The organism is Rhodococcus sp. PBTS 1 (genome assembly GCF_001620025.1).
Classification (GTDB): domain Bacteria; phylum Actinomycetota; class Actinomycetes; order Mycobacteriales; family Mycobacteriaceae; genus Rhodococcoides; species Rhodococcoides kroppenstedtii.
On record NZ_CP015219.1, the window covers coordinates 4,173,850 to 4,230,448 of the forward strand.

Here is a 56,599-nt window from a genome sequence, read left to right on the forward strand (position 1 = left end):
TTCGTGCCGACCCGCAACGAGCCGGATCTCGACGACGTGCCCGCGGACGTCCTCCAGGCCCTCGACGTGCGTCCGATGTCGGACGTGGCGGATATCGTCGCGGCGGCACTGGAACCGGTGCGTGTCGGGACGCGGGAGCCGGCAGCCGGGACCGCGGCGGCGTGAGCGGGTACCCGGTGCGGTCGGACGAGTCGAGGAGTGCGTCGTGAGCATGGAATCGGTGGCGTACAGCCAGATGTATCGCGGCATGCACACGCCGGAAGCGCGGCCGTTCTCCCGCGTCACCCTGCGACGGATCCTGGTGTTCGCCCGCCCACTGCGCGGACTGCTGATCGGGTTCCTGATTCTCAGCGTGGTGTCGGCGTCGCTGGCCGTGGCGACGCCGATCCTCGCGGGCCGGGTGGTCGACGGCATCGTGCGCGGGGTGGAGTTCCGGACGGTGCTGATTCTCGCCGTCGTCATCGCCCTGGTCGCGGTGCTCGACGCCGCCAGCGGGCTGGCCAACCGCTGGCTGTCGTCGCGCATCGGGGAGAACCTCATCCTCGATCTGCGTACACGGGTCTTCGATCACGTGCAGCGCATGCCCATCGCGTTCTTCACCCGTACGCGGACGGGGGCATTGGTCTCCCGACTGAACAACGACGTCATCGGTGCGCAGCGCGCGTTCAGCGGCACGTTGTCCGGCGTGGTCAGCAACGTCGTCACGCTGCTGCTGACGTTGGTCGTCATGATCGGGATCTCGTGGCAGATCACGCTGCTGGCGTTGATCCTGCTTCCGGTCTTCGTGATCCCGGCGCGGCGGATGGGCGCGAAACTCGCGACGCTGCAACGGGAGGCGGCCGGCCACAACGCGGCGATGTCGACGCAGATGACCGAACGTTTCTCCGCGCCCGGCGCCACGTTGATCAAGCTGTTCGGGCGCCCCGATCACGAGTCGCAGGAGTTCGCGACGCGGGCCGGCCGGGTGCGGGACATCGGGGTGCGCACCGCGATGGTGCAGACCACCTTCGTCACCGCCCTCACGCTGGTCTCGGCGTTGGCGCTCGCCCTCGTCTACGGACTGGGCGGCTTCTACGCCCTGCGCGGCACCCTCGACGCGGGGTCGGTGGTCACCATGTCCCTGCTGCTCACGCGGCTCTACGCGCCGTTGACCGCACTCGCGAGCGCGCGCGTCGACATCATGAGTGCGGTGGTCAGCTTCGAGCGGGTCTTCGAGATCCTCGACCTCGAACCCCTGATCGTCGACGCGCCGGACGCCCGTCCCGTCCCGGACGGGCCGGTCACGGTCGAGTTCGACGACGTCCGGTTCGCCTATCCGTCGGCCGACAAGGTGTCGCTGGCCTCGCTCGAGGACGTCGCCGTCCTCGATTCCCGCGGCGGTGAGGAAGTGCTGCACGGCATCTCGTTCCGCGCCGAGCCCGGGCACATGGTGGCGCTGGTGGGCTCGTCGGGTGCCGGGAAGTCGACCATCGCGCAGCTGGTCTCACGCCTGTACGACGTCGACGGGGGTGCGGTGCGTCTCGCCGGCGTGGACGTCCGCGACCTCACGGCCGAGTCCGTCCGCGGGACGGTGGGCATGGTGACGCAGGACGGCCACCTGTTCCATGAGACCCTGCGGGCCAACCTGACGCTGGCGCGTCCCGAGGCGACCGACGAGGAGGTCTGGTCCGCCCTCGAGCGCGCCCGCCTCGGCGACCTGGTGCGATCGCTGCCCGACGGTCTGGAGACCGTCGTCGGCGAGCGCGGTTACCGCTTCTCCGGTGGCGAGCGCCAGCGCGTGACCATCGCGCGTCTGTTGCTCGCCCGTCCGCGGGTGGTGGTGTTGGACGAGGCGACGGCGTCGCTGGACTCCACGTCGGAGGCCGCGGTGCAGGAGGCGCTGGCGGAGGCGCTGGACGGACGTACCTCGATCGTCATCGCCCACCGGCTCTCCACCATTCGCGCCGCCGATCAGATTCTGGTGATCGAGGACGGACGGGTGGTCGAGCGCGGGACCCACGTGGAGTTGCTGGCCACCTCCGGCCGCTACGCCGAGCTGTACCGCACGCAGTTCGACGAGCCCGTCCGCACCTGACCGGTCAGCAGGTACTGGGCGCGGGCAGCCCGGCGAAGCGGTCGTTCAGCCACTGCAGCGCGGCGGGCAGGCCCAGCAGAGCCGCCGACAGGTGGTCCGGGCTCGGCGTCAGCAGGGTCTGCACCGGGGTGCCGGCCGCGCAGTACCGCCGGGTCGAGTTGTCGATGGCGTCCACCGGGATCAGGACGTCGGTGGGGCTGTGCCACTCGAAGATCGGGGCCCGCGGGATGCCGGGGTAGAGCTCGAGGCTGTTCTCCTCCACCACGCGCCGACCCTCGGGATCCTGGAACACGGACCGGTTGGCGGTGATCTCCGCCGCGCTGTGGTTCGCGCCGACGGCGAGGATGTCGTTGGTGCAGGAGTTGGCGACCTGGTTCATCATCGCGGTGCCCTGCGGGGTCAGGTTCTCCGAGACCGGCATGCGGTCCGGGTACTCGCGGCCCAGGCCGATGGCGGCGGCGAGTACCAGCCCGAACGCCGGATGCGGGGTGTCCTCGCCGAGCAGGTAGCCCATCTTCACCAGGCTCATCGGCACGCCGCCCTGGGCGCTGCCCACGATGTTCAGCTCGGGGGCGTAGGACGGGGCCAGCGCCGCCGCCCAGGCGGTGGCCATGCCGCCGCCTGAGTAGCCGGCCATGGCGACCGAGCTGTTGCGGAGCTGCAGCGGGTCGAAGTTCTTGGCGGCGCGAATCCCGTCGAGGGTGAGCTGGCCACCGAGCTTGGCCGCACCGTAGGCGCTGGTGGGGCCGAGGTGATCGGTCATGGCCACCGACCAGCCCCGCTGGAACACGACGTTCAGCGCCGCCGCGTCACGGATGACGACGTTGGGGTCGGTGGAGTACAGCGCCTGAGACGGGGCGCACTTCAGCCCGAGGGCGTTGACGATCTGCTGGTAGGACAGCAGCGGCCCGTCGGGTGCCTTGACGATCGGCACGAAGACCGTGGTCACGCCGACGATGGGCTTGCCCTCGCTGGCCGTACTGCGGAACGCGAGCTGCCAGGTGTTCACCCCGAAGAAGTTGGGTGGATTGGGCACCTGCCGCGCCGCCAACACCGTGCCCGGGGCCACCCCCGAGATGTCACCGCCCGCGGAGTAGAACGGATCGGCGTTGGGGATGGGCATCTGTGCCCCCGCCGACGCCGTACCGGGTAGTCCGACGGCGACCAGCGCGGCCGCGACGGCGACGAGAAACGAACGACGAATTCTGCTCACGGTGCTACCACTCCCTACGAACCGACCGTGCGGTTGTCGGCGCCGATAGTGGCACACCCGTCTCCGGACCTGTAATCGTCCCGAAAAACCGACGCCCCCCGTGCCCTACGAGCACAGCAACCGGCACCCCGCTCCGTATCCGAACCGTAACCATGCGCGCGAGCACCGGCAATCGAATGCCGGGGTGTTGTGAAGGGTCCCGGGTAGCCCTCGTCGGGGTCAGGGCTCCCGCACCACGTCCGCGGGACTCTTGTCGTCGCGCAGCCCGCGCCAACTGGGATGACGCAGTGATCCGCCCTCGGTCCACTCGAAGAACCGCACCTCGCCGACCAGCGCGGGTTCGGTCCACGTCGCATCCTTGCGATCCACGGCCGGCAACGGACGGTCGAACGGAGAGTCGTCCCGCGCCAGCGGCCGCAGCCGATCGAGCAGGTCCGCGCGGGCGCGCTCGGTGAACCCGGTGCCGACCCGACCCACGTATCGCAGCCCGTCGCCCTCGGGCACACCGAGCAGCAGGGAACCGATGCTGCCGGCCCGCCCGCCCTTCCCGGCGCGCCAGCCGCCGATCACCACCTCCTGCGTGCGCCAGTTCTTCACCTTGATCCACGCGGTGCTGCGACGGCCGACCTCGTAGACGGAATCGCGGCGCTTGGCGACGATGCCCTCCCACCCGCGTCGTTCGCTCTCGGCCAGCGCGCCGGCCGGGGTACCGGCCATCAGGGGAGAGAGGGTGGCCGACTCGATTCCGGTGAGAAGCAGCTCGAGGATGCGACGACGGTCGGCGAACTTCTTGTTCGTCAGGTCGGTACCGTCGAGATGGAGGATGTCGAAGCAGATGTACTGCACGTCGTCGGGGTGGGCGTCCTGGAGCGCCTCGAAGCTGGTGACGCCGTCGGCGCGGTACACCACGGCCTCGCCGTCGAGGACCACGACGTGGTCGGCCAGGTCGGCCCCCAGCGCCGTGATCCCCGCGTAGCGACGGGTGAGGTCCTGTCCCGTGCGACTCTCGAGCAACGTGCGCCCGTGGTCGACGGTGGCGACGACGCGCACGCCGTCCCACTTGCCCTCGAACGACCACTGGTCGGCGTCGAGCGCGTCCAGCTCGCCGGCGGTCGCGAGCATCGGACGCACGCGCGTGGGCAGGGCCGTGTCACCCTGCGGGACGCCGGAGGCGGTGGTCTTGGTCCGCCGCACCAGCCACTGATCGCCGCCGGTCCGGATCAGGGCGTAGCGGCCGGAGACGCGTTCGCCGGTCAGGGTCACGATGACCTCGTCGTCCCGCCACTTCTCCTCGATGTAGGTGCCGTGATCCCAGACGGTGACCTCGCCGCCGCCGTACTCGCCCGCCGGAATCGTGCCCTCGAACGTGGCGTAGTCGAGGGGGTGGTCCTCGGTGTGGACGGCGAGGTGGTTCGACGTGGTGTCGGTGGGCAGGTTCTTCGGCACGGCCCACGAGACGAGAACGCCGTCGCGTTCGAGTCGGAAGTCGTAGTGCAACCGGCGCGCGTGATGTTCCTGGATGACGAACGTGGTTGCGGCGGAACGAGATTCCGGTGTCGTCCCGGTCGGGACGGGCTCGGGCGTGCGCGACGTGGTGCGCTTGCCGCGATACGGTCCCAACCGGTCGGCGGTGCCCCCGGGGACGGCGGCGTCCAGATCGGCCAGCAGGTCCCCGTCGCGGTGCAGGCGGTCGATCACCTCGGTGAACGCGAGTTGGGTCAGCCCGCCGCCCTCTATCTCTTCCCAGGTCCGCGGGGCGGCCACGGTGGGTCGGCTGCGGCCGCGCAGCGAGTAGGGCGCGATGGTGGTCTTCTTGCCGTTGTTCTGGCTCCAGTCGAGGAACACCTTGCCGGGACGCAGCGCCTTGGACATCGACGCCGTCACGAGGTCGGGCATCGTGCCCTCGAGCAGGGTGGCCACCCGCTTGGCCACGGTGGACGCCCCGGCCGAGGTGACCGGCTTCTCCAGCGGCACGTAGAGGTGAATTCCCTTGCTGCCGCTCGTGAGTGGGAACGCGGTCAGTCCGATGTCGGTGACCATGGTCCGCACCGCGCACGCGACCGTCGCGCACGTGTCGAGGTCGACGTCGTCGCCGGGATCGAGGTCGAAGACGATGCGGGTGGCCTTGCCCTGCTCGTCGCGATCGAAGGTCCACTGGGGGACGTGCGCCTCGAGGGCCGCCTGCTGCCCGAGCCACGCGAGGTCGGCGGGGCCGTGGAACACCGGGTACACCACGACGCGGTCCGAATGGTGAATGCGGCGGCGGTCCAACCAGTCCGGAGCCGATGCGGCGAGGTTCTTCTCGAAGAACGCCGGGTGGTCGACGCCGTTCGGCCACCGCTTGCGGGTGACCGGCCGACCGGCCAGATGCGGCAGCATGGCGTCGGCCACGGCGAGGTAGTAGTCGATCACCTCGGCCTTGGTGGTGCCGGTCTCCGGATACAGGACCTTGTCCGGATTGGTGAAGGCCAGCGTGTGCCCATCGATCTCGCGACGCGTCGACCCGGCGGGTGGCATGCGTACCACCCTAGGCGGGCGCGCCCCGAGAACCTCGGGACGGTTGTGGCGAGCGAAGGGTGGGTACAGATGGACCCGGACGGCCAACAGGGAGCGAGGAACCGCGTGGCGGGAGTGAACGTGTCGGTGGAGTCGACGATGACACCGGACGAGGCCTGGGCGCGGGCGTCGGACCTGTCGGGTTTCGACGAGTGGATGACCATCTTCGGCGGCTGGCGCAGCCCGATTCCCACGACGCTGCACGAGGGCGTCACGGTCGATTCGCTGATCAAGGTCAAGGGTTTCCGCAACGTCATCACCTGGACCATCGCCGAGTACGACAAGCCGCACGAGATCGCGCTGCTCGGCACCGGCAAGGGCGGGGTCAAGATCGACCTGCGGATGACGGTATCGCCGAAGAACGCGGGCTCGACCTTCACCCTGGAGGCGAACTTCCGCGGCGGACTGCTCAGCGGCCCGATCGGCACGGTGGTGGCCAAGGTGCTCGAATCCGACGTGCGGGACTCGGTGACCAACCTGGCCAAGTTGGGTTAGCTGCTCGCGCGCTCGGTGCGTCGCAGCCACCAGAGAGCGGCGATGGGCAGGACCACCGGCACGAAGAGGTAGCCGGATCCGAAGTGCGACCAGACCGTCGGCTCCGGGAACTCCTGTGGCACCACGTAACTGGCGATGGATACGGCCACCACGCCGACCAGCTCGACCACGCACGAGATCGTGGCGATCCGGCGGGAGACCACCGATGCACGGGCCAGGCAGACGGTGCCGACGATGTAGACCACGGCGGCGAACGCCGACAGCAGGAAGGCGATCGGGGCGGCGTCGAACCGCGTCGCGATCTGCACCGCCGATCGAGACGTCGCCGCCACGGAGAAGATCGCGTAGAGCGCGATGAGGATGCGCCCGGGCCCCGACCGTGTCGTGGCGGCCAAGGTCGCGCGGGTGTCGGCGGTGCGGGCGTCAGGCATGGCCGTTCCAGATCTGGGTCAGTCGCAGCACCATGACCGCGAGCGTGAGGGTGACGACGACGAGGACGGCGGTGCCGCCGCGGCTGCGGTCGCCGAGCGACCACCAGACCCCGAGGGGCAGCAGCAGCGCGAGCCCGATCAGGTAGGCGCCGAAAGTCACCGCGTGGACCTGATGGTCGGTGACCGCGAGGCTCACGAAGCCGACCACGGCCTGCACGATGACCAGCAGTTCGATGCCGACGAGGAAGCGGAAGAAGACGCGGTCGCTGCGGTGGGCCAGCAGCAGCGGCTTGTCGCGGACGATCTTCACCGTCGCCCACCCCGCGGCGACGAGGGGAAGCACGTAGAGCGCGACCGTGATGGGTGTGAGCATGGTGAACCCAGTTTATCGGCGAGCGAAGCCCGTCGGCCGTCGCGGTGACGCGAGCCACCGCGACGGCCGACCGGGCGAGCCGTCGGAGGGTGCAGAGGACGGAGTCCGACGGACGATACCGAGTCCGTCAGACGGTGCAGAGCGGACGGATCTCGTTCGACCCCTCGGTGGTGGGCGAGGTGATCACCAGGCACGCGTTGTATCCGCGGCTCTCGACCACGCGCCGGATCTCCTGCCACTTCTCCGCGGAAACCTGCGGGGAGCGCGACAGGACGAAGCCCGACGTGCGGAACGGATCGCCGACCAGCGCCAACGAGTAGTCGTCGGCGATGTCGGTGACGATGTAGTTGGTGGGGCCGTCCGGGTTGTCCTGGGTGGGGACGCCGGGGAAGCTCACGTGCAGCTGCGCCTGCGTGACGGGATCGTTGACCCGCGCGTTGCCGAGGATCTCGTTGCGGCCGCCGTCCCAGCGGGTGCAGGTGTTCTGCACCCGGACGTTCGCCGGGTCGAGCAGCTGGTAGTTCGCCTTGGTGTCCTTGGCGCAATTCAGGTTGAACGGCTGGGGGACGGCGGCGAGCTGCCACCAGTCACCGGTGTAGCGCTCGATGTCCAGCTTCTGGATCGGCTGCAGCGGCTCCCACAGCGGCTGGGCGGACGCGGCACCGCTGCCGGCGAGGACGGCTCCGGTGGCGAGGGCGAGCGCGGCGGCGGCTCGGGCGAACGTGCGACTCATCGGTGAGCTCCTTCGTGGGTGGGTGTCGGTGAGTGTTCGGATCGGGGGTCGAGCCTGGTCGGCCACCAGATGCGCGGGCCGACCGACGTGAACAGCGCGGGGATGACGATGGTGCGGACGACGAACGTGTCGAGCAGGATTCCGATGCCGACGATGATGCCCAGCTGGGTCAGCAGGATGAGCGGCAACACGCCCAGCACCGCGAACACGGCGGCCAGCACGATGCCCGCGCTGGTGATGACCGCGCCCGTCGAAGCGACCGCCCGGACGATGCCGGTGCGAGTGCCGTGCTCCGGCATCTCCTCCCGCGCGCGGGTGACCAGGAAGATCGTGTAATCGACGCCCAGGGCCACGAGGAACAGGAACGCGAAGAGCGGCACGTTGTCCCCCAGTGCGGGGAAGCCGAAGACGGTCTGGCTGGCCCAGCTGCCCACGCCCAAAGCGGCGACGGTGCTGAGGACCGTGGTGGCCACCAGGATCAGCGGCGCGGCCACGGACCGCAGCAACAGGAACAGGACGGCGAGCACGACGGCCAGGATCACCGGGATGATCACCAGCCGATCCCGCTGTGCGGCATCGGCCGTGTCCAGCGCCTCGGCGTCGCTGCCGCCCACCACTGCGTCGGCGTTCGGAACGGCGGCGAGTTCGCCGCGCACGGCCCGGACGGCGTCGAACGCGGCGTCGGACGCCGGCTCACCGTCCAGGACGACCGACCACTCGGTGAGGCCGGTGGTGGACGCTGCCGTCTCGGTGGCGGAGACGACGCCGGGGGCCGCGTCGAGCGCGTCCTGCACGGCCGGGGCGGCGTCGGTGCGCGCGATCACCACGGTGGGATCGGACTGACCGGCCGGGAAATGCTCGGCGAGCGTGTCGATTCCGCTCACGGCCTCGGCTTCGACGCGGAACTGCTCGGTCTGGGAGAGGCCGACGTTCGTCCCGATCAGGCCCAGCGCACAGACCGCGAGGGCGGCGAGGGACACGACGGCGGTGGGGCCGGGACGGCGGCTCACGCCCGACGCGATGCGGAAGAAGACGCCCCTGTCGGTCGGTTCCGGGTCACCGACGCGGGGAACGAACGGCCAGAACAGCTTCCGCCCGAACAGGGCCAGCAGCGGCGGGAGCACGAACAGCACGAAGATCGCGGCGACCACGAGGCCGGCTGCGGCCAATCCGCCGAGACTGCGTGTGCTGGGCAGGGTTCCGAGCAGAAGGGTGAGCAGTGCGAGCACCACGGTGGCGTTGCTGGCCAGGATCGCCGGACCCGCACGTCGGACCGCCAGACGCAGCGCGACACGGTGATCGGCTTCGCGGCGCAACTCCTCGCGGTAGCGGGAGATCAGCAGCAGCGCGTAGTTGGTGCCGGCGCCGAACACCAGAACGCTGGTGATGCCCGAGGTGCTGCCGTCGAACGACAGTCCGGTCAGCTCCGCGACCGCGGTGCCGACGGACGACGCCACGCGGTCGCCGAATCCGATGACCGCCAACGGAACGAGCCACAGCACGGGGGAGCGGTAGGTGACGATGAGCAGCACGGCGACCACCAGGGCCGTGACGCCGAGCAGCACGAAGTTCGCCCCCGAGAACGAGTCGGCGATGTCGGCGCCGAAGGCGGGGCCGCCGGTGACCTGGAGAACGAGGTCGTCGGGAGCACCGGTGCGGGCGGCGTCGCGGAGCTCGGTGACCGTCTCGGACAGCCCGAGGCCCGTCTCCGCAGTGGAGAGCTGGACGGGGGCGATGGCCGCCTGCCCGTCGGGCGACGGGATCACCGGGGCCGCAAGGGTATTCGCGTCGACACCGCGATCGACCCCGAGCATGCGGCCGCGTGCCTCGTCGACGGCCGTGAGGTCCTGCGGCGTCAGCGCCCCGCCGTCCGCGCGGGTGGCGACGAGGATCGTCGAGGTGACGTCGGCGTCGGGGAACTGCTCGAGCAACGCACTCGCCCTGGCCGACTCCGCGTCGGTGGGCACCGAGCTCGGGGAGCTCTCGGCGGCGTCGTTGGCCCCCACTCCGCCGACCAGGCCGATGGCCGCGATCGTGACGATCAGCGCGACGATCCACGACCGGCGCGAGGAGACGAGGGCGGAGACGCGGCTCCAGAGGGTCTGCGGGGACGCCGGGGACTGCGGCTCGGCGGGTGCGGTCGATGCGCTCACGGAAGCAACTATCTCAGTTTCTTGATGATTCAGCAACTGAGATACTTTGACGCGGGTAGTCTGACTGCGGTCGAAGGAGTGTCGATGTCAGTCCAGGACAGCCGTCCCACCGCCGGTGTACCCCACGGCGATCCTGCGGAACCGCCGTCGCACCGGGCCGAACTGGAGTCGCGCATCGCGTCGGACATGCGTGCGATGACCGCCGAGTCCGATCGTCTCGGTCGCGTGTTCGGCGCGCAGCACAGCTTGAGCGCCAACGACTTCCGCGCGTTGTTGCACATCATGGTGGCCGACGTGAGCGGTCGCCCCGTCTCGCCGGGCGAGCTCGGCTCCGTCCTCGGCCTGTCCTCGGCCGCGATGACCTACCTCGTCGAGCGCATGATCACGTCCGGCCACATCCGCCGCGAGCCGGACACCCGCGATCGACGACGGGTCATCCTGCGCTACGACGAGCCCGGCATGGAGGTGGCCCGCGAGTTCTTCGGTCCGCTCGGCGTGCACGTCCGCGACGCCATGGCCGACCTGCCCGACTCCGACCTCGACGCCGCCCACCGCGTCTTCGGCGCCCTCACCGCAGCGATGGCGGCCTACCACCGTGAAATAGCCGGCTGACGCCGGGTGAGATCGCCGGCTGACGCCGGGTGGGACAGCCGGGTGACTACTCCTTAGCGCCCGGTGTGCTCGGCGATGACCGCCTTCACCCGGTCCGCGTCCGCCGGAACCACGTCGAACTTCTGCGGCAGGTCCTCGATGCCCTCGAAGGCCGCCGGCCGCTCCGGGTCACGGCCGAGCGCTTCGCGGACGATGTCGGCGAACTTCGCCGGCAGCGCCGTCTCGAGCACGATCATCGGCACACCCGCGGTGAGGTGGTGCCGGGCAACGGTGACCCCGTCGGCGGTATGCGGGTCGATGGCGACCCCGTACCGCTCGTGGACGTCGCGGATGGTCTCGACACGGTTGCCGTGGGTGCTGCGTCCGGAGACGAACCCGAAATCGTCGGCGATACGGTCGAACTCGGGAGTGCCGGTGAAGTCGAAGCCGCCCTCGGTGTCGAGGCGGGAGAACAGCTCGCCCAGCCGGGCGGCGTCGCGATCGACCAGGTCGTAGAGGAACCGCTCGAAGTTCGAGGCCTTCGAGATGTCCATGCTCGGGCTCGACGTGTGGTGGGTCTCGGCGGCCGACCGCGGCCGGTAGACACCCGTGCGGAAGAACTCGTCGAGCACGTCGTTCTCGTTCGTGGCGACGACGAGGCGGTCGATCGGCAGACCCATGCACCGGGCGATGTGCCCCGCGCAGACGTTGCCGAAGTTGCCCGACGGGACGGAGAACGACACCCGCTGCCCCGGGCCGTCGGTGGCGAGCAGCCAACCGTGGACGTAGTAGACGACCTGCGCGACGACGCGCGCCCAGTTGATGGAGTTGACCGTGCCGATGGCGTGGTGCGCCTTGAACTCCGCGTCGCGCGAGACGGCCTTGACGATGTCCTGGCAGTCGTCGAAGTTGCCCTCGACCGCGAGGTTGACGATGTTCTCGTCCTGCAGGCTGAACATCTGCGCCCGCTGGAAGCTGCTCATGCGGCCGTGCGGGCTCAGCATGACCACACGGATGCCGCGCTTGCCGCGCATCGCGTGCTCGGCGGCGCTGCCGGTGTCTCCGGAGGTCGCGCCGAGGATGTTCAGTTCGGCGTCGTCACGGGCCAGCGTGTACTCGAAGAGGTTGCCGATCAGCTGCATCGCCATGTCCTTGAAGGCGAGCGTGGGCCCGTTGGACAGGCCCAGCAGGTGCAGCGGCGCGCCCTCCTCCTCGCCGAGGGTGCGCAGCGGGGTGATGAGCGCGGTGTCGTCGCCGGGGCGGCCGTTGCCGTAGACCTCGGCGGTGTAGGTCCGCCGGGTGATGTCGCGCAGCGCGTCCTCGGGGATGTCGTCGACGAACTTCCGCAGGACCTCGTAGGCGAGATCGGCATAGGAGAGCGACCGCCACGACTCGAGCTCGTCCGTCGTCACCTGCGGGTACTCGGCGGGCAGGTAGAGCCCGCCGTCCGGGGCCAGGCCGCCGAGCAGGATGTCCGAGAAATGCTGGGGCACGTCGTGGCCCCGCGTGGACTGATACTGCATCACTGTCTTCCTGATCGCCGGCCGGGTACGGCAGTCAACCTATCACCGCACGTCAGGGCCGGTCCGGACCCGGCTGGCAGTGCGGGCACCACCAGGTACGACGACGCTCGGGATCGCCCGGCACCTCGGCCACCACGCGGATGGTGGTGCCGCAGCGCAGGCAGGGTTTGCCGGCTCGTCCCGCCACCCAGTGTTGCCGGCCGGGACGGGTGTCGCCGGTGGTCACCTGCATCGCGCCGGGCACGGTCGCGGAATGGCGCATCGTCCTGCGGGTGAGGGCGACCAGCCGATCGGCGTCGACCTCCGACGCGGGAACCCAGGGTCCGAGTCCGCGCAGGAAGCACAGCTCGTTGGCCCACAGGTTGCCCGGCCCCGCCATGACGCGCTGGTCCAGCAGGACCGCGATCACCGGCCGCGGATCCGCGCGGACGTTCGCGGCGGCGAGCGCGGCGTCGAAGTCGTCGTGCAGGGGGTCCGGGCCGAGGTAGGCGAGGGCGCGGGCGGCGTCGGGCGTGGTCATGAGCTGCACCAGCGGCAGCGTGATGCCGTACGCCGTGGGTCCGTCGACCACACCGAGCTCCACCCGGACGTCGGGAGCCAGCCGACGCGGCAGCCGTCGGCCCGGCCGGGTCACGGTCCACGACCCGGTCATCTTCAGGTGCGTGTGCAGGGTGAGGCCGTCGTCGAAGTCCGTGAGCAGGTGCTTGCCGATCGTGCGATGCCCGAGCACCGTCCGCCCCGACAGGTCGGCGGTCGCGTGGGCAGGGACGTTCAGACGTCCGACGGCGAGCCGCTGTCCGTCGAGCGCGGGCCGGAGCCGACGCGCGAGCGCGAAGACGGTGTCCCCTTCCGGCACGGCTAGGTCCAGTAGAGCAGCTGCGCGGACGGGACCGTTCGGTCGAGCTCGGCGGTGAACCACGAGCGCATCTCGGCCATGACGTCCTTCGGATACACGTACTTGACCCCGCCGAACTTCGATCGCTTGGCGCTGCGCGCGTCCTCGTCCATCTCCAGCTTCGTGGCGGGGTACCAGCCGAGCAGCACGTCCTTGCTGGCGGGCGTGAAGCGATGCGTGATGATCTCGGCGGTGAGGTCGAGGTCGGGGACGTCCGCCACGGCGTCGGCCAGGTCGGCGAGCAGCTGCCCGTACTGCTCACGCCACCCGGGGATCGGCATGATCGGGGCGATGGTCACACCCACCGGGTACCCCGCGCGGGCCAGGGTGCGCAGCGCCGCCAGTCGCGCGGGCATCCTGGCGGTGCCGCCCTCGAACCGGTGGGCGACGTCGGCCGCGTTGACCGAGAACCGCACCCGCGTGCGCCCACCGTGGTCCAGCGTGGCCAACTCGGTGACGTCGTCGAACTTGGTGGTGAAGCGGATCGAGGCGTCGTCGCCGAACTCGCCGGCGCCGACCCGTGCGATCGCGGCGGCCAGGGACCCCGTGACCCGCTCGATGCCCAACGGGTCGGTGTAGCAGGACATCTCGAACGTCGTGCCCTCGTGTGCACGCTCGGCGGTGCCGGACGTGACCGTGCCCCGGCCGACGTGCGTGGCGATCGGGGCGAGCACCTCGTCGAGGTTCGCGTACACGCGGGTGATCGGCGGTCCCGACAGCGAGCCCGCGAGATAGCAGTACTGACAGTGCGCGGGGCAGCCCTTGGCCAGGTCGATGCGCCAGTCCGCGCTCGGCGGAATCGGCTGGGGCTTGCGGGCACTCGGCGGGGCGACGACGACGGCCAGGGTGGACTTCGCTCGGGCGTACACCTCGCGGTCCGACCCGCCCCGCAGGCCGGTGATGCGGTCGCCGGACAGCATCGTCACGTCGTCGACACCTGCGGCCTCGCACCGACGCAGGATCTCGGCGGTGTGCGGTTGCTCGGCCGCGGACGCCGTGACGACGACGTGCTTCGGTGTCCACAGGCGGGTGGGCTGCACGAGGTCGGACGCCGCGGCGGGAGTGGCCAGGGAAGAAGTCATTGCCCTGGTCAACGCCCGGAGTCGCTCGATCCTTCCCGGTCGCCGCCGTGATCACGGTTGTGCCGCAGGGCGAAGGTCCGCAGTTTGTGGAAGCCGCGTACCCGGAGCGGCCGCAGCGACTTGAGGTAGAACTCGTCGACGTCCGCCAGGGCCTCGGCCGTGTGCTCGTCGACCAGGACGGTGCCGGGATGGGCGTTGCTCGTCAGGCGCGCGGCGATGTTGACCACCGAGCCGTACAGGTCGCCGAACCGGGCCAGCGCCGGCCCCAGTGCGATGCCCACCCGCAGCGCCGGCACGTCGTCACGGTCGGCGAACGCCTCGTGCAGTCGCAGGGCGATCCGGGCCGCGTCGACCGGGTCGGCGCATTGGAACATCACCTCGTCGCCGACGTTCTTCACCACCGATCCGTGTCCGCGCGCGATGACCTCGCCGGCCACCGATTCGAACTCCTCGAGCAACGACGTCAGCTCGTCGACGTCGAGACGTCGGGTGAGCGAGGTGTAGCCGACCATGTCCGCGAACCCCACCGCGAGGGTGCGCCTGCTGTCCGGCGACCCGTCGATGTCCAGTGACCGTCCCGCGACGGCCGCCAGGTGGCGACGCCACACGTAGTTCTGCAGGGCCTCGAGTGCCGGGACGGTGTCGGCCGCCAGTTCGCGGGCGTCGTGTCGGATGCGATCCGGATCGCTCGTGCCCGCCGCGTCCTCGTCCTCGCGAATCCGCGCGGCGATATACGAGTTGACCACGCCCACTTGCCATTCCGCCAGGCGTGACATCGACTGGCCGAGCGTACGGGCGACGGCCAGCTCCATCGATTCCTCGACGACGTTCCGGTCCACCAACGTCGTGAGTGCACGCAGCGCCTCGACGTCGGCGTCGGTGTACATGACCGCGTCCGGGTCCGGATTCACGGGAAAACCCATGGCGACCCACAGGCGTCGGGCACGGTCGAGATCGACACCGGCGCGCCGGGCCACCTCCTCGCGGGTGTACGACGCCGAGGATTCGAGCAGAGCGTCCTCCACCCGGCGGCGGGTGGCGTCGGCGGTGTCGGTGTGGCTGCCGCTGTCGGTGTTATCGGACATGGCCGAGCGTCCGCTCGTAGAACTCGCGGACCTCGGCGATGTGCTCGTCGAGCGTGTCGGGGGTCCAGTCGTCCGTGGGAACCGGTGCGCCCACGGTCACCGTCACCTTGCCGGGGTGCGCCGTGAACGCGGACCGGAACATCACGTCGCCGGCGCCCTCGAGGACCAGGGGCACCACCGGCACGCCCGCCTCCATCGCCAGGTGGAAGGCACCCTTCTTGAATCGACCCAGTCGCGAGGTCGGCATCCGCGTGCCCTCCGGGGCGATGGCGACGGAGGTACCGTTCTGCAGCTTCTCGATGGCCGGTTTGATCGCGTCGCGGGCCTGCGCGCCGTTCGCCCGGTCGACGTAGGCGACGTCGAACAACGCGCCGAGCGGCGCGAACCGGGGGTCGCGCGCCAACTCCTTCTTGGCGACGGCGGTGATGTCGCGTCGCAAGACCCGGGCGACGACGATCATGTCCATCGTCGACTGGTGGTTGAAGAGGAACACCGCCGGCCGGTGCGACCAGGCGTTGGCCTCGTCGATCACCTCCACCTCGATGCCCGTCAGGGCCAACGCCAGTTCGGGCGCCACGGAATTGGTGATGTTGGCGCCCACCCGACGTGACCCGCTCAACAGCCCGAGTGTGGCACCCAGTCCGGCGCTGGCCAGCACCGAACCGAGCGCCGCGACGCTGCGCACGGTCGACGTGACGTCGACACCCGTCGTCGGTTTCTGCAGCCGGACGCGTGCCCAGCCGCGGTCGCGGGCGGTGCGGTCGAGGTCGCCGTCGGGATTGAGCGCGACGGGGATGCCGACCGTCTCGAGCATCGGCACGTCCTCGGCGCCGTTCGAGTAGCCGAAACAGCCGGCGAGATCGACCTTCTCGGCCGTCGCCCAGTCCTCGATGCCCGCTGCCTTGCGCGGACCCCACAGCGACAGACCGTCGAGCGAGCCGGTGAGCACGCCGTCGTCCCCGATCTCGGGATGGGTGCAGATGAGGGCGTCGAAACCGAGGTCCTCCGCCACCGGGGTCGCCTGGTACGGCGTGGCCGACGTCGAGAGCACGATGCGGTGCCCCCGCGCCTTGTGTGCGGCGATCAACGTGCGCACCTGCGGGAAGATCTGCGACGCGATCTCCGACCGGAACAGCAGGTAGGCCTGCTCCATCAACTCCTCGTGCGTCTTGCCGGCGAGAGCGCGCACCGCCTTGTCCATGAGGTTGTCCACCGTGGTGCCGCGCAGCCGCATCTCGACGACGGCACTGCTGATGTCCCACAGTTCGAACAGGTCGACGTCGAAGCGGCGTAGACGCTCCTTGAACACGGCCGTGGCCGAGTACCCGTCGATCACGGTGCCGTCGAAGTCGAAGAACGCGACCACCTCCGGGCCCTCGGGGGCCGCGGCGACGAGGTCGAGCAGATCGGTCAGGGACTGGGCCGGGCGAGAGGTCACCGTGATTCTCCGGATCGGTCGGCGTCGGTCGGGTGGTCGGCGAGCGGGGAGTCGGCGGCACCCTCGTGCCCGGCGAGTCTGCGGTACACCATGGCTCTGATTCGACGCGACACCCGCCCCCAGGCGGCGATCTCCACCGCGAACTGCTCGCGGCGCTCGCGCACGTCCGGTGCCTCCGAGTCTAGGATCCCCCGGTTGTCCGCCAATTGCAGTGCCGTGTCGAACAATTCGTTGGAGATGGCCTCGCTGTGATCGAGCTCCTGACGGAGCCGGCGCGAATGCGCGACGCCGAGGCACTCGGTGAGGAACGATGCCTTGTCGAACTCGGCGTTCGGGTCGGCGAGCACCAGGCGATCGGCCACCACCTGGTACGCCTCGAAGATCGGCTGCAGCACGCGATGGGCGAGGTGGAACGGCTGACGCTCGAGGGTGCTGACGGCGTAGCCCGGAGTGTCCAATCGGTCCCGCCAGCCCGGGTCGATCAGGTCGACCTCGGCTTCCAGACGCGCGCCGAACTCCCGCTTGTCACCGAAGAAGAACTCGAACTTGAGCAGGTCGCGCAGTTCGAGCGCGGACCGCCACAGATCGTCGGCCCCCGCCACACCCTGCGGGCAGTCCTCGGTGCGCAGCACCACCAGTTCGCCGATCGCGCGCATGACGAAGAAGTGGATGGTGTTGTTCCGGAAGAACGAGGCGACCAGGTGCTTGTCCTGCGCCAGCAGGTAGAGCGGCTCCGGGCCGTCGTCGAACCGCGTGACGACTCCGGCCGTCACCTGGGTGCGCAGCGCCGCGGTGACGACGGCGCGATCGGTCAGGTCCACACCGCCGGCCGTCGGCAGGCCGCGTAGGCGGATGTAGTGCGCCAGCGGATCGATCACCCCGCACATCTCGGCCATGTCGAGGGCGCGGTCCTCGGTGCCGAGCATCGCCATCGCCACCAGCGCCGCCGGCGTCACGGGGGTGGCCTCGTTGATGGCGTGCGACACCGCCAGGGCGGCCCGCTGCACCGCCACGCGCTTGTCTTCGTGCTCCTCGAGGAAGGCGCGGACGGACATGGGCGTGCCGAACCGCAGATAGACGGTGCCGCGGATCTTGCCCTGTGCCCGGACGTAGTCGATGGCCATCCTGATGCCCTCGGCCTGCTTCTGCGCGCCGTGCATCTCCGCCGTCATGGCCCCGACCTCGTGCAGGCGGTCGTAGGTGATCGACGTGGGCACCAGGTACGCGTCGGCCGCCGTGCTGGTCTCGAGGGCGTCGACCAGATAGGTGAGCAGGCCGAAGCGGGGCGGCCGCAGCTTGCCCGTCCGGGACCGACCACCCTCGATGTACCACTCGAGGTTGAACTTCTTGCTCAGCAGGAAGCTCATGTACTGGCGCAGGGTCCACTTGTAGACGTCGTCGGAGAACTTCCGCTGGATCAGCACCACCCCGCTGCGCTTGGCCAGCGGGCCGATGGGCCAGAACCCGACGTTGATGCCGCCCATGACGTGGTTCAAGGGCAGACCCTGGTCCAGCAGCGCCGGCCGCAGCACCAGCGGATCGAGGTACGACCGGTGATTGGGCAGGAAGACCAGGGGATAGGACTTGTCCAGTTCGCGCAGCGCGGCGAGAGACTCGTCGTCGATCTCCACGCGGTAGGCCCGGGAGAAGAACGCTCCGAGCTGCCCCCACAGCTCCACCGCCTGCTTGTTCTCGGTGGCGACCATCTCGTCGAGGATCTTGTGCACCCGCGCCCGGACCTCGGCCAGCGGAGTGTTCACCGACTTCGACAGCTCGGCCAGGTCGCGTCGGAACTGCGATCGCTCGGTCAACTCCTCGACCACGAACCGCGGCACCTTGTATTCGTTGCCGATGATGTCGCGCTCGGCCCGGTCGAGAGTCAGGCTGGCCTGCCGCGCCACGTACGTCGACAAGGAGCGGCCGGCCGTCGCCTCGAACCGCTGACGCAGGTCGCTCAGCGTGGCCGGTTCGCCGACGGCGACCCGGGCGTCACCCTTGCGGGGACGGATCCAGCGACGCAGGCCCCGCGACGGCGTATCCGGCTTGGTGTGAACCACCCGTACCGGGGTGACCAGCGGGTCGCCGTCGGTGAGACCGTCGAGGACGCGGTCGAGCGCGCGACCCGTCATCGGAACGGTGCGCGGATCCGGAACCCGGCTGTGCCGCTCGATCCACGCCGAGGCGATCTGGACGTCCTCGTCGGTCACCGCGTCGATCAGGAACAGTTGGTCCCGCGCCGCCGCCGTGGACGAGGACGTGTCGGACGGGGTCGTGTCCAGCGACATGGCGTGCCTTCTCCCGAGAACGAGGCGGAGCCGCCCCGTCACGAGCACCGGGGCGCAGAGAACCCGTCGAACGGTACGCGGCAGAGCGGTACGGCGGTGCCGATTTCGGAGCCTCCCGGACCGCTCACAGCTGTGTCCGCTGGAAGCGAACATCGGGGTCCGCTCCGAGCGAACGGTCCGGTCGCGTCAGGACAGGTCGACGGTGTCGTTGGTGCCCACGTCGGGGCGATCGCCGGTGATGCGGGACTTGGCGTACGCGATCAGCGTGGACACCTTCGATCCCGGGGCGGACCAGTACTCGGCGCCCTCGGCCTCCACCTTGATCAGGACGATGCCGTCGGACTCCGGCCCGTCCTGGAACCACGCGGCGACGCCCTGGCTCCACAGGTCCTTCTTCTTCGCGTCGTCCCGGACGACGGACGCGCGGCCCGAGACCGACACCCACGAGGTGCCGGACTGGAAGGAGATGCCGACGGACGGGTTCGCGCCGATGTCGGCCACCTTGCGCGAGTCGGCTGCGGCGAAGAACCAGAGATCGCCGTCGAACTCCGTCTCCTGCAGGGCCATCGGTCGGGCGATGAGGTGCCCGTCGGTGGAGGTGGTGGTGAACATGCAGAGGTTCGCGTCGGAGAGAAGCTCGACGACGTGGGCGCGGGAATCGGTGTCGGTCATGGGCGGCGCGTACCCGGGGAGATCGGCTCGCAACCACCGACGACGACGTCGGCGGAGGTGTCGGGACCTCGTGACAGACTGACGTGTCTCCCGTGTCGTCCCCGAAAGGACACTCATGGCTTCGTCCCGTCGGCGACCCCCGGCCGATGCCCTCACCCAGGACGATCTGACCGCGCTGCAGGCCGCGCTCGACGCCGGCAAGCGCGCCACCGTCTACCTCCGGGAAGCCACGCCGTCGCTGGGGCTCGACGCCGGTGCGTCCGCGCGAGTGGTGTCCATCGACGGCACCACGGTCACCGTCAGTCCCGCCGGGGTGGACGATCAGTTGCCGTACGAGGCGGAGGAGCTCCGGCGTTCGCGCACCGCGCCCGCGCCGGCGAAGGCTCCCCGTGCTGCTCGGGCACCGCGGTCGGCCCCGGCGCCCACCCCGGCTCCGGCTCCGGCGGCTCCGACCCCGGTCGCTGCTCCGAGACCCGCGCCCGCGCCGGCACCCGCGACCGCCGCGGCGTCGACACCCGCCCCCGCCCCGGCGAAGCCCCGTCGCTCGAAAACGGCTCCCGCGCCGATCGGGGTCACCGTGGCGTCGGGACCGGACGACACGTGGACCGTCACGGTGTCGCACGGCGCGCGCAAGGCGGGCAAGCCCACGGTCGTGACCGCCGATCGGGTGCTCGAGGCCGTGCGAGCACTCGGTGATCCGGCGGCGTCGGAGGCCGTGGAGGAGAAGGTCGAGGCCGCTCGGGCCGCGGCGCGCGAACGGGTCGAGGCCCTCAGCCGGGAGCTCGAGGACGCTCGCCGAGTTCTCGATCGATTGACCGAGCAGGGCAACTAGTACGGATTCACCGCCCGGGATTGCTACGGTGTGCGGGAACTCCGGAGGGGAATACATGCTGAAGAAACTCGTCGTCGCGGCTGCCGCTGCTCTCGCTCTGACCGCCGGCGTCGGCGTGGGCACCGCGTCCGCCGCACCCGTCGCCGTGTTGGGCGGTGGGTCCGGCATCCTGATCGCCGACAGCTCGGGCAAGGGCAAGTTCGACTGCACCCTGACCACCGTCGGCACCGACAACGCCGGTCGCCTGGTCGGCATCACCGCCGGTCACTGCGGCGTTCCGGGTGACCTGGTGGGTGCGGAGTATCTACCCGACGCCGGCGCGGTGGGCCGCATCGTCTCCTCGGTCGGCGGCCTCGACTACGCCGTGATCGAGTTCGATCGGAACCGTGTGGCCCCCACCAACCGCGTCGGCAACGTCACCATCACTGGTGTCGGTGAGCCCGCGACGTTCCCCGGCATCATGTGCAAGGAAGGCCGGACCACCGGCAACACCTGCGGCATCACGTACGGCGAGCTGTTCCAGAACGATCGCACCTACACCCAGATCTGCGTGCAGCAGGGTGATTCGGGTGGTCCGGTGGTCGCCGGCACCACGTTGGTGGGCATGGTGAACGCCTACCTGGGCATCCCGTGCATCGGCCCCGAGGTCGGCACCAACATCCGCGCGGTCTTCGACGACATCAACCGTGGCGGCGGCGTCGGAACGGGTTTCGTGCCCACTCCCTGATCCATCACCCACACGAGCCCCGCACCGATCTCGGTGCGGGGCTCGTGTGTGTCACGGGGCCCGTCTCGGAGCGCAGTGTGCGGCTCGGGGCGTCGGCGGACGGGAATCCGGAGGATCCGACGCCGAGCCGCACGTGCTGCTCACCTCGAGCGGGCCGTGGCCTCGGTTCTGGCCTAGGTTCCGGCCTCAGTTCTGGCCGATGCAGGCCTTCAGCGTCGTGAGGTCGCCCGCGAAGCCGGGGCCGTCGCAGGTCACGCCGCCGAGGGAGTCGACCGTGATGGTGGCGCCGGGACCGGCGATCGCGATGGACAGACCGGGGTTGAGGCCGATCGCCTCGGCGACGCTGCCCGGTCCGAAGGCAATGGCGGCGGGTGCGGCGAAGCCGACGGCGGAGGATCCGGCGACGCCGCCGTTCAGGCCGAGAGCGAGGGCGAGGGCGTTGCGGTTGGCGTCGGCGGTGGCGTTGCCGTAGGCCGCGGCGGCACTGGAGGCGTCGCTCGTGGCGGAGCACTCACCGGTGACGGCATCCCGACCGAACGGTGCCTGACACGCGTCGACCGGAGCCGCAGAGGCGGTGGCCGGCAGGAACGCCGCGACACCCAGGGCCACACCGAACGCACCTGCGATGGACTTCTTCATGATGGACATGCGTGCTGCCTCCCCAAGTTCGGGCAGCCCGGCGCTGCCCCGTCGACAGACAGAGTTCCCCCGCTACGTGACGACCGAAGCCCCACCGGATCACGACTCGATCACGGTGGGGCCTCGGGTGGGTCACGAGCGGCGTGGCTCGACGGGACTAGGTGCAGACGGCACCCTGCGACGCGGAGCCGACCAGCTTGGAGTACTTCGCCAGGACGCCGCGGGTGTAGCGCGGCGGCAGCGGTGCCCAGCCCTCGCGCCGCGACGCGAGCTCGGCCTCGTCGACCAGCAGGTCGAGCGTGCCGTTCGCGACGTCGAGACGGATCCGGTCGCCGTCGCGGACGAAGGCGATGGGCCCGCCGTCGACGGCCTCGGGCGCGATGTGACCGACACAGAGTCCGGTCGTGCCGCCGGAGAAGCGGCCGTCGGTCATGAGCAGCACGTCCTTGCCCAGGCCCGCGCCCTTGATCGCACCGGTGATGGCGAGCATCTCGCGCATGCCGGGTCCGCCCTTGGGGCCCTCGTAGCGGATGACGACGACGTCACCGGCGGTGATCGTGCCGTCCTCGAGCGCGTCCATCGCGGCGCGCTCGCGCTCGAAGACGCGGGCGGTTCCCTCGAAGACGTCGGAGTCGAAGCCGGCCGACTTCACCACGGCGCCGCCGGGGGCGAGCGATCCGGACAGGATGGTGATGCCGCCGGTGGGGTGGATCGGCTCCGACATCGCCCGCAGGACCAGGCCGTCGGGATCCGGCGGTGCGATGTCCGCCAGGTTCTCGGCGACGGTGCGGCCGGTGACGGTGAGGCAGTCCCCGTGCAGCAGACCGGCGTCCAGGAGGGCCTTCATGACCACGGGCACGCCGCCGATGCGGTCGACGTCGGTCATGACGTGCCGACCGAAGGGCTTGACGTCCGCGAGGTGCGGGACCTTCGAGCCGACTCGAACGAAGTCGTCCAGCGAGAGCTCGACGTTCGCCTCGTGCGCGATGGCCAGCAGGTGCAGCACGGCGTTGGTCGACCCGCCGAACGCCATGACGACGGCGATCGCGTTCTCGAACGCCTCCTTGGTCATGATGTCGCGCGCGGTGATGCCGCGACGGAGCAGTTCGACGACGGCCTCACCGCTGGCGCGGGCGAACCCGTCGCGGCGCTTGTCGGGTGCGGGCGGCGCGGCACTGCCGGGCAGGGACATGCCCATCGCCTCGGCCGCACTGGCCATGGTGTTCGCGGTGTACATGCCGCCGCAGGCGCCCTCACCGGGGCAGATGGCGCGCTCGATGGTGTCGACGTCCTCGCGGGACATCAGGCCGCGGGAACAGGCGCCGACGGCCTCGAAGGCGTCGATGATGGTGACCTGGTGCTCGCTGCCGTCGGACAGTGTCGCGAAGCCGGGGAGCGTCGAGCCCGCGTAGAGGAAGACGCTCGCGAGGTCCAGGCGGGCGGCGGCCATGAGCATGCCCGGGAGGGACTTGTCGCAGCCGGCCAGCAGCACGGAGCCGTCGAGGCGCTCGGCGCTGATGACGGTCTCGACCGAGTCGGCGATCACCTCGCGCGAGACGAGGGAGAAGTGCATCCCCTCGTGGCCCATCGAGATGCCGTCGGAAACGGAGATCGTGCCGAACTCCAGCGGGTAGCCGCCGCCGGTGTGCACACCCTCCTTGACGGCCTTGGCCAGGCGATCGAGCGAGAGGTTGCACGGCGTGATCTCGTTCCACGACGACGCGACGCCGATCTGCGACTTGCCCCAGTCGGCGTCACCCATGCCGACGGCGCGGAGCATGCCGCGTGCGGCGGTCTTCTCGAGGCCGTCGGTGACGTCGCGGCTGCGGGGCTTGACGTCCGGGTCGGCCGAGGTCGTGGGAGAGGTGCCGGCGGAATCGGCGTCGACGGCCTTGTTCTCGGAGGTGCTGCTGGGGGTGCTGCTCATGCCGAAAACCCTAGACCTGCGCGCCACCGCGTCGACCCGGGTGGTGCGGCGCACGTCGAGCGCCGTGACCTTTTCGTGACCGTACGGTGTCCTTATTGCGATGTGCGTGTCGCAGTACCGCCGTCGAGCGCTGGCACTGTCGAGTGCATCGAGCGCGATCCCGCGCTCCGCGGACCGAGGTGATGACCGTGAACACTCTTGTCGCACAACCCGATTCGGTAACAGTCGGGACGCGCGTCGCGTCGACCCCCGCCCGGCGTTCCGAGACCGCCACCGGTGAGCTGGTGGACCTCCTCCTCGCCGTCGGGCGCGGTGACCGGGTGGCCTTCGCGCGGTTCTACGACCTCACGTCGTCCCGCGTCTACGGCGCCGTTCTCCGCGTCCTGCGCGACCGCGGGTTCTCCGAGGAGTGCGTGCAGGACGTCTATCTCGAAGTCTGGCAGAAGGCGCCCACGTTCTCGCCGTCCCAGGGCTCCCCGGCGGCCTGGCTGGTCACCATGGCCCACCGCCGCGCGATCGACCGGGTGCGGTCCGAGCAGTCCCGGTCGGACCGCGAGTCCAAGTGGGCCATGCTCGACGCCGCCATCGGCTCCGCGGACGGCGGCGACCGCTTCCTCGACCGTCGGCCCGTGCTCGACGCCATGGCCGAGTTGTCGAGCCGGCAGCGCGAATGTCTGTTCATGGCGTTCTTCGAGGGGTTGACCTACGCGGAGGCCGCCGACCGCATGGGCGTGCCCGTCTCCACCATGAAGTCGCGCATCCGCAGCGCGCTGGCCAAGCTGCGGGTGGACCCGCAGGTCGCCTGCCTCGCCGACTGACGTCAGACGCGCGCGGGCGTCCGGACCAGCGCGAACGCCGCCGCTGCAGCGGCGAGGAGCAAGGCCACGCAGATCCACATGGCCGACGTGAAGCCCCGCCCCACCGTGTCTGCGTCCAGGGTTCCCGTGATGCCGACGAGGCCGGGCAGCGCGGCCACTGCCAGCAGTTGAGCGGTCCGCGCCACGGCGTTGTTCACCGCCGACGCCGCACCCGCGTGCTCGCTCGGCACCGATCCGATGGCCGCCGCGGTCAGCGGCGCGACCAGGATCGACAACCCCACCCCGAACACGACGACGGCCGGCAGCACCGCCCCGACGTACGTCGCGCCGGGGTGAATGCGCGTCATCAGCGCGAGCCCCAGTGCGGCCACGATCGGGCCCACCGTCATCGGAACGCGCGGGCCGATGCGGTCCGCCAGCGCACCCGTGCGCGAGGACAACAGCAGCATCGCGGCGGTGATCGGCAGCGTGGCGACGCCGGCCGTGATCGCGTCGTACCCCAGCGCGGTCTGCAGCTGCAGCAACAGCAGGAAGAACACCCCGCCCAGCGCGGCGTACGCCGCGACCGTCACCACGTTCGCGCCGACGAACGTTCGCGACGAGAACAACGCCGGGGCGACCAGGGGATGGTGGGCGCGTCGCTGCCACGCGGCGAACACACCGACGCCGACGAGCCCGAGTCCCACCGCCACCGCATTCGCGTCGATCGCGCCGAAGGTGACCGCGGCCAACGCGGCCACGACCAGAGCCGCGCCGAACCAGTCGAGACGACCCGTGGCGTCGGGATCCCGTGATTCGGGGACGTGGCGGGCGGTGACCGCCAGAACGACGACACCCAGCGGCACGTTGATCCAGAACACCGACCGCCATCCGGCGAGGTCCACCAGCCAGCCTCCGAGGACGGGTCCCACCGCGGCGGCCACCCCGCCGAGTCCCGACCACAGCCCGATCGCCGCGCCGCGGTCGCGGGGATCGAGCGACGCCGAGAGGATGGCCAGGGATCCGGGCGTCAGAAGCGCGGCGCCGATGCCCTGGGTCACGCGGGCGGCGACGAGCGCGTCGACGGTCGGGGCGAGCGCGCAGGCCACCGACGCGGCCGTGAACCAGACCGTCCCGACGGCGAAGAGGCGGGCGCGGCCGTAGCGATCACCCAGCGAGCCGCCGAGCAACACGAATGCGGCGAGGGTGAGGGTGTAGCCGGTGACCGTCCACTGCAGCCCCGAGACGGTCGCACCGAGATCGGCGGCGATGGCCGGTAGCGCGATGTTCACTACGGTGCCGTCGAGCATGGTCAGCGACGAGCCGAGCACGGTCGCGGCGACGATCCATCGCCCGCGAGGGGTGCGGAGGCGCGGGGCGTCCATCACGGTCGGTCAGGGGCTGTCGAAGCACACGACGAATTCCCGCTCGTCGTACACGTACGCGCGGTCGGTGTCGCAGTCGAACTCGTCCACGGAGTCCTGGACGATCTCGGCGACGCGGACGCCGTCGATCATCGGCTCGGAACAGTCGGCGCGGACGGGATCCTCGCCGCCGAGGTCCATGCAGCCGCCCACCACGAAGTCGATGTCGAGGCACAGCGCGCCCTGTTCGACGCCGTCGAGAGTTTCGTAGTACGTCTGGTCGACGTCGGACGGGCACCCGCTCGACGTCGGGGACGACGCCACCACGACGTAGTTCGACTCGTCCGAGCCGCACGCGGCTTCCTCGATGGTCGCGTCGTTCACCGTGCCGCCGAGGCGTACGCAGTCACCGGGCGCGACGTCGATGGACACGTCTCCGCCCGACGCCGTGGTGGTCGGGGGGACGAGGCGATCGTTCGGAATCTCGGAGGTGGAGGACGCCGCCGACGTGGTCGGCGCCGCGACCGGGGTGCCGGTGACCGTGGACGAACACCCGGCCGCCAGAAGCACCGCCGCGACCGCGCCGAGCAGCGCGGCGGTGCGCGGGCGGCGAGTCCGGAGAAGAGGCATGGCGGTCACTGTATGCCCGTGGGACGTCGGAGTCTCGTGCGAGGATGGCGGACGTGGACCTCCCCGTGATGCCGCCGCTGCAGCCCATGCTCGCCAAGGCCGCGAAGGTGGTGCCGGACCAGGGTGCTCCGGATGCACTCTGGTCCTACGAGCCCAAGTGGGACGGCTTCCGCACCATCGTCTTTCGGGACGGGGACGAGGTGGTGCTCGGATCACGCGGCGGCAAGGACCTGGCTCGATACTTCCCGGAGATGGTGGCCGCGGTGAAGGAGGAATTGCCCACCCGCTGCGTCGTCGACGGGGAGCTGGTGGTCTCCCTCGAGCGCGACGGGTCGTGGCGCCTGGACTGGGACTCGCTCTCGGAACGAATCCACCCCGCGGACAGTCGCGTTCGCATGCTGGCCGAGAAGACGCCCGCGCGCTTCGTGGCGTTCGACCTGCTCGCCCTGGGTGACGACGATCTGACGGGCCGCCCGTTCGCCGAGCGGCGGTCCACGCTCGAGGGCATCCTCGAGCCGCGGGAGTCGCCGCGGTGCCACGTCACCCGGGTGACGGACGACGCCGCACTCGCCACGGAGTGGTTCGACCGCTTCGAGGGCGCGGGTCTCGACGGGGTGGTGGCCAAGCGCCTGGACGGGGTGTATCTGCCGAACAAGCGGGAGATGGTCAAGGTCAAGCACGCCCGGACGGCCGACTGTGTGCTCATCGGTTACCGAATCCACAAGTCCGGCACCGGTATCGGGTCGATGCTGCTCGGGCTCTACAACGGTGACCGGCTGCAGATGATCGGGGGCGCGTCGGCGTTCACCGACGCCAAGCGGATCGAGTACCAGAAGGAATTGGAACCGTTGCGGCTCGGCGAGGACGTGGTCTCCGACGGCGAGCAGACCCGGTGGCGGTCCGGCGTGGACCGGACGTGGATCCCGGTGCGGCCCGAGCGCGTGCTTGAGGTGGCGTACGACCAGATGGAGAAGGACCGGCTACGGCACGCGGCGCGCTTCCTGCGGTGGCGGCCGGACCGCGATCCCCTGAGCTGCACCTACGACCAGCTCGACACCCCCGAGCGGTACGACGTCGCCGACATCCTGGCGGGTGCGTGATGGCGACACCGGCCGCGTCGGTGCGGGCGGGTGAGCGCGACGTCCGCGTCACCAGCCCCGATCGGGTGATCTACGAGGCCACCGAGGCCGGACCCGCGATCACCAAACTCCAGGTGTGCGAGTACTTCTCGGCGGTCGGGCCGGCGATGATGCGCGCGGTCGGCGATCGCCCGACGGCGATGGAACGGTGGCCGGACGGGTACCGCGACGGCATGCGCCTGGCCACCGGGCCGCAGGACAAGGGCGGCGACGGCTTCTATCAGAAGCGGCTGCCGAAGGGCGCGCCCGACTGGATCGAGACGGTCGACATCACCTTCCCGAGTCGGCGCACGGCGGCCGAGCTGTGTCCGTCGGAGCCGGCGTCGTTCGTCTGGGCCGCCCAGATGGGCACGTTGACCTTCCACCCGTGGCCCGTCCGTCGTCCCGAGGTCGACCGGCCCGACGAACTGCGTCTCGACCTCGACCCGCAGCCGGGCACGACGTTCGCCGACGCGCAGCGCGTCGCGGAGGTGACGCGCGAACTGCTCGCCGAGCTGGGTCTTCGCGGCTATCCCAAGACCAGCGGCAACCGCGGTATCCACGTCTACGTGCGGATCCGCCCGGAGTACACGTTCGAGGACGTTCGGCACGCGGCAATCGGTCTCGGGCGCGAACTCGAACGGCGTGACGACGGCGTGACCACCGCCTGGTGGAAGGAGGAGCGCGGGGAGCGCATCTTCCTCGACTACAACCAGAACAATCGGGACCGCACCATCGCGAGCGCGTGGAGCCTGCGCGCCCGGCCGGGTGCGCCCGTCAGTACCCCCATGACGTGGTCGACGTTGGCGCAGACGCGGGATCCTCGCGCCTACACGCTGCACACCGTGCCGGACTACCTCGCGGACGGCGACCCCTGGGCGGACATGGACGACGAGTCGTTCTCGCTGGACCCGCTGCTGCAGCTGTGGGAGACCCTGCCCGGCGGCGAGCTGAACTTCCCGCCCGACTATCCCAAGATGCCCGGGGAGCCCCCGCGCGTGCAGCCGTCGAAGAAGGTGGCCGAGCACTGGGACGACGACGGCAACAGGGTCCCGGATCACCGCTAGGGCAGCAGTTTCTCCAGCTCGCGGATCATCGTCGCCGTGTCGTGCGGGCCGTCGTGCCGGCGCGGGGTCTCGGAACCCCCCAGATAGAAGGCGGGTGTCCCCGGCAGTTCGCTGGTGAGCGCGTCGAGCTCGTCGTCCTCCACGCGGGTGACGAAGTCGCCGGTCCGTATGTCCTCCTCGTAGCGCTCCATGTCGAGGCCCACGGCGGCCGCGTACCCGTCGACCGCGTCGCGCTCCAGGTCGTCGCTGTGGCGGAACAGCGTGTCGTGCATCTCCCAGAACTTGCCCTGTGCCGCAGCGGCTTCCGCGGCCTGCGCGGCGTAGCGCGCGTGCGGGTGATAGTCGTCCAGCGGGTAGTGCCGGAAGACGTAGCGCACGCGGTCGCCGAAGTGTTCGCGCAGCTCCCGCGCGACGCCCGTCGCCTTGCTGCAGAAGGGGCACTCGAAGTCGCCGTACTCCACCACGGTGAGCGGCGCGTCCACCGGGCCGCGAACGTGGTCGCGTCGACCCACCGGCCGCAGCAGTTTCGTGGGCGGGCCCGCCGGCGGGGGCGCGAGCCGGGCGCCGAGGGCGAACACACCCCAGCCCAGCAGCGCCGCGATCACGGAGGCGGACAGCACGCCCACGCGCGCCTCGTCCTGGAGCAACGGGTCCTCGAGCGCGAGGTCGACGATGAAGAGCGAGATGGTGAAACCGACGCCGGACAGTGCGGCGCCGCCTGCGATCTGCGGGAAGGTCAGTCCCGGTGCCAGCGCCTGCGGCCGGATCCGGGCGAACAGCGCCGTGGCGCCGGTGATGCCGACGAACTTGCCGATCACGAGCCCGAGCACGATGCCCCACGTGAGCGGAGACGTGGCCGCCGCGGTGAGCGTCTCGCGGCTCAGCACCACGCCGGCGTTGGCGAGCGCGAAGATCGGCACCACCAGGAACGCGGTGTAGGGCTGGTAGAGCCGCATCAGGCGCTCGTTGACCGACACCGCCCGCTCGAGCCCGAGCCGAGCGGCCCGCGCGTACTCGGGGTTCGGCGACTGGCGGAACGCCCGCGTCAGCGCGGCGGCGTGCTCCACCTCCCGCCGCCGGGGCGGGTAGACGGGCAGCAGCAGGGCTATCATCACGCCGGCGAGGGTGGGGTGGACGCCGGAGAGGTACATCGCCGTCCAGGTCACGAGCGAGACGACGAGGTATCCCGCACCCCGCCACACGCGCATCCGCCGCAGGAGCAGCACCAGCGCTAGGCCGAGGAACGACACCAGGAGAGGGCCGACGCGCAGATCGTCGGTATAGACCACGGCGATGATCGCCAGGGCGCCGACGTCGTCCGCGACGGCGAGGGTCATGAGGAACACGCGCAGGCGTAGCGCGCGGGACGGCCCGACGACGGCCAGCAGACCGAGGACGAAGGCGGTGTCGGTGGAGATGACCACGCCCCAGGCCGCGGACGCCGGACCGGACGGGTTGAGCACCAGGAACAGCAGCGCCGGGACGGCCAGCCCCGCGACGGCGGCCACGATCGGCACGGCCGCACGGGAGGTGTCCCGCAGCTCGCCCATCGCGAACTCGCGTTTGACCTCGAGGCCGACGACGAAGAAGAACAACGCCATCAGCCCGTCGTTCACCCAGTGCTGGAGATCGAGTTCGATGCCGTGCGCGCCGACGGTGATCGAGAGCGGCGTGTGCCAGAAGGCCTGATAGGTCTCGCCCCACGGCGAGTTGGCCCACACCAGCGCGGCCAGCGTGGCAGCCAGGAGAAACGCGGCGGCGAGGGTCTCACTGCTGTCCCCGCGGCGGGCGTCGGCGATGCGCTCGACCCATCCGCGCACGCGCTCGCGGTGGGTGGTGATGGTCGAGTCGCTCACGCGGGCAAACTACACCGAACGCACGACAGCGCCGCACCCCGTCGGTCGGGTGCGGCGCTGCCCGTGAACGTCTCGGGTCAGCCGGCGTCGGCTGCGGCTTCCTTCTCCGAGGACGCGCCCGCGGTGGAGAGCTGACCACCGGCGTTCTCGAGATGCGCGCGAACGAACCAGTGGAAGAGCTCCAGCTGGCCGCTGTGGCCGATCAGGAGATCCTCGGTGACGGGATCGACGTCGCCGGTCTTCTCGATCGCCTCGCGGTAGTCCGAGATGACGCCGGAGTACACCAGGTCGAGGGCGCCGAGGTGCTCGATGGCCGGTGCGCGGCCGATGCTGTAGTCGTCCCACGAGCGCTGCGCGACGATGGTGCCCGGCGTGCCCTTGGGCGACCCGCCGAGGGTCGCGATGCGCTCGGCCACGTCGTCCGCGAATCCACGGACGGCCTCGACCTGCGGGTCGAGCATCTCGTGCACCGAGATGAAGTTCGGGCCCACCACGTTCCAGTGCACGTGCTTGAGGGTGAGGTGCAGATCGTTCAGCGCGTTCAGCCGATCCTGCAGGATCTCTGCCACGCGTGCGCCGTCCTCGGTGGACATGCCCGGAACCGTGTACGAAGCCGTCTTCTGCGTCGAATCAGTCATGGCCGCAGAGTTGACCGAGCCCCCCGTTCTCAAACCCTGCGCGGGCGGTTCGAGGCGCGTGTCACGACGGCTACGCTGGGTATCCGACGCTCGCCCGAACGGTGGCGTCGCTGTCGGCCGAGTCCGACGGCGTGAGGAAGGTTACCCGGAATCCATGCGAGTGTTCTTCTGCCGCAAGTGCGGTCAGCAACTGTCCTTCGAGAACTCGATCTGTCTGTCCTGCGACAGTCGGCTCGGTTTCCACCTTCCCGGCCGGAGCATCCAGGTGCTCGGCGACGATCTGACCGTCACAGTCGACGGCACCGTGTGGGGCCGCTGCGCCAACATCAAACGGGCGCGGTGCAACTGGTTGGTCGACGTGTCGTCGGGCGCCACGCTGTGCGCGTCGTGCGCCCTCACCCGGACCCGTCCCGCCGACAGCGACACCGAGGCGATGGCCGAGTTCGCCGCGGCCGAGACCGCCAAGCGCCGGGTGATCCTCGAACTCGACGAGCTGCACCTGCCCATCGAGGGGCGCGACGACAATCCGTCGGGCGGGCTCGCCTTCGACCTGCTGTCGAGCGCTCACCGCCACGTGATCACCGGCCACGCCAACGGGCTCATCACCCTCGATCTCGCCGAGAGCGACGACGCGCACCGCGAGCAACTGCGGGTGTCGATGGACGAGCCCTACCGCACCCTCGTCGGCCACTTCCGACACGAGATCGGGCACTACTACCAGACGGTGCTCGTGGGCACCGGCGAGCACCGCGGGCGGTTCGAGGAACTCTTCGGCAACCCCGACGGCGACTACCAGGCCGCTCTGGATCGGCACTACAGCGAGGGCGCGCCCGACGGGTGGCGGAAGACCCACGTCTCGTCGTACGCCACGATGCACCCGTCCGAGGACTGGGCCGAGACGTTCGCGCACTACCTGCACATCCGGGACACGCTCGACACCGCGGCGGCCTACGCTTTCGCCCCCGCCGGCTCGACGTTCGAGGCGCCGCTCGCCGGTGACGTCGGGTTCGACCGCATCATCGACTGGTGGCTCCCGCTCACCTGGGCGCTCAACCAGCTGAACCGGTCCATGGGGCACCAGGACCTGTACCCCTTCGTGCTCCCCGCGCGCGTGCTCGAGAAGATGCGATTCGTGCACAGTCTCGTCGTGCCCGAGGTCGTCTGACCCCGGTACGGCGAGTCGGCGTCAGCTCCCGCTGCGCTCGGGTGGCAGCCGGGCCACGAGCGATCGCGCGCACTCGATGGTGAGCGTCGGGTCGTGGCTGAGGACGTAGTCGAAGCGCCGGTCCATGTCCGGGCCGCCGTCGCCGAGATCGCGCGCTGCGAGCACGGCGGAGAAGTGCGGTGACAGCACCACCACGTCCCACTCCTCGCGCAACGAATCCGACGCGGGCAGCCCCGCCCCGCGGATCTTCGGCGCGGGTTCGGTGCCCATGTTCTCGGCGAGCGCGCCGACCAACGCCGCGTTCTGCGCCATCAGCTCCCACCGTCGGCCGGTGAGCGCCGTGAAGTGACGGATGTGTTGGAACGCGCCCATCATCAGGGCGGTCTGGCGGCTGTCGGTGGCCATCGACTCGAGGTTCTTGCTGATCTCGATGAGCAGGCGCTTGCTCGCCCGGCGTACGTCGAGGCCGCCGGCCGCCAGGTTGTACGGCGTGGACAACGGGGTCGCGCCCCGCGCCCGTGCGGTCCCGAACTCGAGCGGCGAGCCGACGGGACTGTCGCCGGAGAGCGACGTCGTCGATCCGTAGAGCGGCCCCTCGCCCACCCGGGCACCCATCGCCCGTGCGGCCAGCGCCGACGCCTCGTCGGTGATGCCCTCCGCCATGACGATCGCGCCGGTCCGCTCCACCTGGGCGGCGACGGCGTTGACGACGCGCGCGGTGAAGCGATTGGGGCGCGTCGCGAGCAACGTCCGATCGAGTTTGACCACGTCGGGCTCGAGGAGCGGGAGCAGGGCCAGCGATTCCGGCCGGACGCCGACGTGGTCGACGGCGATCGCCCACCCCAGTCGTCGCACCTCGGCGACGACGCGCATGAGGTGCGCCGGGCGCCGGATCAGGGCGGTCTCGTCGAACTGGAGGACCGCGCCGCCCGCGTCCTGATCGTGCAGGTCGGGCAGATCGGTGAGGGAATCGGGATCGACGGCGATGAAGAGCGGCACCTCGCGGGGCTTGTCCTCGCGAGCGGCGGCGGCGAGCGCGCCGTTCCACCGGGCGGCGTCGAGATCCGGCGTCATACCCATCGCGCGCGCGGCGGAGGCGAGGGCGGCGGGATCGGCGAACGACGAGTCCGCGGGACCGCCGACGACGGCCTCGTACCCGACGATGGCACCCGTCTGCAGATCGATGATGCGCTGGAACGAGGTGTGCAGGCTGTCCGGACCGAGCAGCGAACTCAGGCCGTTCTCCGCGCGATCGGGGAACAGTGCCGATGGCAGGTGTCGCTCGGCCGGCGCAGCCGGCAGATGTCGCTCGGCCGGCGCAGCCGGCAGGGGTCGCTGGGACTCCTGTCCCCGGTCGTCGACCACCACGGCGTCAGGCCTTTCTCTCGTGCACGCGCCCGTAGGCAGCGTTCGGTGACCCGTGACCGTCGCCGTGGCTTGACCTCGATCTCGTGTGACCCGCCACGGTACCCGACTGGCGACGATGTCCTCGTCTGTGTGTTAATGACGGAACCCGAGACAGTTCGAGACCGACAGGGATGGTTCACGCTCATGGGAGTTCGTCGTACGCCCGGTTCCGTGGTGCGAGCAGCGGTCGGTGCCGTCGTCGTCACCGCCGGCCTGATCGCCACCGCGGCTCCGGCCGCCGCTGCGCCGCTGTGGCCCGGCGGCCCCGACATCTCGCTGCCCGGCCTGCCACCGGCGCCCGAGCTGCCGACTCTGCCCGGACTGCCCGCACCGCCGTCGCTGCCGACCGTCCCGCAGCTGCCCGCCCCGCCCCAGCGCGGCCCGGCGAACTTCGCCACCCCCGCGGTGAACCCGTCGGCCGGTGAGGTGGTCGGCATCGCGCAGCCGGTGATCCTGCGGTTCTCCGCGCCGATCGCCGACCGCGCCGTCGCGGAACGCGCGATCGACGTCACCACGTCCGCGGGCGACGTCCCCGGCCGGTTCTTCTGGTTCTCCGACCGTCAGGTGCGGTGGCGGCCGGACGCCTTCTGGCCGGCCAACACCGACGTGACCGTCCGCGCGGGCGACCTCACGAGCAGGTTCACCGTCGGCGACGCGATCGTGACGACGGCCGACGACGCCACCAAGACGATCACCGTGACGCGGAACGGCGCCGTCGTGCGCACCATGCCGACGTCGATGGGCAAGCCCGGCCACGAGACCCCCAACGGCACCTACGTCATCGGCGAGCGCTACCGCGACATGTACATGGACTCGTCCACCTACGGTGTGCCCGTCGACGCCCCCGAGGGCTACCGGACGTACGTCGAGTACGCCACGCGGATGTCGAACAGCGGGATCTTCGTGCACGCGGCCCCGTGGTCGGTGGGCAGCCAGGGCGCCGAGAACGTCAGCCACGGGTGCCTGAACGTCAGCACCGAGGACGCGAAATGGTTCTACGAGACCGTCCAGAAGGGCGATCCGGTGATCGTGCAGAACACCGCCGGAGGCGTCCTGAGCGGGTACGACGGACTCGGTGACTGGCAACTGTAGAACCGCCACGGTCCGGACAGGCGCGGATCCATTCGTGTTCACCATTCGTTCGCTTTCTCTAGGCTAATGTCCCATCGGTGACCGCACTTCTCCCTCGACGGACGGCCCCCGGGGCCCCTCGGCGACCGATCGGTCGGAGCCGTCCCGTCGTGCAGCGGACGCTGCCGGAACTCCCTCCGGCGCAACGCTCTTTCCTGCGTCGACCCTGGCGGGACTACGCCCTGTTCCTCGTCCTGGTGGGGCCGAACCTGGTGCTGCTGGGAGTCTTCACCTACCGGCCGCTGGTGGACAACATCCGGCTGTCGTTCTTCGACTGGAACATCAGCTCGCCCACCTCGACGTTCATCGGGCTCGCGAACTACCGCGAGTGGTGGGGACGGAGCGACACCTGGCAGATCGTGTCCAACACCGTGATCTTCACGATCGCGGCCGTGGCGGGCAGCATGCTGTTGGGTCTCGTCCTGGCCATGCTGCTGGATCGGAAGCTCCGGGGCCGCAACGTGGTTCGCTCCGCCGTGTTCGCGCCGTTCGTCATCTCGGGCGCCGCGATCGGTGTCGCCTTCCAGTTCGTCTTCGATCCGAACTTCGGGTTGATCCAGGATCTGATGCGGCGCATCGGGTTCGAGAACGTCCCGGATTTCTACCAGAGTCCCGGCTGGGCGTTGTTCATGGTCACCGTGACCTATCTGTGGAAGAACCTGGGCTACGCCTTCGTCATCTATCTCGCTGCGCTGCAGGGCCTTCGGCAGGATCTGAGCGAGGCCGCGCAGATCGACGGTGCGAGCCGCTGGACCACCTTCCGCAAGGTCACGTTGCCGCAACTGCGGCCCACCACGTTCTTCCTGTCGATCACCGTCATGCTGAACTCGCTGCAGGTCTTCGACATCATCAACGTGATGACGCGCGGTGGCCCGCTGGGCACCGGCACCACCACGATGGTCTATCAGGTGTACGAGGAGTCGTTCCGCAACTTCCGCGCCGGATACGGGGCCACCGTCGCCACCGTCATGTTCCTGGTGTTGCTGGTCATCACCGTGTTGCAGGTTCGAGTCATGGATCGAGGTGACGCTCGATGACCACCACCGCGGTTCCGCCGGCGCAGCTCGACGCGGACCGGCGTCGGCGGCTCTCGAGCCTGTTCGGGTACGCCGCCATGGTCGTCGTCATCGTCATCATCGGGCTGCCGCTGTTCTGGATCCTCGTCACCTCGTTCAAGGAACGCGGCGACATCTACGTGCAGCCGTCCATCTGGTGGCCCAGCGTGTTCCGGCCGGAGAACTACGTCGACGCGACCTCGACGGTGCCGTTCTGGACGTTCCTGAAGAACTCGCTGATCATCACCAGCGTTCTCGCCGTCGTGAAGTTCGTCCTCGGTGTGCTCAGTGCCTACGGACTGGTGTTCCTGCGCTTTCCGGGCAAGACGATCGTGTTCCTCGTCATCATCGCCGCGCTGATGGTGCCGAACCAGATCACCGTCATCTCCAACTACGCTCTGGTCGCACAGTTGGGGTGGCGCAACACGTTCCAGGGCATCATCGTGCCGCTGGCCGGCGTCGCCTTCGGCACGTTCCTCATGCGGAATCACTTCCTGTCCATTCCGCAGGAGATCATCGAGGCCGCGCGCATGGACGCCGCCGGTCCCGTGCGATTGCTCTTCCGAGTGGTACTGCCGCTGTCCGGGCCGACCATGGTGGCGTTCGCGACGATCACCGTGGTCAACGAGTGGAACGAGTACCTCTGGCCGTTCCTGATGTCCGACGATTCCTCCGTCGCACCGCTGCCGGTGGGGCTCACCCAGCTGCAGAACAACGACGGCGTGACCAACTGGGGGCCGGTGATGGCCGGCACCGTGCTCACGATGATCCCCATCCTGATCGTGTTCCTCGCCCTCCAGCGGCACATGATCAAGGGTCTGACCTCCGGCGCCGTCAAGGGCTGACCGGCCTTCCTCTCGCGCACACCACCAACACAGGAGTCGACATGCATCTCTCTCGTCGGGGTTTCCTCGGAGCCGCCGGAGCGGCGGGCGCCGTCGCGGCGAGCGCCGCCCTCACCGCTTGTGCAGGAACGAGTTCCACGTCGTCGCCCGGCTCGGGCTCCGGTGGGGACGCGAACACGATCACCTTCTGGTCGTCGCACCCCGGTAGCTCGAAGGACGTCGAGAACGAGCTGATCTCGCGCTTCCAGGCCGCCAACCCGGACCTGACGGTCCAGATGATCGACGGTGGCAAGAACTACGAGGAGATCGCGCAGAAGTTCAACGCCGCGCTTTCCGGCGGCTCGCTGCCCGACGTCGTCCTGCTCTCGGACGTCTGGTGGTTCAACTTCGCTCTGCTGGGCGCGATCTCGCCGCTGGACGACCTGTTCTCGCAGGCGGGGGTGAACACGAGCGAGTACGTGGACTCGCTGGTGGCCGACTACAACTGGAACGACAAGACCTGGGCGCTGCCCTACGCGCGGTCGACCCCGCTGTTCTACTACAACAAGGACGTCTGGTCGGCCGCCGGACTGCCCGACCGCGGTCCCGCCACCTGGCAGGAATTCGACCAGTGGGGCCCGGAACTGCAGCGGGTGGTCGGCAACGGCAAGCTCGCGCACGGGTGGGGCAACGCCGAGGACTACCTCGGCTGGACCTACGAGGGACCGATCTGGACCTTCGGCGGCAGCTATTCCGACCAGTTCGACCTGAAGTTCACCGACGAGCGCACCATCGCCGCCGGCAACTTCCTCAAGGAGATGATCCACACCAAGAAGTACGCGGCCGTCTCCAACGACATCGCCAACGACTTCGGTGCGGGGCTGCTCGCCTCGACCATCGCCTCCACCGGCGACCTGTCCGGTATCACCGCGAACGCCAAGTTCGACTTCGGCACCGCCTTCCTGCCGGCCGAGCCCGGAACCCCCGGATGCCCCACCGGCGGAGCGGGTCTGGCGATTCCGGCGAACATTCCGGACGAGCGCAAGATCAACGCCCTCAAGTTCATCGACTTCGTCACCAACACCGAGTCGACGGTCTACTTCTCGCAGAACGTCGGCTACATGCCGGTGCGCAAGGCCGCCGCGAGCGATCCGTCCGAGGTGGCCTTCCTCGAGCAGAACCCGCGCTCGCGGACGGCGGTGGACCAGCTCTCGCGCACCCGCTCGCAGGACTACGCCCGCGTGTTCGTCCCCGGCGGCGACAAGATCATCGGGACCGGCCTCGAGCAGATCGCCCTGCAGAACGCGGACGTCGCCTCGACGTTCAGCGGCATGCAGGATCAGTTGCAGCAGATCATCGATCGCCAGATCACGCCCAAGCTGCCCAAGTAAGGAACGGGACCCACCACCATGGCTTCGGTCAACTTCGTCGGCACCACCCATCGGTACGCGGGCGCTCCGCATCCGTCGGTGGAGGGGCTGGACCTCGAGATCGCGGACGGGGAGTTCCTCGTCCTGGTCGGCCCGTCGGGATGCGGGAAGTCGACGTCCCTGCGGATGCTCGCCGGCCTCGAGGCGGTCGAGAGCGGCCGCATCGAGATCGGCGGCAAGGACGTCAGCGGCCTCGCGCCGAAGGAACGCGACGTCGCCATGGTGTTCCAGAACTACGCGCTCTATCCCAACATGACGGTGGCGGACAATATGGGGTTCGCACTCCGTAACGCGGGAATGAGCAAGGAGGACACGCGCTCTCGCGTCGAGGAGGCGGCTCGGATGCTCGAGCTCGAGCCGCTCCTCGACCGGCGGCCGGGCAAGCTCTCCGGCGGCCAGCGTCAGCGTGTGGCCATGGGCCGGGCGATCGTTCGCCGCCCCGAGGTGTTCTGCATGGACGAGCCGCTGTCGAACCTCGACGCCAAGCTGCGGGTCAGCACGCGCTCCCAGATCGCCGGGTTGCAGCGGCGCCTGGGAACAACCACGGTGTACGTCACCCACGACCAGGTCGAGGCCATGACCATGGGTGACCGCGTCGCCGTCCTGAAGGCCGGGCACCTGCAGCAGGTCGCGAGTCCCCGTGAGTTGTACGCGAATCCGGTGAACGACTTCGTGGCGTCCTTCATCGGATCGCCGGCCATGAACCTGCTCGAGGCCGACGTGCAGAACGGCCACGCCGTGCTGGGCGGGCTCCGCGTGCCGGTCCCGTCCGGGCACGGGGGCGCATCGTGGTCGGTGTGCGCCCGGAGAGCTGGGACCTGGTCGGCGAGAACGACTCCGAGTCGGTCGAGCTGGTCACCGACCTGGTGGAGGAACTCGGGGCCGAGTCCTTCGCCTACTCCACCCCGGCGGCCGACGCCGGGTGGACGGCTCGCGGTGGGCGCGTGGTGGTGCGGGTGGATCGCCGCACGGTGGTCGATCCGCGTCAGCGCCTGCGGGTCAGGCCGGCGCCGGACGAGGTGTTCTTCTTCGACGCGGAGTCCGGGGACCGCATCCGCTGAGCGCGGTGTGCGGCCCGGCGCCAAGGCCGACGGGATTCCGCCGGCGTCGACGCCGAGGCGCACGATTCGCTCAGAATCACCAGATGCGTACGCGCTCGGCCGGATCGAGATACAGAGCGTCGCCCTCGGTCACCCCGAACGCCTCGTGGAAGCTGTCGAGGTTGCGCACCACGCCGTTGCAGCGGAACTCCGGGGGCGAGTGCGGATCGATGGACAGCCGGCGCAGGGCCTCGGCGTCACGAGCCTTCGTGCGCCACACCTGCGCCCAGCCGAAGAACACCCGCTGCAGCCCCGACAGTCCGTCGATCTCCGGTGCCTCGCGGCCCTCGAGCGAGATGCGGTAGGCCTCGACCGCGATGGACAGGCCCCCGAGGTCGCCGGTGTTCTCGCCGATCGTGAACTTGCCGTTGACGTGATGGCCGGGCAGGGCCTTCGGCTCGAAAGCGTCGTACTGCTCGATCAACGCCGTGGTGCGCGTGCCGAATTCGGAACGGTCGCTGTCGGTCCACCAGTCCACCAGGTTGCCGTCCCCGTCGTACTTCGCACCCTGATCGTCGAAACCGTGGCCGATCTCGTGCCCGATCACCGCGCCGATCCCGCCGTAGTTGGCGGCGTCGTCGGCCTCGGGATCGAAGAACGGGGGCTGCAGAATCGCGGCGGGGAAGACGATCTCGTTCATGCCGGGGTTGTAGTAGGCGTTGACGGTCTGCGGGGTCATGAACCACTCCCCGCGGTCGACCGGACCGCCGAGCTTGCCCAGATCGCGTCGGTACTCGAACTCGTACCCGCGGCGGTAGTTGCCGACAGGGTCCGCGGCGTCGATCTCGAGTGCGGAGTAGTCCCGCCAGGTGTCGGGGTAGCCGATCTTCGGGGTGAAGCGGTCGAGCTTGGCCAGGGCGGCGGTGCGGGTCTCCGGGCTCATCCACTCGAGGTCGGTGATGTTGCGTCGGTACGCCTCGACCAGATTGGCCACGAGGTCCTGCATCCGCGCCTTCGACTCCGGCGGGAAGTGCCGCTCCACGTACAGTTTTCCGACGGCCTCGCCCATCAGGTCCTGCACCAGCGACACCCCGCGCTTCCACCGTTCGCGGTTCTCCTCCGTACCGGTGAGTGTGCGGCCGTAGAAGTCGAAGTTCTCGTCGACGAGGCCCGCAGTGAGATACGGCGCCCGCGAGTGGACGATGTGCCACGTGGCCCACGCCTTCCACTCGTCGAGGCTGCGATCGGACCACTCCTGCGCGAACGTGGTGACGAACGACGGCTGGCGCACCACCACCTCGGCCCACTGCTCTGTCGTGGCTCCGGTACCGGACACCCATGCGTCCCAGTCGAATCCGGGTGCTTCGGCGGTCAGGTCGGCCCATGTGCGCAGGTTGTAGGAGAGCTCGGCGTCGCGCCGCTTCACCACGTCCCAGTGCCCGGCGGCCACCGCGGTCTCCACGTCCAGCACGGTGGCGGCGTCGTAGGACACGCCGGCGAGAGAGAACATGCGGCCGATGTGGGCGACGTACTTTTCCCGCAGCTCGGCGTGCTCGTCGCCGCGGTAGTACGACTCGTCGGGCAGCCCGAGGCCGGACTGCGTCACGTGCATCAGATAGCGGTCGGACTGCTTGGAGTCGGTGTCCACGTAGTGCGCCAGTGCGCCGCCGACACCGGTGCGCGCCAGCCCGCCGAGAACCCGGGCCAGGGTCTCGCGGTCCGCGGCGTTCGCGACCGCCGCGAGCTCGTCGGCTACCGGGGAGATACCTGCGGCCTCGATCGCGTCGGCGTCCATGAAGGCGGCGTAGAGGTCACCGATCTTCGCGGCGTCGCTGCCCGGCGCCGGGTTCGATGCCGCGCACTCGGTCACGATGTCGCGGACGTGTTCCTCGGCGCGGTCGTACAGGGTGCGGAACGCACCGTCGACGGCTCGATCCGCGGGGATCTCGTACTCGGCGAGCCACCGTCCGTTGACGTGCTCGAACAGGTCGTCCTGCGCACGGGTGGACGGGTCGACCCAGGCCAGGTCGAGGCCGGACGGGCGGGATTCGCGGGTGGGGGACTCTGCCGTGGTCATGGTCCCCATCCTGCCCAAACCCGGCGGGCGCCGCACGGGGCACCGGTCGGTGTTCAGGACGAACCGGGCTCGGGGTCGCTCAGCGCATCGACCATGGCGCGCAGCATCCGGCGGGCCTCGTCGACGTCGTCCAGGCCGCTCAGCATCCGCTGCTCCACCTCGCGTACGGCAGCGCTCGCCCGGGCCAGTTTCGCGGCGCCGGCGGGAGTCAGACGGGCGGGCAGGACCTTGCCGACGGCGGCCTGGTCGGGACGGACGACCTCGCCGTCCGCCTCCATCGTGCGCAGCAGGACGTTCATCGACTGCCGCGTCACGAAGGCGCCGCGGGCGAGCTCGGAGTTCGAGAGTCCCGGTCGCTGCGACAGCAGCTCGAGGCACGAGTACCGCGTCACGGTGAGATCGAGCGGCCGCAGCACCTCCTCCATCGCGAGCCGCAGCGCGGTCGCGGCCTCCTTGAGCAGATACCCCACCGACACCTCGAGGTCGATCCCGTCGCGGCCTTGACTCATGTCAGTATTCTGACATAGTTTTCCATGTCAGATAACTGACACAGGGCGATGCAGAGGAGCACACCATGACGGTCACCGGTCTCGATTTCGTTTCCCTGCAGGTCCGCGATCTCGCGGCCTCGCAGGCGTTCTACGAGCGGTGGTTCGGGCTGCAGCGGTCACCGGCCGGCCCGCCCCACGCGGTCGTGTTCACCACCACCCCGATTGCCTTCGCCCTCCGGGAGCTGGTCCCCGGCACCGACCTCGATGCCGCGAAACCCGGACTCGGAGTGGCACTGTGGTTCCACGCCGACGACGTCCAGGCCATCCACGACGGACTGGCGGCCGACGGCGCCACCATCGTCACCGCCCCGTTCGACGGTCCCTTCGGGCGTACGTTCACCGTCGCCGATCCGGACGGTTATCACCTCACGCTTCACGACCGGGCCTGACGCCGAGTCGGGGCGGGCGTGGGTGCCCGCAGGTCGTCCGTCCGGACGGGATCCCGTCGGTCCGGCAGAGTTGCGGGCCCTCACGCCCGCGAGTTCTCCCACACGATCCGTCGAGGAACCGCGGATCCGCAGGGTTTCGCCCGATTCCGTGGCAGAACTCGCGCCCGCGGTCGAAGCTCGGGGTGCACGGGCCGGAATTTCCGGGTACAGGTTGGCCATGTCTTCCTCGACGCCGTCCGCGCCGGAACCGTCCACCCCGGCCGAGTCCGCGATCCCGGAGCCCGAGGCCACTGCTCCGGCGTCCCCCACGGACGCCGAGCTCACGGCCGCCCTGGGTTCCTGGCTCCCCGAGCAACGGTGGTTCTCGGCCAAGGGCCACACCGTGACCGGCGTGGACGTCCTCACCCGTGAAACGCTCGCGACGACGGCGGACCTCACCCTGGTGCACCTGCTGGTGGAGGTGCATCTCGAGGGCGCCGACAGTCAGGTGTTCCAGGTCCCGGTGGGGGTCCGCGCCGAGGTCGACGAGGACCTCGAGCCCGCGGTTCTGTTGCGCACGGACGGTGCGGGCGGGCAGGGCGGAGCCCGGTCGGGATGCGTGGTCTACGACGGCCTGCGGGATCCGTCGGTGATCGGTCTGCTGTCCGACCTCCTCGCGACGGGCGGGACCGGCGACGTGCGGTTCCTCGCGGTGCCCGGTGCGGATCTGCCGACGGGTCTGTCCGGCCGCGTGCTGGGCGCCGAGCAGTCCAACACGTCGGTCGTCGTGGGAGATCGATTCCTGCTCAAGCTGTTCCGCCGCGTGGCGGTCGGCGTCAACCCGGACGTCGAGTTGCATCAGGCGCTGGGCCGGGCCGAGAGCGCACACGTCGCGACACTGCGGGGGTGGATCGAAGCCGACGTGCGACACGACGAGACGACCCTCGGCATGATGCAGGACTTCGTCGCCGGGGCGTCCGAGGGCTGGACCGCCGCACTGGAGGCGGTGGACGCCGTGCTGGCCGCCGGCGATCTCGGCGCCGGGGACTTCACCGGGGAGGCGCGCTCGCTGGGGGGTGCGGTCGCCTCGGTGCACCGTGACCTGGCCCGAGTTCTCGGCACCTCGATCGCACCCGCGGCCGAGACCACGGCCGCCATCTCTGCCCGGGTCGAGTCCGCGCTGCCCGTCGTGGAGGGACTCGACGCCGCACTGCCCCGCGTCCGGGCGTTGATCGAGGCCGCGGGAGAGACCGCCGTGGACACCCAGCGCATTCACGGTGATCTGCACCTGGGGCAGGTGCTGCGGACGCCGGACCTGTGGGTACTGATCGACTTCGAGGGCGAGCCGTCGCGCAGCGTCGACGAGCGTCGCACGCCCGACAGTCCGCTCCGTGACGTCGCCGGCATGGTTCGGTCCGTGGACTACGCCGCCATGAGCCGCGTGGTCGACCTCCCCGACGACGCCGAACGAGTGGCGGCCGAGCGACTTGCGCGCGAGTGGGTCGACCGGACGGTGACCGCGTTCCTCGACGGATACGCGGAGGAAGCGGGGCGTGATCCGCGCGAGAACCTCGCGCTGCTCCGCGCGTACGAGCTGGACAAGGCCGTGTACGAAGCGGTGTACGAGGCCCGGAACCGACCGGGATGGCTGAGCATCCCGATGCACGCGATCGAGCGGCTCGCCGACGGGTGACCGAGCCCCGCGATCACGGCCACGACCGGCTCACGGCGCAGTTGCGCCGGGCGGGTTGTGTCTTCGCCGAGGACGAGGCGCGGCTGCTGCGGACCGAGGCGCCGGACGACGACGTGCTCGAGGGCTGGGTACGTCGCCGCGTGGCGGGCGAGCCGCTCGAGACGATCGTCGGCTGGGCGGAGTTCAGCGGCCACCGTGTCGTGGTCGAACCGGGGGTGTTCGTCCCCCGACGTCGCACCGAGGCGCTGGTCGACGTGGCCCGCGAACTGGTGAGGACCGGCGCCGTGGTGGTCGACCTGTGTTGTGGGTCCGGCGCGATCGGGCGCGCGATGGCCGACGTCGCGACGGTCTACGCCGCGGACGTCGACCCCGCTGCCGTCGCGTGCGCTCGCCGGAACCTGCCGCCGGACAGGGTGTTCCACGGCGATCTGTTCGACGCTCTGCCCGCCGCGCTGCGCGGCCGCATCGACGTCGTCTGCGCCAACACCCCCTACGTGCCGACGGCGGCGGTGGCGTCGATGCCGCGGGAGGCGCGCGAGCGCGAGCCGCGCGCCACCCTCGACGGAGGACCGGACGGCCTCGATCTCCAACGCCGCGTGGCCACCGAGGTGACCCGGTGGTTGACGCCCACCGGGTCACTTCTCGTCGAGACCTCCGCCGCGCAGGCCGACGCCGCAGCGGCGATCATGCAGGCGTCGGGTCTCCGTCCGCGGATCCACCACGACGACGAGCGGGACGCCATCGTGGTGATCGGCTCGGCTCAGGGCTGACCGAATCGTCCTGCCTGAAAGTCCTCGAACGCTTGCAGCACTTCGGCTTTCGTGTTCATCACGAACGGCCCGGCCATGGCGATGGGCTGACGGATCGGCTCTCCGCCGAGGAGGAAGATCTCGAGCGGCTCGGGACCGTCGGACGCGGCGACCGTGAGGGTGTCCCCGGACCCGAAGACGGTGGTCTGGCCCATGCGGGCCGGCCGACGCTCCTCGCCGACGGTGCCGGCCCCGGCCAGCACGTAGGCGATCGCGTTGTAGCGAGGATTCCACGGCACCGTCACCGACGCACCCGGAGCAACGGTGATGTGAGACAACGTGATCGGAGTGTGCGTCGAGCCCGGCCCGGCGTGCCCGTCGATCTCGCCGGCGATGACGCGGATCAGCGCGCCGCCGTCGGGACTGGACAGGAGCGCGACCTGACCGGCCGTGATGTCCTGGTAGCGCGGCGCTGCCATCTTGTTCTCCCGCGGGAGGTTGACCCACAGCTGGACTCCGTGGAAGAGCCCACCGGACATCACCAGGTGTTCCGGCGGGGCCTCGATGTGCAGGATGCCGCTGCCGGCCGTCATCCACTGCGTGTCGCCGCCGGTGATGGAACCGCCGCCACCGTGCGAGTCCTGGTGGTCCATGATCCCGTCGATCATGTAGGTGACGGTCTCGAAGCCGCGGTGCGGGTGCCAGGGGGTGCCCTTCGGCTCACCGGGGGCGTAGTTCACCTCGCCCATCTGGTCCATGTGGATGAACGGATCGAGGCGAGCCATGTCGATCCCGGCGAAGGCCCGGCGCACCGGGAATCCCTCGCCCTCGTAGCCGGTCGGGGCGGTGGTCACGGTGCGAATCGGGCGGGAGACGGCGTCCGGGCCGGGTGTGTCGAGGCGGGGGAGGGCGAGGACGTTGTCGACGGTCACGGCGGGCATGGGGTTCCTCCTGGGTTCCGATGATCCGTCATATGATTGACGAGTCAACTATATACCGCTGAACCCGGTCGCAATCGGGATTGTTCCTTCCCGAAACGCCCGGGCACGGTCACAATGAGATGACGATCGAGGTGTGATCGGCCCAGTGATGGGAAATCCTCGACGGTCGGGGAAGAGCAGGAACGCAGGAGGTCGCCATGACAACCGCCACCGAACAGTCCGTCGCGTCGAACGTCGACGCGGATCCGATCGTCGCGCCCGAGGCCGACGACGTCGACGCCACGCAGGTCTCGGAGAACGGGGACGACGTCGGCGAGGCCGGGTTGCGCGTCGGCGCTCGCGTTCGTGCGACGTCGGCTGTCTCCGACTCCGGTGACGAGACCGACACGCCGTCCGACGCCGTACTCGGCACCGTGGTCGACGATTACGCAGGGACGTTGACCGGCGACACCGGCGGCCGCACCTGGGCCGTCCCGCACCGCTGGGCAGTGGCCCTCGACGACGGGCGACTGGTGTTCCGGGACGACGCCGACCTCGAGGTCGTCGACAGCGAGTAGCCCGCTCGGGCGGTGACGAGCACCGCTGCGCTCAGGCGGTGACGAGCACCGCGACGTCCAGCGCGGCGATCGCGATGGCCGCCTGGAACGGCCGTCGGCCCGTCCCCGTCAGCGCGACGATCGCGCACACACCCACCGCGGCGAGGAACGCCAGGCCGATCGCATCGAACCCGCGCGCCCCCCACACCCCGACGATCGACGCGACCGAGAGCACGAGGGCGGCCGTCGGCGCCACCGCGGCGGGAGGCAGTCGATGCGCGAAGCCGACGACGCCCGTCGCCCGATCGTCGGCCAGGTCGGGTGCCACGTTCACCAGGTGTGCGCCGAACCCCAGCATCGCTCCCACTGCGATCATCCAGGCCGGCGGGAGCGCGTCGTCGATCGCGAGGGACACGACGGCCGGCAGGGCGCCGAACGCCACCGTGTAGGGCAGCCAGGACAGCACCGTCGACTTCACCCCGGCGTTGTACGCGAACGCCGCCCCCACCCCGAGCGCGAGGTGCAGCACCCCGGGCAGCAGGCCCAGGAGCAGCGACGCCACCGCGCAGACGATCAGAGACAGTGCGATCGCACGCCGAACGGCGTTGCGCGTCACCGTGCCTCGCGCCAGCGGCTTGTCCGCGCGTCCGACGGCGTGGTCGCGGTCGGCGTCGAGAAGGTCGTTGGTCCACCCGGTCAGCAGTTGCCCACTGGCGACGGCCACGACGAGGGTGACCAGCTGCAGGGGCGACGCGCCGAGCCGCGCGGCCAGCGCGGCGGCGATGGAGGTGACCGCCACCGCCGGGCCGGGATGGGAGGCGATCAGGAGCGACTGCGCGCGAGACGGTTCGCTCATGAACCCAGCCTAGAGTCAGCCGGCGAGCTGCTCCGGCCGCACGGGGGTCTCGCGCGCTGCGCGGGCGTCCTCGAGCGACACCAGGCGCCCGAGTGCCAGCCGCGCTTCCGTCTGCTGGTGGGTGACGGTGAGCTGAGTCCTGGTGCGGCCGAGGAAAGTCCACGCCCAGTTGCACACCGTGGTCAGGCGGCTCTTGAACCCGACGACGTACGCCACGTGGACCACCAGCCACATCAGCCAGGCGAGGAACCCCGTGATCTTCACCGGGCCCACTTGGGCGACGGCGGAGAAGCGCGACACCGTCGCCATGCTGCCCTTGTCGCGGTAGCGGAAGGGACGGCGTTCGGGAACGGGACGTCCCTCGGCCGCGGCCTTCACCTCGTCCGCGATGACGCGTGCGGCGTAGCGGCCGCCCTGGATCGCCACCTGCGCGACACCCGGCAGACCGTCGAGCGCCATCATGTCGCCGACGACGAACACGTTCGGCAGTCCCGGCACGGTCAGGTCCGGGTTCACCAGAACCCGTCCGGCACGGTCGATCTCGGCATCGGACTTCGACGCCAGCATCGCGCCGAGCGGGCTGGCCGAGACGCCGGCGGACCAGACCTTGGTGGCCGCCTCGATGCGGTGCTCGGTGCCGTCGGCGGCACGGACCACCAGGCCGTCGGTATCCACATCGGTGACCGCGGCGTTCAGGGTGACCTCGACCCCGAGGGACTCGAGGCGGCGGCGCGCGTGCTCGCCCAGGGAATCCGCGAACGGCGGCAGCACCTTCGGTGCGGCATCGAGCAGCACGATCCGGGCGTCCCGGGGGTCGATCGTGCGGAACGTGCCCGCGAGGGTCCGCTTGGACAGCTCGGCGATCTGGCCGGCCATCTCCACGCCCGTCGGCCCCGCACCGACGACGACGAAGGTCAACAGGCGGGCCCGCTCGGCGGGGTCGGTGGCGAGCTCGGCGGCGTCGAACGCGTTCATGATGCGGCCGCGGAGCTCGAGGGCGTCGTCGAGGGTCTTCATGCCGGGCGCGAACTCGGCGAACCGGTCGTTGCCGAAGTACGACTGGCCGGCGCCGGCAGCGACGATCACGCTGTCGTACGGCGTCACGGTGACGCGGCCGCGGTGCACCGACGTCACGGTGCGGGTGTCCGGGTCGATGTCGGTGACGTCTCCGATGAGCACGTTCGCGTTGCGCTGGTCGCGGAGCACGATGCGGGTCGACGGCGCGATCTCGCCCTCGGACAGGATCCCGGTGGCCACCTGGTACAGCAGCGGCTGGAACAGATGGTGGGCGGTGCGCGCGACCAGGGTGACCTCCACGTCGCTGCGGCGCAGGGCCTTGGTGGCGAAGAGGCCACCGAAGCCGGAACCGACGACCACGACGCGATGGGGGGCTGCGTTCACGGGTGCACACACCTTTCCATGTCCGAACAAAGACGGGGTCTCCGCCTGTGACCCAGACCATACACGGCTCGCTCGAAATGTCAGAACAAATCGCAGAACCAGCGACGACGCATAGGATTCGGACATGGATCGCCCCGTGGTCGCGCTGGAGAATGCCGACGCCGTCTACGACTACTACCTTTCTCACCAGCAGAATCGGCGCGTGGCGCGCCTGGCCTACGGGGCTCTCGCCGGCCGCTTCCGACCGCGGGTGCACTACGGAGTGGGTGCCCGCGAGCGGCTGCGCAGCCTGATCTACGACGACAGCCGATTGATCGTTGCGGTCAACCACGTGAGCGACACCGATCCGTACACCGTGGCCGCGGCGGCCTGGTCGAGCGCGTTGCGACCGGTGATCGGCCGCACTCGCGTCCTCGCGAAGGACGAGCTGTTCGTCGAGACCGAGCCGGGGCGCACACGTGGTCGGGCGATTGCCGAGCGGACGTCGCAGCGCCGTCGCATCGACATGATGGGCGGCATTCCGGTGTTCCGTGGCAAGGACCACGGTCTGCGTGCCGCGGCGCGCGCCGGGAATCTCATGATGGACGTCTGCGCCGAGCGCCTCCGGCGCGGCGACGACCTCGCGCTGTTCCCCGAGGGCACGTGCAACGGGGGTGACCCGACGGTGCTGCAGCACGTCGGCAGCGGCATCGGCCACATCGTCGCGCGCGCCCGGGCGAAGGGCGTCGACCCCACCCTGGTGGTGATGGGCCTGCACTACGGTCCGCCGCCCGGCCGCTACCGCGGTGCGAGTGTGCACATCGACGTGCCGGACCTGACGCTGCCGGAGAAGCCGATCACCATCGCGCGCACCGTCGCCGAGTACCTCCAGGTCGCCGTCGAACTCTCGGTGAGCGAGTACTGACGAGCCGGCTCAGCCGGCGATGTTCACCATCCAGCCGACGCCGTAGCGGTCGGTGAGCATGCCGAAGGTGTCGCCCCACGGCGCCTTCTCCAGTGGCACGCCCGGGGTGGCGCCCTCGGACAGACCGTCCCACCAGCGCCGCAGATCGGCCTCGTCGTCGCCGCTCAGCGACACGGTGCCGTTGGTGGACACCGACATCGACGACGGCGTGTCCGCGCCCATGAGCAGGAAACCGCTCGGTGTCTCGAGCTGGGCGTGCATGACCAGATCGTTCTCGGCGGGCTCGACCGGCATGCCGGATTCGCCGAACGTGGACACGGTCAGGTCTCCACCGAAGACGTCCCGGTAGAACTCCATCGCCTCGCGCGCGGTGTCGCGGAAGGACAGGTACGGGTTGAGTCGCGAGGGCATGACGAACGCCTTTCCGTCGGGGCGCGCCGGGTGCGCTGATAGAAAGAACGAGAGCCGACGCGGGTTTCGGTGCCGAACGACGAAAGGGTAGCTGTGAGCGATCAGGTCAGGACGGCAATCGTCACGGGAAGTGCGCGCGGAATCGGTGCAGCCGTGGCCAAGCGGCTCGCGGCGGACGGGTACGGCGTGGCCGTGGTCGATCTGGACGAGGCGGCGTGCGCCACCACCGTCGACGCCATCACCGCGGCCGGTGGACAGGCCATCGGGGTCGGGGCGAACGTCGCCGACGAGCAGTCGGTCGTCTCGGCCGTCGAGCGCATCGCCACCGACTTCGGCAAGCCCACGATCCTGGTCAACAACGCCGGCATCCTGCGCGACAACCTGCTGTTCAAGATGTCCGTCGACGACTGGGACGCCGTCCTGGGCGTGCACCTGCGCGGCGCCTTCCTCATGTCCCGCGAGGTGCAGAAGCACCAGGTCGAGGAGAAGTGGGGTCGCATCGTGAACCTGTCGTCGACGTCGGCGCTGGGCAACCGCGGGCAGGCCAACTACGCCGCCGCCAAGGCCGGCATGCAGGGCTTCACCAAGACCCTGGCCATCGAGCTGGGTCGGTACAACGTGACGGTCAACGCGATCGCCCCCGGGTTCATCGAGACCGAGATGACGGCCGCGACGGCGGAGCGGGTCGGCGTGCCCTTCGAGGACTTCAAGAAGGGGGCGGCGTCGCAGATCCCCGTGAACCGCGTCGGCCAGCCCGAGGACATCGCGCACACGGCGTCCTTCTTCTGCAGCGAGGGAGCCGGATTCGTCTCCGGCCAGGTGGTCTACGTGGCCGGCGGTCCGAAGGACTGACATGCAGGTGCTGCTCCTCGCCGACACCCACGTCCCCACCCGCGCGAAGGATCTGCCCGCGCCGGTGTGGGACGAGGTGGACCGCGCCGACCTGGTGATCCACGCGGGTGACTGGATGGCGGTGGAGCTGTATCACGCACTGCGAGAACGGTCCTCGGACCTCATGGCGTGCTGGGGCAACAACGACGGCGACGATCTCCGGGCGCTCATCCCGGAGGTCGATCGCCGCACCGTCGAGGGCGTCCGCGTCGCCGTCGTGCACGAGACCGGGGCGAAGACCGGACGCGAGAAGCGTGCGGACGCCGCGTATCCCGACGTCGACCTGCTGGTCTTCGGCCACAGCCACATTCCGTGGGACACGGTCACCGAGCGTGGGATGCGGTTGCTCAACCCCGGGTCGCCGACCGATCGCCGTCGTCAACCGGCGTGCACGTACATGACGCTGCGATTGCAGGACAACGGGATTCACGACGTCCGGCTGGTGTCGCTGTGACCCGCGTGGACGCCTGGACCTGGTCGGTGCGGCTGTTCAAGACCCGCTCGGCGGCGGCGTCGGCGTGCCGGGGCGGGCACGTGAAGATCAACGGCGCCACGGCCAAACCCGCGCAACCCGTGGTACCCGGGGACGAGGTGCGGGTGTGGGCGGGCGGCCGCGAGCGCATCGTGGAGGTTGCCCGGCTGGTGAGCAAGCGGGTCGGGGCGCCGGCCGCGGCGGAGTGCTACGTCGACCGCAGCCCGCCGCCCCCGCCGAAGGAGCTGTTCGCGGCGGTGCCGGTGCGGGATCGGGGGGCCGGGCGGCCGACCAAGCGGGACCGCCGGGAGATCGACCGGCTCCGCGGCCAGAACTGACCAATCCGGTGCAGTAATCGGTGCTGTACACCGATTACTGCACCGGATCGGCGACGAACGAGGGTCAGCGCAGCAGCGCGCGCGACATCACGACGCGCTGGATCTGGTTGGTGCCCTCGTAGATCTGCGTGATCTTCGCGTCGCGCATCATCCGCTCGACGGGGAAGTCGCGGGTGTAGCCGGCGCCGCCGAACAGCTGCACGGCGTCGGTGGTGACCTTCATGGCGACGTCCGAGGCGAAGCACTTCGACGCCGAGGAGATGAAGCCGAGGTTCTTCTCGCCGCGCTCGGCGCGAGCGGCGGAGGAGTACACCATCAGGCGGGCGGCCTCGATCTCCATCGCCATGTCGGCGAGCATGAACTCGACGCCCTGGAACGAGCTGATCGGCTTGCCGAACTGCTTGCGCTCCTTGACGTACGCGAGGGCGGCGTCGAGTGCGCCCTGGGCGATGCCGACGGCCTGCGCGCCGATGGTCGGGCGGGTGTGGTCGAGCGTGGCCAGCGCGGTCTTGAAGCCCGTGCCGGGCTCGCCGATGATGCGGTCGCCGGGGATGCGGCAGTTCTCGAAGTACAGCTCGCGGGTGGGGCTGCCCTTGATGCCGAGCTTGCGCTCCTTCTCGCCGACCGAGAAGCCCTCGTCGTCCTTGTGCACCATGAAGGCAGAGATGCCGTTGGCCTTCTTCTCCGGATCGGTGACGGCCATGACGGTGTACCAGCTGGACTTGCCGGCGTTGGTGATCCAGGCCTTCGTGCCGTTGAGGATCCAGTCGTCGCCGTCGGCCTTCGCGCGGGTCTTCATGCCCGCGGCGTCGGAACCGGCCTCGCGCTCGGACAGTCCGTAGGACGCCATCTCGCCCTCGGCGATGGACGGCAGCACCTTCTGCTTCAGCTCGTCGCTGCCGTTGAGGATCAGACCCATGGTGCCGAGCTTGTTCACGGCGGGAATGAGAGAGGACGAGCCGCAGACGCGGGCGACCTCTTCGATCACGATGCAGGCCGCGATGGAGTCCGCTCCCTGGCCGCCGAACTCGTCGGGCACGTGGATGGCGTTGAAGCCGGAGGCGTTGAGGGCTTTCAGGGCCTCCTCCGGGAAGCGCTCGTTCTCGTCGACCTCGGCCGCGTAGGGCGCGATCTCCTTCTCGGAGAGCGAGCGGATGGCCTCGCGGAGCTCGTTGTGCTCGTCGGGAAGCTGGAACAGGTCGAAGTCGGGATTGCCGGCCATGGGAACTCCTTCGCAGATGTGGCACTCGGTGCCGAGGGTTGACGCCGATCTTACCAGCGACTGCCCGAATCGAACCAGGCCCTGGTGGCACGCGATGCCACGTCGGCTCGATCGGTATCCTGGGACGGAAGACCGAACGTGCGAGAGGTGGTTGCATGACCGCCGACGTCGATCGGGTCTCGACCGCTCCCGCCGTGGCCCGCACCGCCGTCCACCGCACCGACCTCGACGGATTGCGTGGGCTCGCGATCGCGCTCGTGGTGGTGTTCCACATCTGGTTCGGTCGCGTGTCCGGCGGCGTCGACGTCTTTCTCGTCCTGTCCGGCTTCTTCTTCACGGCGATGGTGCTGCGGCGGGCCGAGGCCGGTGCGCTGGGCGCCGTCGTCCCCCGCACGGCCCGGCGGTTGTATCCCGCGATGGCGGTGGTTCTGCTCGCCGTCGGGGTCTGGACCGCGATCCTCCTGCCGTTCACGACGTGGGACGCGACGACGCGGCAGGTCCTGACGACCCTGGCCCAGGTTCAGAACTGGGAACTGGCCACCACCGCGTCGGACTACGCCGCCGCGGACGCGTCCGTGAGCCCGTTGCAACACCTGTGGTCGATGTCGGTGCAGGCGCAGTACTACGCGGTGGCGATCCTGCTGGTCGCCGCGATCGTGACGATCGCCCGCCGCGTCGGCCGACCGGACGCGGTGCGGCCACTGCTGATCGGGTCGCTGCTGGTGGCAACGACGGCGTCGTTCCTCTACGCGACGCGGATCGGTGCCGTGCGGCAGGGCTGGGCCTACTACGACACGGCGGCCCGCTTCTGGGAGCTCGGGGTGGGTGCACTGGCCGGCCTCCTGATCGGGCGAATCGTGGTGGCCAGCCGGGTGCGCGCCGTGCTCGGGGTCGCCGGGTTGTTCGTGGTCTGCTTCGGCGGGGCGGTGATCGACGGCGCGGCGCACTATCCCGGACCGTGGGCCCTGGTCCCGGTGGGCGCGGCGCTGGCCGTGATCCTGGCCGGCACCGATCCCGGCTCCCCGACGACGGTCACGCGGCTGCTCGGCTCCCGCCCCCTGCTGTTCCTCGGCTCGATCGCCTACCCGCTGTACCTGTGGCACTGGCCGATTCTCATCGCCGTCCTCGACGCCGGCGGGACCGTGAACCCGCTGACCGGGGCGCTGATCGTCGCGGCGTCGGTGGGCCTCGCGGTCCTAACCCGGAACGCCGTCGAGCGACGGGTTGCCGACGGGTCACGCACGGCCGTCCGTGCCGTGATCGTCGGCGTTCTGGTGCTGGCTCTCACGGCGGGCGGCTGGCAGAGTTACCTGCAGCGGACGACGGGTCCGACCGCGTCGGACCTCGACCCGAGGCTGTACCCGGGTGCCCTCGCACTGACGGACGGCGTCCCGGTGCCCGATGCGCCCATGCGCCCGTCCGTTCTCGACGCCGCGATGGACCTTCCGCAGTCCACGCTCGACGGCTGCATCGCCGACATGACCCAGCGGGACGTCGTCACGTGCACCTACGGCGACCCCAATGGCGATCGCACCCTCGCGTTGGCGGGCGGATCGCACGCCGAGCACTGGCTTCCGGCTCTCGACGAGATCGGCCGCGCCCGCGGGGTCGCCGTGGTGACCTACCTGAAGATGGGCTGCCCGCTGGACATCGGTGAACCGCTGCTGCTGGACGCCAATCCGTACCCGGACTGCCGCGACTGGTCCGAGGACGTCCTGACGCGGCTCGCCGCCGAACGGCCGGACTGGGTGGTCACGACGTCGACGAGGCCCTCGCCCACCGAGTTCGGCGACATCACCCCGACCGCGTACACCGACGTGTGGGCGCGCCTCGAGGCGGCCGGTCTGCCGGTGCTCGGTATCCGCGACACCCCATGGCTCAGCGTCGACGGTGTCCCCTATCGCGCCGCGGACTGCATCGCCGACGGAGGCGACGCCGAGTCCTGTGGTCTGCCGCGGTCGGAGGTGCTCGCGGAGGTCGATCCGGCGGTGGCCGCGTCGGCGCCGTTCCCGAACGTGGTACCCGTGGACTTCTCCGACGCGGTGTGCGGCCCCGAGCGGTGCCGGGTCGTGGAGGGAAACGTGTTGATCTACCACGATTCTCATCACCTGTCGGCATCGTACGTCCGGACCCTCGCGCCGGTGGTGGACCGCACGATCGGCGACGTCACTCGGTGGTGGTGACGGTCCCGAAGTGTCGGGTCAGGACGGCGGTGACGTCGTCCGGACGGACTCCGGGGGGCAGGATCGCCACCGTCGGTCCGGTCGACGACGACGGTGCGGCGAAGCGCGTCCGGACGGCGGCGAGTGCGGCCCGGACGTCGGCCGCGGAGACGGCCGTCGCGTCCCGGAGCCACCGGCGCAGCAGATAGTTGTGCGTGGCCGTCACCGCGGCGGCGAACTGCACGGTGATCAGCGGATCGGCGTCCGGCGTGCGGTCCCGGAGAGTGCCGACGAAGACCTGCTCGTACCGCAGCACCATCACCAGTTCCCGCTCGCGGAGCGCGGGCACGGCCTGCACGACGCGGTACCGACGACGCGTGGTGTCGGGGGTGCCGGCGAAGCGCTCGTACACCTGAGCGGCGGCGTCGCACACGGCGTCGTACGGGGGGAGTTCGCTGCGGGCGAGGGAGTCTCGGACCGCTGCGAGCGTCACGTCGTGGTCGACGAACACCACGTCGTCCTTCGAACGGAACTGGCGGAAGAAGGTCCGACGCGAGATGCCGGCCCGGTCCGCGATCTGATCGACCGTCGTGGCGTCGAACCCGCGGCTCTCGAAGAGTTCGAGCGCCGCACTCATGACGTCGAGTCGGAATCGGTCCGTTTCGCCGGACTCGTCGTGGGCGGGCACGGTCCCACGGTAGCGTTCGACCGGGAAGGCCGGAGGCCGGTCGCCTGTAACGGGAAGGCCGGAGGCCGGTCGTCTGAAACCGGGAAGGCCGGAGGCCGGTCGTCTGAAACCGGGAAGGCCGGAGGCCGGTCGTCTGAAACCGGGAAGGCCGGAGGCCGGTGACTCGAACCGGTACGGGAAAGGACGAGTCGTGGCGTTGGTGATGGGTGTCGATTCCTCCACCCAGTCCTGCAAAGTCGTTGTTCGCGATGCCGATTCCGGGGAGTTGGTGCGGCAGGGCCGCGCGCCCCATCCCGACGGCACGGAGATCGACCCCGCGCGGTGGTTCGAGGCCCTCGAGGTCGCACTCGCGGACGCGGGCGGGACGGACGGTGTCGAGGCGGTGTCCGTCGGCGCGCAGCAGCACGGCATGGTGTGCCTGGACGCCGACGGCGAGGTGGTGCGTCCGGCGTTGCTGTGGAACGACACTCGGTCGGCGGGGTCGGCTCGGGACCTGGTCGAGGAATTCGGGGGCGGCCGGGCGTGGGCCGACGCCGTCGGTGTGGTGCCGGTGGCGGCGATCACCGCGGCGAAACTGCGGTGGCTCGCCGATCACGAGCCCCGGAGCGCCGATCGCACTGCAGCGGTGTGCCTTCCGCACGACTGGTTGTCCTGGCGACTCGGCGTCGCTCACGGTCTCGAGGCCCTGGCCACCGACCGGGGCGATGCCAGCGGCACGGGGTACTTCTCGGCCGCCACCGATGAGTATCGGCGGGACCTGGTGGACCTCGCGTTCCGAGGACGCACGCCCCACCTGCCCACGGTGGCGGCCCCGTCGGCATCGATCGGGACGACGCCGGGTGGTGCGGTGATCGGACCCGGGACGGGGGACAACGCCGCTGCCGCACTGGCTCTGGGTGCGGGCGAGGGCGATCTGGTGGTGTCCGTCGGGACGTCCGGCGTGGTCTCGGCCGTGACCACGGTGGCTCCGCGCGACCCGTCGGGACTGGTGGCGGGTTTCGCCGACGCCACCGGCCGCCAACTGCCCCTGGTGTGCACCCTGAACGCGGCACGGGTGCTCGACGCGACGGCACGGTTGCTCGGGGTCGATCAC

52 protein-coding genes and 1 pseudogene (2 of these 53 running past the window's edge) are annotated in these 56,599 nt (G+C 70.1%); 25 read left to right on the top strand and 28 right to left on the bottom strand.

Going from position 1 to position 56,599, the window contains the following annotated elements; genetic code table 11:
• Both lon and A3Q40_RS19180 read left to right on the top strand, forming a co-directional pair.
• A protein-coding gene (lon, locus tag A3Q40_RS19175) for an endopeptidase La (protein WP_068104637.1) crosses the window boundary here: on the top strand, positions 1 to 165 show its final stretch. 2,166 nt of this gene lie to the left of the window's left edge; only the last 165 of its 2,331 coding nucleotides appear in the window; its start codon lies beyond the left edge, outside the window; the stop codon is at positions 163 to 165.
• A 40-nt stretch (positions 166 to 205) separates the two neighbouring features.
• Positions 206 to 2,074 carry an ABC transporter ATP-binding protein gene (locus tag A3Q40_RS19180; RefSeq protein WP_068106711.1) on the top strand — a complete coding sequence of 623 codons (1,869 nt, stop codon included), beginning with the start codon at positions 206 to 208 and terminating at the stop codon, positions 2,072 to 2,074.
• Between the two features lie 4 nt (positions 2,075 to 2,078).
• Here A3Q40_RS19180 and A3Q40_RS19185 read toward each other — a convergent pair whose 3' ends face one another.
• Together A3Q40_RS19185 and A3Q40_RS19190 are read right to left on the bottom strand one after the other, a co-directional pair.
• Positions 2,079 to 3,287, bottom strand: coding sequence for a lipase family protein (locus tag A3Q40_RS19185; protein ID WP_068104639.1), 1,209 nt, complete (start codon positions 3,285 to 3,287; stop codon positions 2,079 to 2,081).
• Positions 3,288 to 3,506: 219 nt separating this feature from the next.
• On the bottom strand, positions 3,507 to 5,804 hold the full coding sequence (locus A3Q40_RS19190; protein ID WP_068104640.1) for an ATP-dependent DNA ligase: 2,298 nt from the start codon (positions 5,802 to 5,804) through the stop codon (positions 3,507 to 3,509).
• Positions 5,805 to 5,909: 105 nt separating this feature from the next.
• On the opposite strand from A3Q40_RS19190, the gene A3Q40_RS19195 reads away from it, so the two are divergent.
• Positions 5,910 to 6,338 carry a type II toxin-antitoxin system Rv0910 family toxin gene (locus A3Q40_RS19195; RefSeq protein WP_068104643.1) on the top strand — a complete coding sequence of 143 codons (429 nt, stop codon included), beginning with the start codon at positions 5,910 to 5,912 and terminating at the stop codon, positions 6,336 to 6,338.
• Here the strand turns inward: A3Q40_RS19195 and A3Q40_RS19200 are convergent.
• The 4 genes from A3Q40_RS19200 to A3Q40_RS19215 form a co-directional block, all read right to left on the bottom strand.
• Complete coding sequence (locus A3Q40_RS19200) at positions 6,335 to 6,769, bottom strand: hypothetical protein (protein ID WP_068104645.1); 435 nt, start codon at positions 6,767 to 6,769, stop codon at positions 6,335 to 6,337. The genes A3Q40_RS19195 and A3Q40_RS19200 overlap by 4 nt on opposite strands.
• The gene (locus A3Q40_RS19205; protein ID WP_068104647.1) at positions 6,762 to 7,142 is read right to left on the bottom strand and encodes a hypothetical protein; all 381 of its coding nucleotides are present in this window, start codon (positions 7,140 to 7,142) and stop codon (positions 6,762 to 6,764) included. The genes A3Q40_RS19200 and A3Q40_RS19205 overlap by 8 nt, the downstream gene beginning before the upstream one ends.
• A gap of 127 nt (positions 7,143 to 7,269) precedes the next feature.
• Positions 7,270 to 7,875, bottom strand: a complete 606-nt coding sequence (locus tag A3Q40_RS19210; RefSeq protein ID WP_068104649.1) for a lipocalin family protein — start codon at positions 7,873 to 7,875, stop codon at positions 7,270 to 7,272.
• Positions 7,872 to 9,929, bottom strand: a complete 2,058-nt coding sequence (locus tag A3Q40_RS19215) for an MMPL family transporter (RefSeq protein ID WP_068106713.1) — start codon at positions 9,927 to 9,929, stop codon at positions 7,872 to 7,874. Before A3Q40_RS19215 ends, A3Q40_RS19210 begins: the two co-directional genes overlap by 4 nt.
• Positions 9,930 to 10,214: 285 nt before the next feature.
• Between A3Q40_RS19215 and A3Q40_RS19220 the strand changes: the two genes are divergently transcribed.
• Positions 10,215 to 10,640: a MarR family winged helix-turn-helix transcriptional regulator gene (locus A3Q40_RS19220; RefSeq protein ID WP_068106716.1), complete on the top strand. Its 426-nt coding sequence runs from the start codon at positions 10,215 to 10,217 to the stop codon at positions 10,638 to 10,640.
• A 53-nt stretch (positions 10,641 to 10,693) separates the two neighbouring features.
• Here the strand turns inward: A3Q40_RS19220 and thrC are convergent, their stop codons facing one another.
• The 7 genes from thrC to A3Q40_RS19255 all read right to left on the bottom strand — a co-directional run bounded on the left by thrC (position 10,694) and on the right by A3Q40_RS19255 (position 19,599).
• Positions 10,694 to 12,142: a threonine synthase gene (gene thrC, locus A3Q40_RS19225; RefSeq protein ID WP_068106719.1), complete on the bottom strand. Its 1,449-nt coding sequence runs from the start codon at positions 12,140 to 12,142 to the stop codon at positions 10,694 to 10,696.
• Between the two features lie 52 nt (positions 12,143 to 12,194).
• Positions 12,195 to 12,998 carry a DNA-formamidopyrimidine glycosylase family protein gene (locus A3Q40_RS19230; protein WP_068104651.1) on the bottom strand — a complete coding sequence of 268 codons (804 nt, stop codon included), beginning with the start codon at positions 12,996 to 12,998 and terminating at the stop codon, positions 12,195 to 12,197.
• Positions 12,999 to 13,000: 2 nt separating this feature from the next.
• Positions 13,001 to 14,119, bottom strand: coding sequence for a spore photoproduct lyase family protein (locus A3Q40_RS19235; RefSeq protein ID WP_068104653.1), 1,119 nt, complete (start codon positions 14,117 to 14,119; stop codon positions 13,001 to 13,003).
• Positions 14,120 to 14,127: 8 nt separating this feature from the next.
• The gene (locus A3Q40_RS19240) at positions 14,128 to 15,204 is read right to left on the bottom strand and encodes an adenylate/guanylate cyclase domain-containing protein (RefSeq protein WP_068104655.1); all 1,077 of its coding nucleotides are present in this window, start codon (positions 15,202 to 15,204) and stop codon (positions 14,128 to 14,130) included.
• Positions 15,194 to 16,642 (bottom strand): HAD-IB family hydrolase, encoded by a 1,449-nt coding sequence (locus A3Q40_RS19245; RefSeq protein ID WP_235606370.1) that lies wholly within the window; start codon positions 16,640 to 16,642, stop codon positions 15,194 to 15,196. Before A3Q40_RS19245 ends, A3Q40_RS19240 begins: the two co-directional genes overlap by 11 nt.
• Positions 16,639 to 18,927, bottom strand: a complete 2,289-nt coding sequence (locus A3Q40_RS19250; protein WP_069972996.1) for a glycerol-3-phosphate 1-O-acyltransferase — start codon at positions 18,925 to 18,927, stop codon at positions 16,639 to 16,641. The genes A3Q40_RS19245 and A3Q40_RS19250 overlap by 4 nt, the downstream gene beginning before the upstream one ends.
• A 186-nt stretch (positions 18,928 to 19,113) precedes the next feature.
• Positions 19,114 to 19,599, bottom strand: coding sequence for a pyridoxamine 5'-phosphate oxidase family protein (locus A3Q40_RS19255; RefSeq protein ID WP_068104657.1), 486 nt, complete (start codon positions 19,597 to 19,599; stop codon positions 19,114 to 19,116).
• A 115-nt stretch (positions 19,600 to 19,714) separates the two neighbouring features.
• Between A3Q40_RS19255 and A3Q40_RS19260 the strand changes: the two genes are divergently transcribed.
• Both A3Q40_RS19260 and A3Q40_RS19265 read left to right on the top strand, forming a co-directional pair.
• Positions 19,715 to 20,431 (top strand): DUF6319 family protein, encoded by a 717-nt coding sequence (locus A3Q40_RS19260; protein ID WP_068104659.1) that lies wholly within the window; start codon positions 19,715 to 19,717, stop codon positions 20,429 to 20,431.
• A gap of 55 nt (positions 20,432 to 20,486) precedes the next feature.
• Positions 20,487 to 21,158: a peptidase S1 family protein gene (locus tag A3Q40_RS19265; protein ID WP_068104661.1), complete on the top strand. Its 672-nt coding sequence runs from the start codon at positions 20,487 to 20,489 to the stop codon at positions 21,156 to 21,158.
• Between the two features lie 186 nt (positions 21,159 to 21,344).
• Here A3Q40_RS19265 and A3Q40_RS19270 read toward each other — a convergent pair whose 3' ends face one another.
• On the bottom strand, positions 21,345 to 21,806 hold the full coding sequence (locus tag A3Q40_RS19270) for a DUF6764 family protein (protein WP_068104663.1): 462 nt from the start codon (positions 21,804 to 21,806) through the stop codon (positions 21,345 to 21,347).
• Between the two features lie 148 nt (positions 21,807 to 21,954).
• Entirely contained in the window at positions 21,955 to 23,724 is a 1,770-nt protein-coding gene (gene ilvD / locus A3Q40_RS19275) for a dihydroxy-acid dehydratase (RefSeq protein WP_068104665.1), read from the bottom strand.
• 281 nt (positions 23,725 to 24,005) lie between these two features.
• Between ilvD and A3Q40_RS19280 the strand changes: the two genes are divergently transcribed.
• Positions 24,006 to 24,542, top strand: a complete 537-nt coding sequence (locus tag A3Q40_RS19280; RefSeq protein ID WP_068106726.1) for a sigma-70 family RNA polymerase sigma factor — start codon at positions 24,006 to 24,008, stop codon at positions 24,540 to 24,542.
• A gap of 2 nt (positions 24,543 to 24,544) precedes the next feature.
• Here A3Q40_RS19280 and A3Q40_RS19285 read toward each other — a convergent pair whose 3' ends face one another.
• Positions 24,545 to 25,906: an MFS transporter gene (locus A3Q40_RS19285; RefSeq protein ID WP_068104667.1), complete on the bottom strand. Its 1,362-nt coding sequence runs from the start codon at positions 25,904 to 25,906 to the stop codon at positions 24,545 to 24,547.
• Positions 25,907 to 25,915: 9 nt separating this feature from the next.
• Positions 25,916 to 26,515, bottom strand: a complete 600-nt coding sequence (lppU, locus tag A3Q40_RS19290; protein ID WP_068106729.1) for an LppU family putative lipoprotein — start codon at positions 26,513 to 26,515, stop codon at positions 25,916 to 25,918.
• A gap of 53 nt (positions 26,516 to 26,568) precedes the next feature.
• On the opposite strand from lppU, the gene A3Q40_RS19295 reads away from it, so the two are divergent.
• Both A3Q40_RS19295 and A3Q40_RS19300 read left to right on the top strand, forming a co-directional pair.
• On the top strand, positions 26,569 to 27,615 hold the full coding sequence (locus tag A3Q40_RS19295) for an ATP-dependent DNA ligase (RefSeq protein ID WP_068106733.1): 1,047 nt from the start codon (positions 26,569 to 26,571) through the stop codon (positions 27,613 to 27,615).
• Positions 27,615 to 28,700, top strand: a complete 1,086-nt coding sequence (locus A3Q40_RS19300) for a DNA polymerase domain-containing protein (protein WP_068104669.1) — start codon at positions 27,615 to 27,617, stop codon at positions 28,698 to 28,700. The genes A3Q40_RS19295 and A3Q40_RS19300 overlap by 1 nt, the downstream gene beginning before the upstream one ends.
• Here the strand turns inward: A3Q40_RS19300 and nhaA are convergent.
• Both nhaA and A3Q40_RS19310 read right to left on the bottom strand, forming a co-directional pair.
• Positions 28,697 to 30,541 carry a Na+/H+ antiporter NhaA gene (nhaA, locus tag A3Q40_RS19305; RefSeq protein ID WP_157889756.1) on the bottom strand — a complete coding sequence of 615 codons (1,845 nt, stop codon included), beginning with the start codon at positions 30,539 to 30,541 and terminating at the stop codon, positions 28,697 to 28,699. The genes A3Q40_RS19300 and nhaA overlap by 4 nt on opposite strands.
• Before the next feature lie 92 nt (positions 30,542 to 30,633).
• Positions 30,634 to 31,194 carry a Dps family protein gene (locus tag A3Q40_RS19310; RefSeq protein WP_068104671.1) on the bottom strand — a complete coding sequence of 187 codons (561 nt, stop codon included), beginning with the start codon at positions 31,192 to 31,194 and terminating at the stop codon, positions 30,634 to 30,636.
• A 154-nt stretch (positions 31,195 to 31,348) separates the two neighbouring features.
• Between A3Q40_RS19310 and A3Q40_RS19315 the strand changes: the two genes are divergently transcribed.
• On the top strand, positions 31,349 to 32,359 hold the full coding sequence (locus A3Q40_RS19315; RefSeq protein ID WP_068104673.1) for a zinc-binding metallopeptidase family protein: 1,011 nt from the start codon (positions 31,349 to 31,351) through the stop codon (positions 32,357 to 32,359).
• Positions 32,360 to 32,380: 21 nt separating this feature from the next.
• On the opposite strand, the gene A3Q40_RS19320 is transcribed toward A3Q40_RS19315, so the two are convergent.
• Positions 32,381 to 33,727 carry an EAL domain-containing protein gene (locus A3Q40_RS19320; protein ID WP_068104675.1) on the bottom strand — a complete coding sequence of 449 codons (1,347 nt, stop codon included), beginning with the start codon at positions 33,725 to 33,727 and terminating at the stop codon, positions 32,381 to 32,383.
• A gap of 183 nt (positions 33,728 to 33,910) precedes the next feature.
• Between A3Q40_RS19320 and A3Q40_RS19325 the strand changes: the two genes are divergently transcribed.
• From A3Q40_RS19325 to A3Q40_RS19345, 5 genes and pseudogenes are all read left to right on the top strand, one after another.
• Positions 33,911 to 34,858 carry a L,D-transpeptidase gene (locus tag A3Q40_RS19325; protein ID WP_068104677.1) on the top strand — a complete coding sequence of 316 codons (948 nt, stop codon included), beginning with the start codon at positions 33,911 to 33,913 and terminating at the stop codon, positions 34,856 to 34,858.
• 149 nt (positions 34,859 to 35,007) lie between these two features.
• Complete coding sequence (locus tag A3Q40_RS19330) at positions 35,008 to 35,934, top strand: carbohydrate ABC transporter permease (RefSeq protein ID WP_235606372.1); 927 nt, start codon at positions 35,008 to 35,010, stop codon at positions 35,932 to 35,934.
• Positions 35,931 to 36,797, top strand: a complete 867-nt coding sequence (locus tag A3Q40_RS19335) for a carbohydrate ABC transporter permease (RefSeq protein WP_068104679.1) — start codon at positions 35,931 to 35,933, stop codon at positions 36,795 to 36,797. Before A3Q40_RS19330 ends, A3Q40_RS19335 begins: the two co-directional genes overlap by 4 nt.
• 41 nt (positions 36,798 to 36,838) lie before the next feature.
• Positions 36,839 to 38,167 (top strand): ABC transporter substrate-binding protein, encoded by a 1,329-nt coding sequence (locus A3Q40_RS19340; protein ID WP_068104681.1) that lies wholly within the window; start codon positions 36,839 to 36,841, stop codon positions 38,165 to 38,167.
• 18 nt (positions 38,168 to 38,185) lie between these two features.
• Positions 38,186 to 39,267: pseudogene (locus A3Q40_RS19345) on the top strand (ABC transporter ATP-binding protein).
• Between the two features lie 76 nt (positions 39,268 to 39,343).
• Here A3Q40_RS19345 and A3Q40_RS19350 read toward each other — a convergent pair.
• Complete coding sequence (locus tag A3Q40_RS19350; protein ID WP_068106741.1) at positions 39,344 to 41,323, bottom strand: M13 family metallopeptidase; 1,980 nt, start codon at positions 41,321 to 41,323, stop codon at positions 39,344 to 39,346.
• A gap of 53 nt (positions 41,324 to 41,376) precedes the next feature.
• On the bottom strand, positions 41,377 to 41,832 hold the full coding sequence (locus A3Q40_RS19355; RefSeq protein ID WP_068104682.1) for a MarR family winged helix-turn-helix transcriptional regulator: 456 nt from the start codon (positions 41,830 to 41,832) through the stop codon (positions 41,377 to 41,379).
• 65 nt (positions 41,833 to 41,897) lie between these two features.
• Between A3Q40_RS19355 and A3Q40_RS19360 the strand changes: the two genes are divergently transcribed.
• The 3 genes from A3Q40_RS19360 to A3Q40_RS19370 all read left to right on the top strand — a co-directional run bounded on the left by A3Q40_RS19360 (position 41,898) and on the right by A3Q40_RS19370 (position 44,705).
• Positions 41,898 to 42,263: a VOC family protein gene (locus A3Q40_RS19360; RefSeq protein WP_068104684.1), complete on the top strand. Its 366-nt coding sequence runs from the start codon at positions 41,898 to 41,900 to the stop codon at positions 42,261 to 42,263.
• 217 nt (positions 42,264 to 42,480) lie between these two features.
• Positions 42,481 to 43,935, top strand: a complete 1,455-nt coding sequence (locus tag A3Q40_RS19365) for a maltokinase N-terminal cap-like domain-containing protein (protein WP_082834023.1) — start codon at positions 42,481 to 42,483, stop codon at positions 43,933 to 43,935.
• A complete protein-coding gene (locus A3Q40_RS19370) occupies positions 43,932 to 44,705 on the top strand; it encodes a putative protein N(5)-glutamine methyltransferase (RefSeq protein ID WP_068104686.1) in 774 nt (257 codons plus the stop codon). Before A3Q40_RS19365 ends, A3Q40_RS19370 begins: the two co-directional genes overlap by 4 nt.
• On the opposite strand, the gene A3Q40_RS19375 is transcribed toward A3Q40_RS19370, so the two are convergent.
• Complete coding sequence (locus tag A3Q40_RS19375) at positions 44,696 to 45,625, bottom strand: pirin family protein (RefSeq protein WP_068104688.1); 930 nt, start codon at positions 45,623 to 45,625, stop codon at positions 44,696 to 44,698. The genes A3Q40_RS19370 and A3Q40_RS19375 overlap by 10 nt on opposite strands.
• A gap of 323 nt (positions 45,626 to 45,948) precedes the next feature.
• Between A3Q40_RS19375 and A3Q40_RS19380 the strand changes: the two genes are divergently transcribed.
• Entirely contained in the window at positions 45,949 to 46,182 is a 234-nt protein-coding gene (locus A3Q40_RS19380) for a hypothetical protein (protein ID WP_069973069.1), read from the top strand.
• A 31-nt stretch (positions 46,183 to 46,213) separates the two neighbouring features.
• Here the strand turns inward: A3Q40_RS19380 and A3Q40_RS19385 are convergent, their stop codons facing one another.
• Positions 46,214 to 47,017, bottom strand: a complete 804-nt coding sequence (locus A3Q40_RS19385) for a UbiA family prenyltransferase (RefSeq protein WP_068104692.1) — start codon at positions 47,015 to 47,017, stop codon at positions 46,214 to 46,216.
• A 15-nt stretch (positions 47,018 to 47,032) separates the two neighbouring features.
• Positions 47,033 to 48,418 (bottom strand): NAD(P)/FAD-dependent oxidoreductase, encoded by a 1,386-nt coding sequence (locus A3Q40_RS19390; protein WP_235606374.1) that lies wholly within the window; start codon positions 48,416 to 48,418, stop codon positions 47,033 to 47,035.
• Between the two features lie 124 nt (positions 48,419 to 48,542).
• Here A3Q40_RS19390 and A3Q40_RS19395 point away from each other — a divergent pair, with 124 nt between their 5' ends.
• Positions 48,543 to 49,322 carry a lysophospholipid acyltransferase family protein gene (locus A3Q40_RS19395; protein WP_068104696.1) on the top strand — a complete coding sequence of 260 codons (780 nt, stop codon included), beginning with the start codon at positions 48,543 to 48,545 and terminating at the stop codon, positions 49,320 to 49,322.
• A 9-nt stretch (positions 49,323 to 49,331) separates the two neighbouring features.
• On the opposite strand, the gene A3Q40_RS19400 is transcribed toward A3Q40_RS19395, so the two are convergent.
• Entirely contained in the window at positions 49,332 to 49,733 is a 402-nt protein-coding gene (locus A3Q40_RS19400) for a VOC family protein (RefSeq protein WP_068104698.1), read from the bottom strand.
• A 93-nt stretch (positions 49,734 to 49,826) separates the two neighbouring features.
• On the opposite strand from A3Q40_RS19400, the gene A3Q40_RS19405 reads away from it, so the two are divergent.
• Genes A3Q40_RS19405 through A3Q40_RS19415 form a run of 3 tightly spaced genes read left to right on the top strand, consistent with a single transcriptional unit; the run spans position 49,827 to position 51,434 of the window.
• Entirely contained in the window at positions 49,827 to 50,585 is a 759-nt protein-coding gene (locus A3Q40_RS19405; protein WP_068104700.1) for an SDR family oxidoreductase, read from the top strand.
• 1 nt (position 50,586) lies between these two features.
• Entirely contained in the window at positions 50,587 to 51,078 is a 492-nt protein-coding gene (locus A3Q40_RS19410; protein ID WP_068104702.1) for a metallophosphoesterase family protein, read from the top strand.
• Complete coding sequence (locus A3Q40_RS19415) at positions 51,075 to 51,434, top strand: RNA-binding S4 domain-containing protein (RefSeq protein ID WP_068104703.1); 360 nt, start codon at positions 51,075 to 51,077, stop codon at positions 51,432 to 51,434. The genes A3Q40_RS19410 and A3Q40_RS19415 overlap by 4 nt, the downstream gene beginning before the upstream one ends.
• A gap of 64 nt (positions 51,435 to 51,498) precedes the next feature.
• On the opposite strand, the gene A3Q40_RS19420 is transcribed toward A3Q40_RS19415, so the two are convergent.
• Complete coding sequence (locus A3Q40_RS19420) at positions 51,499 to 52,656, bottom strand: acyl-CoA dehydrogenase (RefSeq protein WP_068104705.1); 1,158 nt, start codon at positions 52,654 to 52,656, stop codon at positions 51,499 to 51,501.
• Between the two features lie 155 nt (positions 52,657 to 52,811).
• Here A3Q40_RS19420 and A3Q40_RS19425 point away from each other — a divergent pair, with 155 nt between their 5' ends.
• The gene (locus A3Q40_RS19425) at positions 52,812 to 54,839 is read left to right on the top strand and encodes an acyltransferase family protein (RefSeq protein WP_068104707.1); all 2,028 of its coding nucleotides are present in this window, start codon (positions 52,812 to 52,814) and stop codon (positions 54,837 to 54,839) included.
• Here A3Q40_RS19425 and A3Q40_RS19430 read toward each other — a convergent pair.
• A complete protein-coding gene (locus A3Q40_RS19430; RefSeq protein ID WP_068104709.1) occupies positions 54,823 to 55,506 on the bottom strand; it encodes a TetR family transcriptional regulator in 684 nt (227 codons plus the stop codon). The genes A3Q40_RS19425 and A3Q40_RS19430 overlap by 17 nt on opposite strands.
• 190 nt (positions 55,507 to 55,696) lie before the next feature.
• Between A3Q40_RS19430 and A3Q40_RS19435 the strand changes: the two genes are divergently transcribed.
• Positions 55,697 to 56,599 carry the 5' portion of an FGGY family carbohydrate kinase gene (locus tag A3Q40_RS19435; protein ID WP_068104711.1) on the top strand. It continues 489 nt past the right edge of the window, so only the first 903 of its 1,392 coding nucleotides appear in the window; it begins with the start codon at positions 55,697 to 55,699; its stop codon lies off the right edge, out of view.

Bases quoted from the DNA above. Each gene is read 5' to 3' on its own strand.
- A3Q40_RS19190 (WP_068104640.1), bottom strand. From the start codon at position 5,804: ATGCCACCCGCCGGGTCGACGCGTCGCGAGATCGATGGGCACACGCTG.
- A3Q40_RS19200 (WP_068104645.1), bottom strand. From the start codon at position 6,769: ATGCCTGACGCCCGCACCGCCGACACCCGCGCGACCTTGGCCGCCACG.
- A3Q40_RS19205 (WP_068104647.1), bottom strand. From the start codon at position 7,142: ATGCTCACACCCATCACGGTCGCGCTCTACGTGCTTCCCCTCGTCGCC.
- A3Q40_RS19210 (WP_068104649.1), bottom strand. From the start codon at position 7,875: ATGAGTCGCACGTTCGCCCGAGCCGCCGCCGCGCTCGCCCTCGCCACC.
- A3Q40_RS19220 (WP_068106716.1), top strand. From the start codon at position 10,215: ATGCGTGCGATGACCGCCGAGTCCGATCGTCTCGGTCGCGTGTTCGGC.
- thrC (WP_068106719.1), bottom strand. From the start codon at position 12,142: ATGCAGTATCAGTCCACGCGGGGCCACGACGTGCCCCAGCATTTCTCG.
- A3Q40_RS19235 (WP_068104653.1), bottom strand. From the start codon at position 14,119: ATGACTTCTTCCCTGGCCACTCCCGCCGCGGCGTCCGACCTCGTGCAG.
- A3Q40_RS19240 (WP_068104655.1), bottom strand. From the start codon at position 15,204: ATGTCCGATAACACCGACAGCGGCAGCCACACCGACACCGCCGACGCC.
- A3Q40_RS19250 (WP_069972996.1), bottom strand. From the start codon at position 18,927: ATGTCGCTGGACACGACCCCGTCCGACACGTCCTCGTCCACGGCGGCG.
- A3Q40_RS19255 (WP_068104657.1), bottom strand. From the start codon at position 19,599: ATGACCGACACCGATTCCCGCGCCCACGTCGTCGAGCTTCTCTCCGAC.
- A3Q40_RS19260 (WP_068104659.1), top strand. From the start codon at position 19,715: ATGGCTTCGTCCCGTCGGCGACCCCCGGCCGATGCCCTCACCCAGGAC.
- A3Q40_RS19265 (WP_068104661.1), top strand. From the start codon at position 20,487: ATGCTGAAGAAACTCGTCGTCGCGGCTGCCGCTGCTCTCGCTCTGACC.
- A3Q40_RS19270 (WP_068104663.1), bottom strand. From the start codon at position 21,806: ATGTCCATCATGAAGAAGTCCATCGCAGGTGCGTTCGGTGTGGCCCTG.
- ilvD (WP_068104665.1), bottom strand. From the start codon at position 23,724: ATGAGCAGCACCCCCAGCAGCACCTCCGAGAACAAGGCCGTCGACGCC.
- A3Q40_RS19285 (WP_068104667.1), bottom strand. From the start codon at position 25,906: ATGGACGCCCCGCGCCTCCGCACCCCTCGCGGGCGATGGATCGTCGCC.
- lppU (WP_068106729.1), bottom strand. From the start codon at position 26,515: ATGCCTCTTCTCCGGACTCGCCGCCCGCGCACCGCCGCGCTGCTCGGC.
- A3Q40_RS19300 (WP_068104669.1), top strand. From the start codon at position 27,615: ATGGCGACACCGGCCGCGTCGGTGCGGGCGGGTGAGCGCGACGTCCGC.
- A3Q40_RS19310 (WP_068104671.1), bottom strand. From the start codon at position 31,194: ATGACTGATTCGACGCAGAAGACGGCTTCGTACACGGTTCCGGGCATG.
- A3Q40_RS19315 (WP_068104673.1), top strand. From the start codon at position 31,349: ATGCGAGTGTTCTTCTGCCGCAAGTGCGGTCAGCAACTGTCCTTCGAG.
- A3Q40_RS19325 (WP_068104677.1), top strand. From the start codon at position 33,911: ATGGGAGTTCGTCGTACGCCCGGTTCCGTGGTGCGAGCAGCGGTCGGT.
- A3Q40_RS19335 (WP_068104679.1), top strand. From the start codon at position 35,931: ATGACCACCACCGCGGTTCCGCCGGCGCAGCTCGACGCGGACCGGCGT.
- A3Q40_RS19340 (WP_068104681.1), top strand. From the start codon at position 36,839: ATGCATCTCTCTCGTCGGGGTTTCCTCGGAGCCGCCGGAGCGGCGGGC.
- A3Q40_RS19350 (WP_068106741.1), bottom strand. From the start codon at position 41,323: ATGACCACGGCAGAGTCCCCCACCCGCGAATCCCGCCCGTCCGGCCTC.
- A3Q40_RS19355 (WP_068104682.1), bottom strand. From the start codon at position 41,832: ATGAGTCAAGGCCGCGACGGGATCGACCTCGAGGTGTCGGTGGGGTAT.
- A3Q40_RS19360 (WP_068104684.1), top strand. From the start codon at position 41,898: ATGACGGTCACCGGTCTCGATTTCGTTTCCCTGCAGGTCCGCGATCTC.
- A3Q40_RS19365 (WP_082834023.1), top strand. From the start codon at position 42,481: ATGTCTTCCTCGACGCCGTCCGCGCCGGAACCGTCCACCCCGGCCGAG.
- A3Q40_RS19375 (WP_068104688.1), bottom strand. From the start codon at position 45,625: ATGCCCGCCGTGACCGTCGACAACGTCCTCGCCCTCCCCCGCCTCGAC.
- A3Q40_RS19385 (WP_068104692.1), bottom strand. From the start codon at position 47,017: ATGAGCGAACCGTCTCGCGCGCAGTCGCTCCTGATCGCCTCCCATCCC.
- A3Q40_RS19395 (WP_068104696.1), top strand. From the start codon at position 48,543: ATGGATCGCCCCGTGGTCGCGCTGGAGAATGCCGACGCCGTCTACGAC.
- A3Q40_RS19400 (WP_068104698.1), bottom strand. From the start codon at position 49,733: ATGCCCTCGCGACTCAACCCGTACCTGTCCTTCCGCGACACCGCGCGC.
- A3Q40_RS19410 (WP_068104702.1), top strand. From the start codon at position 50,587: ATGCAGGTGCTGCTCCTCGCCGACACCCACGTCCCCACCCGCGCGAAG.
- A3Q40_RS19420 (WP_068104705.1), bottom strand. From the start codon at position 52,656: ATGGCCGGCAATCCCGACTTCGACCTGTTCCAGCTTCCCGACGAGCAC.
- A3Q40_RS19425 (WP_068104707.1), top strand. From the start codon at position 52,812: ATGACCGCCGACGTCGATCGGGTCTCGACCGCTCCCGCCGTGGCCCGC.